Origin of the sequence: Rhodococcus sp. DMU2021 (assembly GCF_019641445.1) — a bacterium.
GTDB lineage: Bacteria > Actinomycetota > Actinomycetes > Mycobacteriales > Mycobacteriaceae > Rhodococcus > Rhodococcus pyridinivorans.
On record NZ_JAIFKB010000024.1, the window covers coordinates 1 to 42,097 of the forward strand.

Annotated in this window: 37 protein-coding genes and 1 pseudogene; 19 read left to right on the forward strand and 19 right to left on the reverse strand. The window is 66.4% G+C overall.

Annotated features, from left to right (window positions below):
- The 8 genes from K3M35_RS22890 to K3M35_RS22925 form a co-directional block, all read left to right on the forward strand.
- Window positions 1-7,549 (forward strand): helicase-related protein (locus K3M35_RS22890; RefSeq protein ID WP_220667004.1); only part of this gene is annotated, 7,549 nt, incomplete at its 5' end.
- 84 nt (window positions 7,550-7,633) lie between these two features.
- Window positions 7,634-7,822 (forward strand): hypothetical protein, encoded by a 189-nt coding sequence (locus K3M35_RS22895; protein WP_220667005.1) that lies wholly within the window; start codon window positions 7,634-7,636, stop codon window positions 7,820-7,822.
- Window position 7,823: 1 nt separating this feature from the next.
- Window positions 7,824-8,777: a Fic family protein gene (locus K3M35_RS22900; protein ID WP_220667006.1), complete on the forward strand. Its 954-nt coding sequence runs from the start codon at window positions 7,824-7,826 to the stop codon at window positions 8,775-8,777.
- A 12-nt stretch (window positions 8,778-8,789) separates the two neighbouring features.
- Window positions 8,790-9,395, forward strand: a complete 606-nt coding sequence (locus tag K3M35_RS26385; protein WP_259444382.1) for a hypothetical protein — start codon at window positions 8,790-8,792, stop codon at window positions 9,393-9,395.
- Window positions 9,392-10,180: a hypothetical protein gene (locus K3M35_RS22910; RefSeq protein ID WP_220667007.1), complete on the forward strand. Its 789-nt coding sequence runs from the start codon at window positions 9,392-9,394 to the stop codon at window positions 10,178-10,180. Before K3M35_RS26385 ends, K3M35_RS22910 begins: the two co-directional genes overlap by 4 nt.
- A 417-nt stretch (window positions 10,181-10,597) precedes the next feature.
- Window positions 10,598-11,119, forward strand: coding sequence for a hypothetical protein (locus K3M35_RS22915; protein WP_220667008.1), 522 nt, complete (start codon window positions 10,598-10,600; stop codon window positions 11,117-11,119).
- A gap of 141 nt (window positions 11,120-11,260) precedes the next feature.
- Window positions 11,261-11,596, forward strand: coding sequence for a hypothetical protein (locus tag K3M35_RS22920; protein ID WP_220667009.1), 336 nt, complete (start codon window positions 11,261-11,263; stop codon window positions 11,594-11,596).
- Window positions 11,597-12,366: 770 nt separating this feature from the next.
- Window positions 12,367-12,591: a hypothetical protein gene (locus tag K3M35_RS22925; protein WP_220667010.1), complete on the forward strand. Its 225-nt coding sequence runs from the start codon at window positions 12,367-12,369 to the stop codon at window positions 12,589-12,591.
- Window positions 12,592-12,602: 11 nt separating this feature from the next.
- Here K3M35_RS22925 and K3M35_RS22930 read toward each other — a convergent pair whose 3' ends face one another.
- Both K3M35_RS22930 and K3M35_RS22935 read right to left on the reverse strand, forming a co-directional pair.
- A complete protein-coding gene (locus tag K3M35_RS22930) occupies window positions 12,603-12,791 on the reverse strand; it encodes a hypothetical protein (RefSeq protein WP_220667039.1) in 189 nt (62 codons plus the stop codon).
- Window positions 12,792-13,012: 221 nt separating this feature from the next.
- A complete protein-coding gene (locus tag K3M35_RS22935; protein ID WP_220667040.1) occupies window positions 13,013-13,204 on the reverse strand; it encodes a hypothetical protein in 192 nt (63 codons plus the stop codon).
- A 629-nt stretch (window positions 13,205-13,833) separates the two neighbouring features.
- Here K3M35_RS22935 and K3M35_RS22940 point away from each other — a divergent pair.
- Both K3M35_RS22940 and K3M35_RS22945 read left to right on the forward strand, forming a co-directional pair.
- Entirely contained in the window at window positions 13,834-14,925 is a 1,092-nt protein-coding gene (locus K3M35_RS22940; RefSeq protein WP_220667011.1) for a hypothetical protein, read from the forward strand.
- Between the two features lie 81 nt (window positions 14,926-15,006).
- Window positions 15,007-18,021, forward strand: a complete 3,015-nt coding sequence (locus tag K3M35_RS22945; RefSeq protein ID WP_220667012.1) for a Tn3 family transposase — start codon at window positions 15,007-15,009, stop codon at window positions 18,019-18,021.
- 395 nt (window positions 18,022-18,416) lie between these two features.
- Here the strand turns inward: K3M35_RS22945 and K3M35_RS22950 are convergent, their stop codons facing one another.
- From K3M35_RS22950 to K3M35_RS23000, 11 genes are all read right to left on the reverse strand, one after another.
- Window positions 18,417-19,937: an acyl-CoA synthetase gene (locus K3M35_RS22950; protein ID WP_220667013.1), complete on the reverse strand. Its 1,521-nt coding sequence runs from the start codon at window positions 19,935-19,937 to the stop codon at window positions 18,417-18,419.
- 119 nt (window positions 19,938-20,056) lie between these two features.
- Entirely contained in the window at window positions 20,057-20,566 is a 510-nt protein-coding gene (locus K3M35_RS22955; protein WP_220667014.1) for a flavin reductase family protein, read from the reverse strand.
- Entirely contained in the window at window positions 20,563-21,876 is a 1,314-nt protein-coding gene (locus K3M35_RS22960) for a bifunctional 3,4-dihydroxy-2-butanone-4-phosphate synthase/GTP cyclohydrolase II (RefSeq protein ID WP_220667015.1), read from the reverse strand. The genes K3M35_RS22955 and K3M35_RS22960 overlap by 4 nt, the downstream gene beginning before the upstream one ends.
- A 539-nt stretch (window positions 21,877-22,415) precedes the next feature.
- Window positions 22,416-23,039, reverse strand: a complete 624-nt coding sequence (locus tag K3M35_RS22965) for a TetR/AcrR family transcriptional regulator (RefSeq protein ID WP_220667016.1) — start codon at window positions 23,037-23,039, stop codon at window positions 22,416-22,418.
- Window positions 23,040-23,146: 107 nt separating this feature from the next.
- Complete coding sequence (locus tag K3M35_RS22970) at window positions 23,147-23,524, reverse strand: nuclear transport factor 2 family protein (RefSeq protein ID WP_220667017.1); 378 nt, start codon at window positions 23,522-23,524, stop codon at window positions 23,147-23,149.
- Between the two features lie 253 nt (window positions 23,525-23,777).
- Window positions 23,778-24,206, reverse strand: coding sequence for an alpha/beta fold hydrolase (locus tag K3M35_RS26965; RefSeq protein WP_220667018.1), 429 nt, complete (start codon window positions 24,204-24,206; stop codon window positions 23,778-23,780).
- A 74-nt stretch (window positions 24,207-24,280) separates the two neighbouring features.
- Complete coding sequence (locus tag K3M35_RS22980; RefSeq protein WP_220667019.1) at window positions 24,281-25,432, reverse strand: acyl-CoA dehydrogenase family protein; 1,152 nt, start codon at window positions 25,430-25,432, stop codon at window positions 24,281-24,283.
- A gap of 554 nt (window positions 25,433-25,986) precedes the next feature.
- Window positions 25,987-27,189 (reverse strand): acyl-CoA dehydrogenase family protein, encoded by a 1,203-nt coding sequence (locus K3M35_RS22985; RefSeq protein ID WP_220667020.1) that lies wholly within the window; start codon window positions 27,187-27,189, stop codon window positions 25,987-25,989.
- A gap of 8 nt (window positions 27,190-27,197) precedes the next feature.
- Window positions 27,198-27,932, reverse strand: coding sequence for an SDR family NAD(P)-dependent oxidoreductase (locus K3M35_RS22990; protein WP_220667021.1), 735 nt, complete (start codon window positions 27,930-27,932; stop codon window positions 27,198-27,200).
- The gene (locus tag K3M35_RS22995) at window positions 27,920-28,951 is read right to left on the reverse strand and encodes a phosphotransferase family protein (protein ID WP_220667022.1); all 1,032 of its coding nucleotides are present in this window, start codon (window positions 28,949-28,951) and stop codon (window positions 27,920-27,922) included. Before K3M35_RS22995 ends, K3M35_RS22990 begins: the two co-directional genes overlap by 13 nt.
- Before the next feature lie 296 nt (window positions 28,952-29,247).
- On the reverse strand, window positions 29,248-30,003 hold the full coding sequence (locus tag K3M35_RS23000) for a FadR/GntR family transcriptional regulator (RefSeq protein WP_220667023.1): 756 nt from the start codon (window positions 30,001-30,003) through the stop codon (window positions 29,248-29,250).
- 292 nt (window positions 30,004-30,295) lie between these two features.
- On the opposite strand from K3M35_RS23000, the gene K3M35_RS23005 reads away from it, so the two are divergent.
- The 3 genes from K3M35_RS23005 to K3M35_RS23015 all read left to right on the forward strand — a co-directional run bounded on the left by K3M35_RS23005 (window position 30,296) and on the right by K3M35_RS23015 (window position 34,490).
- Entirely contained in the window at window positions 30,296-31,534 is a 1,239-nt protein-coding gene (locus K3M35_RS23005) for an iron-containing alcohol dehydrogenase (RefSeq protein ID WP_220667024.1), read from the forward strand.
- Window positions 31,534-33,138, forward strand: coding sequence for an acyl-CoA synthetase (locus tag K3M35_RS23010; RefSeq protein WP_220667025.1), 1,605 nt, complete (start codon window positions 31,534-31,536; stop codon window positions 33,136-33,138). Before K3M35_RS23005 ends, K3M35_RS23010 begins: the two co-directional genes overlap by 1 nt.
- A 374-nt stretch (window positions 33,139-33,512) precedes the next feature.
- A complete protein-coding gene (locus K3M35_RS23015; protein ID WP_220667026.1) occupies window positions 33,513-34,490 on the forward strand; it encodes an NADPH:quinone oxidoreductase family protein in 978 nt (325 codons plus the stop codon).
- A gap of 7 nt (window positions 34,491-34,497) precedes the next feature.
- Here the strand turns inward: K3M35_RS23015 and K3M35_RS23020 are convergent.
- Window positions 34,498-34,751 (reverse strand): annotated as a pseudogene (locus K3M35_RS23020) (IS5/IS1182 family transposase); the annotation flags it as partial.
- A gap of 122 nt (window positions 34,752-34,873) precedes the next feature.
- On the opposite strand from K3M35_RS23020, the gene K3M35_RS23025 reads away from it, so the two are divergent.
- The gene (locus K3M35_RS23025; protein ID WP_220667027.1) at window positions 34,874-35,839 is read left to right on the forward strand and encodes a recombinase family protein; all 966 of its coding nucleotides are present in this window, start codon (window positions 34,874-34,876) and stop codon (window positions 35,837-35,839) included.
- Between the two features lie 300 nt (window positions 35,840-36,139).
- Window positions 36,140-36,382: a hypothetical protein gene (locus K3M35_RS23030; protein WP_220667028.1), complete on the forward strand. Its 243-nt coding sequence runs from the start codon at window positions 36,140-36,142 to the stop codon at window positions 36,380-36,382.
- A 225-nt stretch (window positions 36,383-36,607) separates the two neighbouring features.
- Here the strand turns inward: K3M35_RS23030 and K3M35_RS23035 are convergent, their stop codons facing one another.
- Window positions 36,608-36,898, reverse strand: coding sequence for a hypothetical protein (locus tag K3M35_RS23035; RefSeq protein WP_220667029.1), 291 nt, complete (start codon window positions 36,896-36,898; stop codon window positions 36,608-36,610).
- A 456-nt stretch (window positions 36,899-37,354) separates the two neighbouring features.
- On the opposite strand from K3M35_RS23035, the gene K3M35_RS23040 reads away from it, so the two are divergent.
- The 4 genes from K3M35_RS23040 (at window position 37,355) to K3M35_RS23055 (ending at window position 39,911) form a co-directional block, all read left to right on the forward strand.
- Window positions 37,355-37,585: a hypothetical protein gene (locus tag K3M35_RS23040; protein ID WP_220667030.1), complete on the forward strand. Its 231-nt coding sequence runs from the start codon at window positions 37,355-37,357 to the stop codon at window positions 37,583-37,585.
- A gap of 63 nt (window positions 37,586-37,648) precedes the next feature.
- Window positions 37,649-38,044, forward strand: coding sequence for a hypothetical protein (locus K3M35_RS23045; RefSeq protein ID WP_220667031.1), 396 nt, complete (start codon window positions 37,649-37,651; stop codon window positions 38,042-38,044).
- A 32-nt stretch (window positions 38,045-38,076) separates the two neighbouring features.
- Window positions 38,077-38,478 carry a hypothetical protein gene (locus K3M35_RS23050; RefSeq protein ID WP_220667032.1) on the forward strand — a complete coding sequence of 134 codons (402 nt, stop codon included), beginning with the start codon at window positions 38,077-38,079 and terminating at the stop codon, window positions 38,476-38,478.
- Window positions 38,479-38,909: 431 nt separating this feature from the next.
- On the forward strand, window positions 38,910-39,911 hold the full coding sequence (locus tag K3M35_RS23055; protein WP_220667033.1) for a DUF4192 domain-containing protein: 1,002 nt from the start codon (window positions 38,910-38,912) through the stop codon (window positions 39,909-39,911).
- Window positions 39,912-40,049: 138 nt separating this feature from the next.
- Here the strand turns inward: K3M35_RS23055 and K3M35_RS23060 are convergent, their stop codons facing one another.
- The 4 genes from K3M35_RS23060 to K3M35_RS23075 form a co-directional block, all read right to left on the reverse strand.
- Window positions 40,050-40,208, reverse strand: coding sequence for a hypothetical protein (locus K3M35_RS23060; RefSeq protein WP_220667034.1), 159 nt, complete (start codon window positions 40,206-40,208; stop codon window positions 40,050-40,052).
- A gap of 31 nt (window positions 40,209-40,239) precedes the next feature.
- The gene (locus tag K3M35_RS23065; protein ID WP_220667035.1) at window positions 40,240-40,710 is read right to left on the reverse strand and encodes a hypothetical protein; all 471 of its coding nucleotides are present in this window, start codon (window positions 40,708-40,710) and stop codon (window positions 40,240-40,242) included.
- A gap of 97 nt (window positions 40,711-40,807) precedes the next feature.
- Window positions 40,808-41,377 (reverse strand): HNH endonuclease, encoded by a 570-nt coding sequence (locus tag K3M35_RS23070; protein ID WP_220667036.1) that lies wholly within the window; start codon window positions 41,375-41,377, stop codon window positions 40,808-40,810.
- A 10-nt stretch (window positions 41,378-41,387) separates the two neighbouring features.
- Window positions 41,388-41,951, reverse strand: a complete 564-nt coding sequence (locus tag K3M35_RS23075; protein WP_220667037.1) for a hypothetical protein — start codon at window positions 41,949-41,951, stop codon at window positions 41,388-41,390.
- Window positions 41,952-42,097: the final 146 nt, after the last annotated feature.

Here is a 42,097-nt window from a genome sequence, read left to right on the forward strand (position 1 = left end):
CCCCGATCTGATCGCCGCCACCGCGGACATTCCCACCGAGCGTCTCGCTGCGGAGATGCGCGGGAACATCATCCCGAACCTGCCCGCACCCGACCCGTCGGAGCTGTCCGCCCAGTTCCGGGACGGGGCGGCCTACTGCGCCCTGACGTTGAAGGACCGCCCGAACAGCAAGGTCGCCTACTTCCCGATCCGGGGCTGGGACTACACCCTCGGCGGCGATAGCAGCTCCGTAACCTGCGGCCGCAACGCACGGGCGGCAATCGGTGCGCTGCTCGAAGCCCGCAACATCGCGCTCCCGGAGTGGATCGAGCGGGCCTACCGGCCCTACGCCCAGGCCCGCGCCACCGTGCTGACCAGGGCGATCGCCTACGCCCGCAACAACGAGTTCTACCACGCTGCCGCCCATGCGGACCTGCTGTGGCGCTACAGCCAATCCGGTTCCGCGGTTGCCGACCACGCACTGATCAAGGATGTGCGGCGCGGCATCATCGACCAGCTGCGCAGCGACTTCCCCGCCGAAACCGTCCTGCTCGACCGCTACGGCATCGACCTGGACTGGACCCTCGATCACGATGTGGACCCGAAGGTTCTGCGCGAGCTTCGGGCAGCCGGGGACGACCTCTACAGCCTCACCCCGGCCGATCTGACCTTCGCCGGAGCAGGCGATGTGCTCATCGGCGACCCGGACGGCCGGCACATGACGATCCGCTTGGGGCGGACACCGGGCAGTGGAGAACGCATCACCACCGTCGATGGCCGGCCCCGACCCGAGCTGACCCTGCGGGACGCGATCGCCGAAGCCCGCACAGTGCTCGCTGCCGAACGCGGCGGTGAGCAGCTCGATCCGGAGCACACCGCCGAGGTCGGCCCAGAAGCCGAGGCCGAGGCCGACGCCGAGGCGGAACCACAGGTCGGTGAGGAGGTCGAACCGCCGTCCCCCCGAGTCGTAGCGCCTGCGATCGACGACGCAGGCGCGGTGATCTTCGAAGAGGTCGACCCGGCTCTCACCGAGCCGTCGGCCCCGACCGGCACCGTCCCTGCCACCAACACGCCCGCGACCTCATGGGTGCTCACCGACCGCCTGGTGGTCGGCCACATCGGGCCGACCACCACCGGTCCGACACCGGACGTGAAGACGACCACCAGCGCGACACCGGACGTGAAGACGACCACCAGCGCGACACCGGACGTGGAGACGACCACCAGCGCGACACCGGACGTGGAGACGACCACCGAGCCGGTCGCTGCCACCTCGACAGACGAAGCGGCGCAACCCGCCCCGGCGGTGGACGCCGACGAGTTGGTCGTTCCCGATACCGAGTACGGCGAGCCGCTGTCGAGTCCCCTCTGGCGCGACCGCAGTCGGTCTCTGGTCAAGGTCCGCAAGGAATCCGGTGCGTACGTATGGGTCTCCCACGACACCGCCGCCCACTACGCCGCCACGGTTGCCACGGCGGCCGCCGAGGGGGTGCCGACCGCCTCTGAGCAGGCTCAACGTGGGACCGGCTCCGCGGCCGCGGCCGCCGAGGGGGTGCCGACCGCCTCTGAGCAGGCTCAACGCGAGACCAGCTCCACAGCCGCGGCCGCCACGGTGGCCGGCCCCGACACCCCGGCCGTGGAGGCGCAGGACTTCGCCCTCGGCACCGAGGTGCTCGTCCCGTCCGGGGCGAAGGCACGGGCACGGGCGAACATCGCCGCTCTGCGTCTGGTGCAGCACCTCGACCAGCAGCAGCGACCGGCCACCGCCGACGAGCAGGCGGTGCTGGCGCAGTGGTCCGGCTGGGGAGCGATCCCGGAGGTCTTCGACAACCGGGCGAGGATCCTCGCGCAGTGGGGCGACGAGCACGCCGAACTGCTCGATCTGCTCGGGGACAAGGGCTTCGCCCAGGCACGTCAGACCACCCTGAACGCGCACTACACCGACCCCGCGGTCGTCGCAGAACTGTGGCGGGCGGTGGCGCGGGCAGGGTTGCCCGATGGTGCCGTGGTGCTCGAGCCGGGTTGCGGGGCCGGCCACTTCGTCGGCACCGCCCCGGAGTCGGTGCGCATGGTCGGGGTGGAGATCGAGCCGATCAGCGCGAAGATCGCGCACTACCTGTATCCCTCGCAGCAGATCCGCAACCACGGCTTCGAGCGCAACTTCGCCCCCGAGAACACCTTCACCGCCGCGATCGGCAACGTCCCGTTCGGCAAGTTCGCGCCCGTCGACCCGATCCACAACGCGGACGGTTTGTCCATCCACAACCACTTCATCGCCAAATCGCTGGCGTTGACCGTTCCCGGTGGCTACGTCGCGGTGGTCACCTCGATGTTCACCTCCGATGCCCGACGCGCCGACGAACGCGCCGCGATCGTCGCCAAGGGGGATCTGATCGGGGCGGTGCGCCTGCCCACCGGAGCGTTCGACCGGCAGGCCGGCACCGACGTGGTCACCGACGTGCTGGTATTCCGCCGCCGCGACGACGGTGCCACCCCCACCGAGGACACTCTCGAATGGGCACAGCCTGCGGTCCAGGTCGAGGCGGTCGACGCCAAGACCGGCGAAGCCGCCCATACGTGGATCAACCCGTACTTCAAGAAGTACCCGGAGCGGGTGCTGGGCACCCTGACGGTCGGGGGCGGCATGTACGCCGGGTCGTCGCTGCGCGTTGCCCCCACCACCACAAAGCCGCTGGCGACGCAGCTGCGCGAGCAGCTCGACCCGATCATCGACCAGGCCCTCGGTCGCGGACTCGGATTCACCGCCCCGGCCCCCGCTCCGGAGCAGGTCGAAGCGTTCACCACCCCGGGGCTGCGCACCGGAGCCGACCTCGATTCCCACGAGGTGCTGCCCGGCGCGATGCGCTTCAACGAAGCCGAGGATCGCTTCGAGCAGTTCACCCTCGGTCGCGGCTGGGCCGAGGTGACCTGCCGCGGCAAGGACCTGGCCGAGCAGTGGAAGGTCATCATCGCTCTGGGTGAGACGGTGATGGAGCTGGCCGAGGCCAGCCGCTCACGCACCGCCACCGTCGCCGACCGCGACGTCATCCGCGCCCGACTGGGCGGCCTCTACGACCGCTACGTGGCCACGTGGGGGCCGCTGAACCGCTTCAAGCTCACCGAACCGACCCCGCTGTCGGAAGACAAGATCGCCGCCCGGTTGGACAAGGCGATCGCCGAGTGGCGGATCAAGACCGGCCGCGAGGAGGCCCTCGCCGACGGGCTGGATCCGAAGGAGGCCGGCCCCTACACCGGGTCGATCCCCGACGAGGTGTACGAGGTGCTGTACGACAAGGCGTCCGAGCAGCCGCAACCGCGCCGCTATTCCGCGCATCTGCACGGCGCGATCGCCCGGGATCCACGCCTGGGCATGGTGCTGGCCATCGAGAACTTCCAGTCGACGTTCGACGGTAGCGATGCGGTGGCGACCAAGACGGCGATCTTCACCGAGGACACCACCCCGTTCAAGGACAAGGCCGCCAGCGCCGCCGACGTCGACGAAGCGCTGGCGATCAGCTTCGACGAGCTCGGACACATCTCGCCGCGGCGAGTCGCCGAGCTGCTGAATGTGTCCGTCGAGGACGCGCTCGAGCAGGCTCAGGGGAAGATCTATCCGTCCCTGCACGACGCCGACCGGTGGGAATTGGCCACTGTTGCCCTGTCCGGGCAGGTGCGCGACAAGCTGGCGCGGGCGACGATCACAGCCGGCGACGATCCTCGCTACGCGCCGCTGGTGGAGGCGCTGACGGAGGTGGTGCCGCCGGATGTGGATCCCGCCGAGATCGGGGTGCGCATCGGCGCGACCTGGGTGCCGATCGAGGACTATCGCGCGTTCTTGGTCGAGGAGTTCGGGTTGCGCCCGGACCGGCTGACCGTCGAACACGATCAGGTCAGCGGAAACTGGCAGATCACCACCGATCAGCGCAGCCGCCACGAATTCTCCGGGGGCTACCCGGACAAGTACGGCAGTGCCCGGCTGCCGGGCGTGAAGATGGTCGAGCTGCTCGCCAACAACAAGCCGGTCCAGGTCAACAAGACCGGCGACGAGCTCGAACGCTCCCCGAAGCCGCGGTTCAACGTCAAGCTCACCGAGCAGGCACAAGCCTCGGCCGCAGCCTTGCAGGAGCGGTTCGAAAAATGGCTGTGGGAGGACGGCGACCGCTATGTGCGCCTGGCCCGCATCTTCAACGAGCGCTACAACTCCTACGTCAAGCCGGTCCACGACGCGACCGGCAAGGCGTTTCCCGGCATGAACCCGAAGTACACGCCGTACGACTACCAGGCCGCTGCGGTGACACGGTTCCTGCACGACGAGACGATCCTGCTCGACCACGTGGTCGGGGCCGGCAAGACCTTGACGATCACCGCCTCGTGCATGGAAGCCAAACGGCTCGGGCAGATCCGCCAGCCGTGGATCGTGGTGCCCAATCACCTGCTCGGGCAGTGGTCGGTCGAGGCCCGCGACGCCTATCCGAACGCGAACATCCTCGTCGCCGCCGACCTGGACGGGCGCGATGACCGGCAACGCTTCGTCGGGCAGAGCGCCGTCGGGGACTGGGACTTGGTGATCGTGCCGCAGTCGGTGTTCAGTCGCATCGCCATGCGCCGCGAAGCGCAGATCGAGTACCTCGAAGGCGAACTCGGTGAGCTGCGCGAGGCCCTCGACGCTGCCAACAGCCAGGGCGCGGAGTTCACGGTCAAGCAGATCGAGCAGGCGATCAAATCCACCGAGGCCAGGGTCGAGAAGATCATCGCGGCCAAGGCCACCGACGAAGGACTGACCTTCGAACAGTCCGGGGCCGATTTCCTGTTCATCGACGAGGCGCACGACTACAAGAACCTCACCCGCCCGTCCAACAGCGCCGATCTGGCGGTCACCAATGGCTCCCAGCGGGCCACCGACCTGGAGATGAAGGCCAAGCATCTGCGGGAGAAGGCCCGCGCCCGCAACGTCGAGCAGGGGATGGCGCACGCTCCGGCCAAGGCGATCGCCTTCGCCACCGGCACCCCGATCAGCAATTCGCTGTCGGAAATCTGGGTGATGACCAAGTACCTGCGCCCGGACCTGCTGCACGAGGCCGGCCTGGGACGCATCGACAACTGGGCGGGCACCTTCGCCAAGCCGGTGTCGGTGCCGGAGATGAACACCACCGCCACCCGCATCCAGATGAAAACCCGCATGGCCGAATACGCCAACGTCCCGCAATTGGTGGCGATGCTCGACCAGTTCCGGGACGTGGTGACCTCCGATCGGATCCCGGTGCGCCTGCCCGTCCTCGACGGCGGAGCCCCGAAGATCGTGGAGTTCGACATGGGACAGGACGCGATCGACGCGATGGCCGACCTCGATGTGCGCATGTCCCAGATCCGGGGCGATCGGATGGACCTGGACAACAGTCTCAAGATCGCCACCGACGGGCGGAACCTGACGATGTATCCGGCGCTGGCGAACCTGGGCGCACCGGACCCGCAGCACAGCCGGGTCGAGCATGCCGCCGATCTGATCTGGCAGGTCCACCGCGACCACGCCGACCTGCACATCCCGGCGGATAAGTACGGTCCCGAGATGACCGGGGTGTTCCAGTTGGTGTTCTGCGATCGGGGCACTCCCAAGGCTGGTGCCGGCCCCAGGACCCGCAATCTCTACACCGAGCTGCGCGATGCGTTGGTGGCCCGAGGCATGAAACGCGAGGAGATCGCGTTCATGCACGACTACGACGGCCCCAAGGCCAAAGCGAGGCTGGTCGAAGCGTGCAACGACGGACGGATCAGGGTGCTGATCACCTCCACCAAGAAGGGCGGCACCGGCCTGAACGTCCAACGGGCACTCAAGCAGATGATCAACATGGACCCGGCGTGGACGGCTGCGGACATGGAACAACGCCTTGGCCGCATCATCCGCCAGGGCAACGTCCACGAGAGGGTCAGCGTGGTCAACATGGTCGCCCGCCGCTCCTACGACGCGATGATGTACCAGTACGTCGCCCGCAAATCGAACTTCGTGGCGATGATCCGCAAGGCCGACGTGCCGCCCACCATGGAGGATCTCGGCGGGGATCTGACGGTCTCCTGGGCGCAGAGCAAGGCCGCCGCCACCGGTGATCCGGTCTTCGTCGAGCAGGTCGAAGCCGACCAGAAGGTCGCCGAACTTCAAGCCCGCCGCGATGCGGTGCGGGGTGCCAACGCGGCCCGCAACGCTGCGATCCGGGCACTGAGCCGGTCCATCACCGCCGACGAGAAGCGGCTGCCCGAGGTCCGGGAGGTCGCCGGCAAGCTCGCCGCCTGGAGCGCCGTCGAGGACCGTGCCCGGAAGATGTGGGCCTTCCCCGACGGGACGATCCCCGACTCACAGACCGCGGAGCTGGCCGATGCCCTGCGAGGGTCGTTGATCCGGCTCAAAGACGAGGTGACCCGCAGCAGCGACGAGCAGGTCTTCGGTGTCATCGGCGGGGTGCCACTGACTCTGGGTTACAGCCAGACCCTCGGCCAGTTCTATGTCACCGTCGGTGAGGAAACCGCCTGGTACGAGCGGGATCGGTTCTTCAACGTCCTCGAACGTGCCAGCGGAGCGCAGGGGATGCTTTCGACGATCCGCAAGATCGCCGATCGCGCCGACCGGCACATCACCACCATCGAAGCGCGGATCGAACACAACCGCGGCCGGCTCGCGCAGGCCGAGGCCGAACCGGAACTCGACTTCACCGGCACGGCCGAACTCGAGGCCGCGAAGCTGCGAGCCGAGGAACTGCGGCTCGAAGTCAACGCCCGCGAGAACTCTCCCGAGGCGTTGCGCCGAGTCCGCGAAGACCAGCAGCGACGGGCTGCGGACGGGCAGTACCCGCAGTGGACGCTGGATCTGAACCCGACCGATGCCTGGGCCGAACACCGGAACATGAACAAAGCCGATCTCATCGCCTCGGTGCCCGAGCGCATGGCCGCAGCCCGGCAAGCATGGCTCGACGGCGCCGAACAACGCGAAGAAAGCCGCAGGTCCGATCCGTGGGTGGCCCTCGACGACACCGAAGCGATCTGGCAGTACGGCTTCGACGCCGACACCGGTAAACCCGGTGCACGAGTGTCCTGGGACGAGCGGCAATGGCACCTGCACGCCTGGGACGGTAACGGCAGTGTCGACCGGGAGGCCGTGAACACCCGCGGTGAAGCCTTCAGCATCGCCACCCGAGCGGTCGAGAAGTTCGCCGCAGATCAGAACATCGGCCGTGACGCGATCCACCAGGCCAGCATCGAACGCCGCGAAAGTCTCACCACCACGACGGAAACCACAATGCTTGCCGAAACGGCAACCGGAGTTGACGGCGAGATGGCCGTGGGTGTCGAAGCGGACACCGATGCTGTCGTCGAGCCGACCGAGGCGGTGACGCTTGCCGAGGACACCTTCGTGCTCGACGAGATGCTCGAGAAGGGACTGCGGGCAGCCGCCGGCGACCGGCGCCCGCTCCGTCCGATCGATCCGCGCCGCACCGGGCCGGACCAGCCGCAGTACACCGACCCGTTGCCGCAGTACGAAGCCGGATACGACGGCGGATACGACGACGGCCGCGCCGTCTGACCACCACCATCACACTCGACACCACCGGTGGGGCAGGACCGATCGACAGTTCTGCCCCACCACCACCCGACCAGAGGGGAACTCGTGACACCACGCAAGACCGAAGCAGAAGCCCGCGCCGCCCTCGCCGCGATGGAACCGATCATGGCGATCGAAGGCCGACAGATGAGCGAGGACGACAAGGAAATACTGGTCGAGCTGATCCGGGGCACCAAGACGCTCAAGGAGGTGGAGACCATGCTGCTCCGCGAAGCGGGATACGAGACCGACTGATATGGCCCCGCGCTACTCCCGCGAATGGTTGGACTACTTCATCCCCGAGACGATCGACTGGAGTCCCGATGAGGTGCCCGACACCAGCCGGGCGGTGATGAAAAACCTGCTCGGGCCACGGTCGAGCTACCCCCACGGAGTCCCCGACTCCGAGACTCTCCGCCGCTACGAAGGCTTCGCGTCCTACACACGGATGCAACAGCTGGCCGAGACTCCGATCTCCGGCCGCTACGACCTGGACCACTTCCAGCGCATCCACCACTACCTGTTCCAGGACGTCTACCCCTGGGCCGGGCAACTGCGCACCGCCCCGCAGGACTGGCCGATGGTCAAGTGGGGGCCGGACGTCGCCGCCGTCCGCAACGGGCAAAATCACGTCACCGAAATACCGCACAAGTATTTCAAGGCCCGCGAAGTCCCCCAGGCCGCTACAGTCGTTCTCGACCGTATTGCCGCCAAGGACAATCTGCGCGGACTTGCCCGCAACGACTTCATCGGCGAACTGGCCACAGTGTGGCTGCGGATAAATTTCGTCCACCCCTTTCGTGAGGGCAACACCCGAACCCAATTCGCCTTTTTCCGGCAACTGTCCGCCGAGGCCGGCTACCGGCTCGACACCGACCGCTTCCACGTCGTCAGCAAGACCGAACTGAAACAGAACCCCCTGGTTGGGGACCTGCGTGAGCAGTTCGTCTGGGGACGCTTCGAGTACATGCAGACCGGCGACACTCGCCTGATGCGCGGTGTGCTGGACATGGCGATCACCGACGCGGCCGATCCTGATCCCGTCGGCCCGATCATCGACCACGGCGTCGATCTGCGCGCCATCACCGCCGCCATGTCCGCGCACCCACGTTCTGTCCACGACTTCACCGCCAATACCTCCACTCCGGACCCTGTGACTCCACCCGTGGACCCGCCCCGCAGCCGACCCACCCTCGACCTCGACTGCTAGACGGATACGCAGTTGGCGGTCGGCGGTGCCGCAGCATCGCCACCGACACTCGCACCCGCGCCGTGGCGCATCTACCACCCCACCGCGCCCGCCGGCCAGAGCCTGCAGAGGAAAACAGGCCGTCATTCCCGGCCGCCGGGCACCACCGAGCGCCACCCGAAAGTGTTGCAGCGAGCAACAGCGGGGGTGAAACTGCTGCATACACGCACTATCATGAGAGCGATCCGTACAGAGGACACAGATGGTTCGAGCCGAGGAGGTGGACAGATGAGCGTGGTCACACCGAAGACCGTGCGTCAGCAGCTCGTGCAGTCCGCCGTGCTCGACAAGATCATCACCACCGGTCTGTCGGTCGACACCGAACCGGTGCGCCGCAGCCTGCAAACGATCCGCCGTCAGGTGAACCGGAGCCCACTGATGGAGCGCTACCTGGACCGATGGGACACGATCGTCCGCACCAACGACATCGACGACATCCGCCGGATCGTCGAGACGGACGACGACACCAGCCGGGAAATGCGCAACCTGTCCCCCCTGTCGGTTCTGCTCAGCGATGACGAACGTCGCCGCGTCCTCACCGAATTCAGAACCAGACTCAAAGCCACTGCGCAGCGGTGAACCGGGACGAACTCGGACAGGCGATCAAGGCCGCGTGCGCCAACCTCGACGAACCCCGCGTGATCGTGCTCGGTTCCCAATCGATCCTCGGCAGCTTCGACACTACCGTCCTGCCCCCGGCCGCCTTCCTCTCGCGAGAAGTCGACATCCTGCCCCTGAGCGGGATCACCGATCCACCTGCCGTCGAAGACAAGCTGCTGCTCCTCGATGCCCGACTCGGCGAGGACTCGCCTTTCCACATGTCCTTCGGCTTCTACGTCGAAGGCATCCACAAAGACGTCGTAGTCCTCCCCCGACACTGGGAACACCGCCTCGTCCACTTCATCGTCGACGACGACACCTCCACCCTCTACGGCCGAACCGGATTGTGCCTGGACCCAGTGGATCTGTGCGTGTCGAAAACAATCGCCGGCCGCGAGAAAGACTACGAATTCGTCGCCGCCCTGGTCGCAGAACAACTCGTGCGAGCCGCCGACATCCGCGCCCGCATCGACAGCGGAATCGAGTGGCCACCGACCTACACCGAGAACAAGGACCTCTCCCTCGACCGAGCGCGGAACTGGCTGAGCAGTCTGGCCGACCCCACCGCGACCCAGGGCGAGGAAAATCCTGCCTCCGATCTCCCGGCGTCGGTGGCCGCCGACATCGCCGCCGCTCTCCTCGGCCATCCCCGCTCAGTCGGGCAGATGCTCAACAGCAAGAACCGAGGCGAGAACCCCTCAACGTCCGCTGCTCCCCCTGACACCGGACCGACCCGAGAAACCGGACCCGACCTCTCACAATGAGTGCTGCGCGCACTCGACGACAAGCCTCAAAACGGCTTTCCTCTCGTCGAGCACGCCGAGCACCAAAGAGAGCTCCGTACCGGCAACGACAGGCGAGGTCGACCTCTACTCCCCCGCGTCAGGGCCACCTTCGGTGTCCACCGAATCGAGCTCCGCTGCGCTGCGCCCGGGACAAGAACTCATGGTATGCCCTTCTGGCCATCCGATTGTGACCGGCGGTCCGCTCCGCGCAACCCCTGGGCGCTCCGCGGCCTGACGGCCCGAAAACTTCCTCCCCCGCTGCGCTCCCCCGGAACTTTTCGTCCCAGGGATTGCACTCCCGCGGCCCTGATGCCGGTCGTCATCTCCTTGCCAGAAGGGCACAAGAACAGCCGGCCCCGGCCGGTGGTTCTTACTTCGAGCGCAGGGAGCGCACCCATGACGTCGCAGAAACCGAGCATCTTTCCGAGCCTGACCACCCGCAGCGCCATCATGATCGCCGGAGAACACCAGCAGGTCCGCGTGGACGTGACCAGCGCGCTGACCACCAGCGCCGCAGTGTTCGTCACCTTCGGAGCCGTGCGCATGGTCTTCACCGACCCGGCCGTGGCCCGCGCGCTGATCACTGCGCTGCGCCGTCCGCAGAGCGGGGGCTACTTGATGGCACTGCCCGAGCACTTCATGCTCAGCCCCGACCGGTTCGCCTCCGACGAGCACCTGGTCACGGTGAACTGGTCGCAGGTTCCCCAGACCAGCGTCGTGCCCGGCGGTGCGTTCTCCCCCGAGCGTCGACGCCACGTGCACTGGGTCGATGTGGAAGCCGGGCCCCTGACCTTCCGCTTCTTCGACAAGGCTGGACACAAGGCTTTCGTGGCGGAACTGGCCCGCACCGTCCAAGTCGCCCGATCCGTGCTGCTCCCCGCCGACGAGAAAGCCCTCGCGCTGCACGGACACAACTGAGTAGTTATCCACAGGTGGCCCGGTTCTCCACAGAACCGGGCCACCTGCCCGTCTGCGCTCCGGTCCGCTCGCCGGAACCGGACACACTGACCTCCAGCACAGCACTGACCCTTCCACCTTCCAGCCAGGAGAGACCACGACATGCACACCTGGACCGTCACCTGCGATCCGCACCTCGACCACACCGTCGCCTCCACCGGCACTGCTGCCACCGAGGTCGACGCCGTTATCGCCGGTGCCGCAGCACTGCGCCGACTCATCCGCGCCACCGACAACTACGACCCCGCTCCCTTCCTGAACCTGCTGATCGACGCCCGCCCCTGCATCGGCATCACCGTCCCCGCTGAGCACATCGCCGGCGCCCTCGACCGCATCGACGAGTACGAATACACCGCCACCCTCGCCGCCGCAGTCGACGACAGCATCCTCAGCCGCCTCGACACCGAGACCAGAGAAGACACCCATCTCGGCGAGTGACGACACGTGCCCCGGCTACGACACCGGTCCAGAGCTCGACCGACAGACGAAATACCGCATAGAACGGAATGCAAGATTATCCAGAATCACTAGGTCGAATGGCGGCCCACCTGTGTTGCCATCACCGCAGCCGCACTCGTGCTGGTCGCGGTGGCTGCTGCGGCGCGCCAGTCAGCCCGCACAGCACCGCCGCACGGACGCAAAACACTCGTGAGCAGCAAGTCCCGACGGCGACCGTGCCCTGTCGCGTTCGTCGCCCCTTCGGCGACGACGCTGTGAGACCAGTCGTACCGAACTGTCATGATCGGCGGCGCTCACCACCACACCATCTACGACGAAGGAGACGAGAGTCTGTGACGAAGATCGACGGCATGTACAGCGGGGCGGATGTGGACGACGAAAACCCTCCCCGGCCTGCGCACTGACGCGGATGCCACGCCGACGTCGGCCGCACCCGCCCACGCCCTGCCGCCCACCGTGACTCGTCGCACTTTCACCCGTGCCGAAAGGTCATCGACGCCGCCACCACCGCGCACAAGCGCCTGCGCGGTGTCTATCCCGGCGCTCACGGCTCGCTCAACTCCTTCATCGAGGCAGCCATCGCCGACCACACCCACCGACTCGAGCACACCTACAACGACGGTCAGCCCTTCCCCGACGTCGAGAAGGTCCGGCGCCGCAAGAAGCGCACCGTCGGGCAGTGACGGCACCGACCGCCACGAACCAGCACGAACCGAGCACGACCGGATGATGTCCGCGAAGGGAACGCCATGCCCGACAAGCAAAGCCGCACTCAGGCTCTCTGCGAAATCTTCGCCTCACATGGCGAAGAAGCTATCAAGAACTACATCGCCCAGAACATCCGCGCTGCCAATGCAATGGCAGGAAAGTTCGACATCGAAGATCCCCGCACGATCATCGACAGGCTCGAGGCCGGCGAAACGCCCGACGATCTGATCAATGAGCTGCTCCCGCCCAGCGGGGACGCGGAGTAACCCCGCAGGGATCAGCGTCGTCGACCTTCTAGGGTGGACAGCAGAACGAACTTCGTGCCCATCAGATCGAACGCCGCCTCGCTGTCCCCGGCGACGAGAAGTTCCCGCTCACGGGAGTGCAGTGCCGCAATCGCGGTCTCGAGCTCATCGTCGGTCATCGCATCGGCGGCATCGCCGATAGCTCGCGTCCTGTCCTCCACGCGCCGAGGGTAGCGGCCGTGTCGTCCGCTGCACGCACACCCCAGCAGCAGAAAAGGCGATGGTCCCCGGCGGGGGGCGCCGGGGACCATCCTTCGACCCGTCAGGGAATCACTCACCTGTCGGGGAACTCGGGTGATTGCAGCGGTCACCGTAGCGGAAGCGCGTACCGGCACCAAACAGGTGAAGCGGAAGCGACCGGCAGGAGGAAGAGCTCTCGGAGTCAGTCCTCGACAGGCACGAGATCGGTGATGCGCGCCGGCCACGGATACGTGAGCGGGCTGTCGGCGTTGACCTCGATCATCGCCATGCCGGTGTCCTCATCGACGTCCTTGACGGTGAACACGAACTTGCCGCGTGCGCTGACCTTCACTTGGTCGCCGGGCTTCATGGTGGTGCTTTCTCCGATCGACACGACAGAACGGGACGTGTCGTTTTCCCAGTTCAAACCACAATTTTAGCGAAACTAATTTTCTGGCTCCCGGCGGGTCGCTCCGTCTGCGATCCGGCCGGCTCGCTCACCTTCCGGGTCGGGCTGCGGTTGCTCCTGCGTCGGTCTCGGCGGCCACTGCACCCCGGAGAACCGTGGTCCCGTATGGGGCGGAATGGCGATCTCCGCCTCGCAGACGATGCACAGGTAGGTGCGGTGTCCGCTGGCTCCCGAGGGGCGCAGAGCCGTCGCGCACGTGCACGGTGTCCATCCCACCACCACCCGGTGCGGTCCGAGTCGGTGCCCGTTCGGGCACCGTTTCGGTGCGCGTTCGTAGGACACCACCAACCAATTTTCGCACATGCGTTCGACTCGGGGCGCTATAGTCAATGGGCGGCAGGTCGATGGAGGGACGCGACAGCGGACTTCGGGAAGCATCGGCCTGCCGCATCATTTCCGCAGGACGCTCGGCATCGAGAGCGGAAGAACCTCCGATACCGGGCACCCACGCACCGGCCTGAGCACTCGCCTCGGTACGGTCACTGCCGTCCACGAACCGGGGGGAAGTGGTCCGTCCGGCACCGTCATGCCCCTCGACCGACCCGGGGGGAAGATTGACCAGCCGCCACCGCCACCGCGCCCGCACCAGCGCCGCACTGCTCGCTACGGCCATCACGCTGACCGGCTGCACCTCGACCGCGAGTGAAGGCACCGCCGAGGCCGCAGCCGAGACCAGCACCACCACGGCGCGCACCGCCGCGCTCATTCCCGCCGCCCCGGGCGAACCCGACCCCGGCGAGGAGTTTTCCACCCGCCCCAGCGACTACCCGGCCACCGCTGGCGACAACGGCATCGGCAGCATCATCGAAAGCCAGCGCATGGCCGAATTCCTCGTCCTGCCCGCCGAGGTCGACCCGGCACTGACCGAGGAATACCTCGACCTGACCCGCCCGATCTTCGGACCGATCCCGCTGGCCTACCTGCTCGCCGACACCGACTCGACCATCGAGCAGATCGGCGCCGAGATCGGCATCATCGCCGGATTCTCCACCGCCCGCTTCACCAAGGACAGCCGGGCCCGGATGGTCCACGCCGTGCTGCGATTCCGCGACGCCACCGGAGCCGGCGAAGCCGCGGCCCAGCTGCACGAGCACCTGCTCGACCCGGCCACCTCCGGGCCGACGGCCGCGCCGCATCCGCTGGCGACGATGCCCGAGAGCCTGGTCCACACCGTCGAAACCGACTACTCCCGATCGGTGGCCGCGCTGACCCAGCACGGGCACTACCTGATCTACACCTTCGTCGACAGCCCCACCGACCGGGCGAGCTGGGCCGATCAGGCGCTCGAGCACGCGCTGGAGTTGCAGCGGCCGATGATCGACCGCTTCCCCGCCACCGCACCGAGTGAGCTGCGGAATCTTCCGGTGGACATCGACGACATGCTGCGCCGCACCCTGCGCTATCCCGACGGCGCCGACGGCGCGCAGGTCCCCGCCGTCTATGGCCCCCGCGGTGCCGCACACCTGCTCGCCCAGCTGAACACCCTCGACATGTTCGCCGACACCGCCGCCACCCACATGGCCCGCGACGCGACGTTCGTCTACCGCACCGACGCCACCGACCGCGCCGAAACCCTCTTCGACCGGGTCGTCGCGCAGATCCGCGACAAGAACGACGACTTCTCCGTCGTCAGGGGGTCCCGGTAGTAATCGCCGAATTTCGGGCGGATTCGGCTGGGTAGGCTTCTGAGCTGCGGGGTTTCAGGTCCGGGCTGGGAGGTTGGTGGGTTGGCGACTCGGGTGTTCGCGGAGGAGGAACTCAAGGCGCTGCGACGGTTCCCGGAGATCTCCAGGGAGGAGTTGTTCCGGTTCTTCACGCTGACTCCGGCGGATGTGGCGTTCGTCGACCCGGGGCGTGGCCGCGGCCGGGCCGACCGGCTGGGGCTGGCGGTGGCGATGTGTTCACTGCCGTGGCTGGGGTTCGTGCCCGACGACGTCGCGTCCGCGCCGCGGGCGGCGGTGGCGCGTCTGGCCGAGCAGCTTCGGGTGAACCCGGACGTGATCGGCGCGTACGGCCGTAGGGCGAAAACCCGGACGGAGCATCTGCGGTTGGCGGCTCGCTATCTGGGATGGCGGGCCCCGACGTCGTTGGAACTCAAGGAACTCGACGAGTTTCTGTTGGCGCGGGCGCTCGAACACGACTCGCCGACGCTGCTGTTCCGGCTCGCCTGCGAATACCTGATCTCGGCGCGGGTGATCCGCCCCGGACCGGTGACGGTCGTCGAACGCGTCGCCCACGCCCGCGAAGAAGCCCGCAGGGAAACGTACGACCGGCTCGCCCACCTGCTCACCGAGCAGCGGCGGGCCGGGCTGGACGCGCTGCTCGAGGTCGACCCCGAGATCGGGATGACCCGGTTGCGGTGGCTGGGCACCGGACCGGTGGAGGCCTCCCCGGCGGCGGTCAAGGCCGAGGTCGCGAAGCTGGAGTTCCTCCGCACACTCGGCGCGGACAGCCTGGATTTGTCGATGCTGCCGGCCGAGCGGCGCCGGTTTCTGGCCACGCTGGGCCGACGCCTGACAGGACAGGCACTGTCGCGGCGTGGGCCGCAGCGCCGCTATCCGATCCTGTTGACCCTGCTGACGCAGTCGGTGACCGAGGTCCTCGACGAGGTCGTGCAACTGTTCGACCAGGCGATCTCGGCGCGCGAGTCGAAGTCGGCGTTCAAGATGCGCGACGCGCTGGCGGAGCGTGCGCGAGCCGGGGAGGACCGGCAAGCCCTGCTCGATGCGATCTTGGCGATCGCCGCCGACCCCGACGTCGCCGACGAGAACGTGGGTGCGTTGATCCGCGGCGAGACGATCGGCTGGGAACGGCTGCGCGCCGCCCAATCGACCGCGCCGCCGCGGCTGCCGCGCGATCACGGCCACCTCGCGGCTCTCGACGGCTCCTACGGGTATCTGCGCCAGTTCACCCCGCACGTGATCGCGGCGGTGCCGTTCGCCGGCGGCACCGCCGCGGCCGAACTGGTTGAGGCGGTGGGGATCCTGCGGGAACTCAACGCGACCGGTGCCCGCAAGGTCCCCGCCGGCGCCCCGACCGGCTTCGTCCCCGCCCGCTGGCGCGGCTATCTCGATGCCGCTACGAAGGCGGGTGATCACACCGGGTATCGGCACTATTGGGAGCTGTGCACGCTGCTCGCGTTGCGCGACGGGCTGCGCAGCGGGGACGTGTTCGTGCCGGGCTCGCGCCGCTACGCCGACCCTGCCGCCTACCTGCTCACCCCGGACTCGTGGCGCGATCAGCGGGCCGAGTACTGCCGTCTGGTCGGCAAACCCGCCGATCCTGCTGCCGCGTTGGGCCAGCTCGAGGCCGAGTTGACCGAGGCGCTCGGCGAGCTCGAGCGGGTGCTCGCCGAGGCCGGCGGGCCGGTGCGGCTCGACGCGGCCGGCGAGTTGGTGATCTCCCCGCTCACCGCGGAGGACCTGCCGGTGGAGGTGGCCGACCTCAAGGCCGAGCTGACCGAGATGCTGCCGTTCGCGCCGATCGTGTCACTGCTGATCGAGCTGGACACACGCACCGGATTCCTGGACTGCTTCACCCACGCCGGCGGCAAACAGGCCCGCCCCGGGGAGGTGAAACGCAACCTCATCGCGGTGCTGCTGGCGTATGCGACGAACCTCGGCCTGACCCGGATGGCTGGCGCCTGCGGCATCTCCTATGACGTGCTGTCCTGGACCAGCGAATGGTATGTACGGGAGGAGACGCTGCGGGCGGCGAACCTGACCCTGATCGACCACCACCACACGCTGCCGCTGGCCGCGGTGTTCGGCACCGGCACCCTGTCCTCGAGCGATGGGCAACGGTTCCCGACCCGCGGCAAATCGGTCACCGCCCGGGCACTCAGCCGCTACTTCGCCAGCGAGGGCCTGTCGACATACACGCACGTGACCGATCAGCACGCCACCTACGGCACGAAGATCATCGTCGCCACCCGGCGCGAGGCCCACTATGTGCTCGACGAGATCCTCGGCAACGCCGCCGACATCCCGATCACCGAACACGCCACCGACACCCACGGGGTCACCCTCGTCAATTTTGCGCTGTTCGACCTGCTCGGCCTGCAGCTCTCCCCGCGGATCCGGGATCTGGGCAAGATCACCCTGTACCGGACGGGGTCGAAAACCGCGGTGCAGGCGGAATTTCCGCTCGCCGGCCCGCTGCTGACGCGGCGGGCGAACCTCGAGTTGATCGCCGCACACTGGGATGACCTGCTGCGTTTGGCAGGGTCGCTGAAGTTCGGGCACGCCACCGCCTCCCTGCTGGTCGGCAAACTCTCCGCCTCCAGCCGGCAGAACACCCTCGCCGCGGCGCTGAAAGAGTACGGGGCGCTACGGCGCACGGTCTACGCCGCCCGCTACCTGACCGATGCGGCGTATCGCCGCCGGATCGCCCGGCAACTGAACAAGGGCGAATCGTTGCACGCGCTCAAACGCGACCTGCTCTACGCCCACGAGGGCACCATCGGCGCCCGGCACCTGCAGCAACAAACCGAACAGGCCTGGTGTCTGACGCTGGTCACCAACGCCGTCGTCGCGTGGACCACCGAGTACTACGGGCTCGCCGTCGACTCGATGCGCGCCGTCGGCCGGCGGATCGATGACGAAGTCCTCGCCCACATCTCCCCGGCGCACAGCGAGAACATCAACTTCTTCGGCTCCATCGACCTCGACATCGACGCCGAACTCGCCGCGCTCGGTCCCACCGGCTACCGACCGCTACGAGTGAGCGACACCCTCTTCTGAGTGGTCCCCAGGCGGAGCGGACGGGTCGGATGATCGCCGTGTCGGTTGCGAGCGGCGCGATGTCGCTGCGTGAACGAGCCACGCTCGTAGCCGTGACTTCTGGGGGCGTATCACCTCGGCGCTGCCCGATTGCCGATTTTGCCGCGACCACGAACCTCACCCGGACTGTGACTTTCAGTCTCGTTGGCAGGATCCTCGGGGAGGCAGGGTGCGGAGCGTTGCCGGAACCGGGAATGGTGTAGCGGTTGTTGTGGCCCGGACTTGATCGTCCTCGTCGCAGACGCGCCCCAGCCTGCTGGGTCGTCCGGGCTGGGGCGTTGGGAGTCTTCGGCATCGCGATGTGCTCCCGGGGGTCTTCCGCAGTGGTGCCGTGCCAGTGTCCCTTCTTGGTTCGGTCATGCCGTGCGCAGTTCGCGCTTGAGTAGCTTGCCGCTCTGGTTCCGTGGCAGCGTCTCGACGAACCGGATGGCTTTGGGCACCTTGAATGGCGCGAGCCGTTGTTTGACGTGGTCGATCAGCTCACCCTCGGTGACGGCCTGCCCGTCCTTGAGCACCACGACGGCGGTGACGGCTTCGATCCACTTCTCGTCCGGGGTTCCGATCACCGCGACCTCGGCCACCGCGGCGTGCGTGTAGAGGGCGTCTTCGACCTCCCGCGAGGCGACGAGAATGCCACCGGTGTTGATGACGTCCTTGATACGGTCGACGACGGTGATGTACCCCTCGGCGTCCCGTGTGACAAGGTCGCCGGAATGGAACCACCCGTCGCGAAACGCCTCCTCGGTGGCTTCCGGGTTGTCCCAGTAGCCCAGGCACAGTTGCGGCGACCGGTACAGCACCTCACCGGGTTCACCCTCGGGCACGTCGTTGCCCTCGTCGTCGACCACGCGGGTTTCGACGAACAGGATCGCCTTGCCGCACGACGACGGCCGCTCCTGATGTTCCTCGGGGCGCAGAACGCATGCGAGCGGCCCGATCTCGGATTGCCCGAAGCAGTTGTAGAACTGCAGATCCGGGTAGCGCTCGCGCAACCGGTTCAGCACCGTCACCGGCATGATCGATGCCCCGTACTGGGCCTTTCGCAGCGACGACAGGTCACGGGTGTCCAGGTCCGGGTGGTTCGCGAGCGGCACCCATACCGTCGGTGCAAGGAACAACGATCCGATGTGCTCGGCCTCGACGAGCCGCAGAATCTCCGGGATATCAGGAGCGGGCAGCAGCGTGATCGTCGCACCCACCGCGAGGTACGGAAGCATAAACACGTGCATGCCGGCCGAGTGATACAGCGGCATGCAGATCAACGGGTTGTCGTCCGCCGCGAGATCGAGAGCCACGATCGACGAGGTGTACTCGAACACCAGGGCACGATGGGTCATCATGGCGCCCTTGGGCTTCGATGTCGTCCCCGAGGTGTAGAGGAGCTGGACGAGTTCGGTGTCGGTCACGTCGAGTTCGAGCGTGGGCACCTCGCCGGTTGTGGCGATCGCCTGTAACGAGTCGTCGGTGTCGCGGAGCGGGAGCACGACCTCGGCGGGCACATCGGCGCGTACCTGATCGACGTTGCCTTGCAGGGCGGGGTCGACGAGCACCGCACGGGCGCCGGACTGCGCGAGCAGATAGCTCAGTTCCTCGCCGCGCAGCGCGTAGTTGATCGGCACGTGCACCAGGCCGGCGCGGGCCGCGGCGAGGTAGCCGATGACGTAGGCGTCGGAGTTGGTGCCGTATGCCGCGACGCGATCGCCCTGGTGCAGGCCGAATGAGCGCAGCCGCGCGGCCGCGCGGGTGACCGCGTCGTCGAGTTCGCGGTAGGTGAGGGTGCGGTCGCCGAACCGCAGGGCGGTGCGGTGGGGGAAGCGGGCGGCGCTGCGGTGCAGCACGCCGTCGACGGTGTTCACCCGCGGGTTCGAGGTAGTCATGGCGCTCTCACTTTTCGGTCATTCGGATTGGTCACGATGCTGTGGGATCGGTTGCTGCGGACCCGAGTCGAAGCAGGTATTGCGCCGATCCCTTCCGATATACGCGGTGGGTGTGGTCACTAGGCGAGCATCCGGAAGGCGCGCTGGAAGTAGATCGCCGGTTCGGCCTCGCGCACACTGGTGTGCTCGACCCGGCCGACCAGGATGGTGTGGTCTCCGCCGGCGTGTCGAGCGGAGGCGGTGCAGTCCAAGGTGACACAGGCGTCGGTGAGGACGGGCAGACCGCGTTCGTCGGGGACGAACCCGGCATGGGTGAACTTGTCGGCACCGCGGGTGGCGAATCGTGTGGCGAGTTCGGCGTGGTCGGGGTGGATGACGTGGATCATCCATCGTTGCGCTGCGGTGAAGACAGGGTGGCACTCGGCGGTGTCGGCCAGGCACACCAGAACCAGAGGCGGGTCCATCGATACGGAGCAGAACGAGCTCGCCGTGAAGCCCCACCAGCGGCCGTCGGCATCGGTGGTCGTGACGATCGTGACGCCGCTGGGGAAGGACGCCATCGCGCTGCGGAACAGTTGTGTTTCGGTGGGCTGCGTCGGCGCGGAGGCAGTCGAGGTGTTCACGGTCATGACGCCTCAATCTCGGCTACCATGCGGCGCTCGCGCCCCTCGTGCGCGCCGTCGAGGGCGTGCCCCATGCGTGCGCGTTTGGTCTTCAGATACTCGAAGTTGTCGGCGTTGCCTTCCACGATAATCGGCTCCCTGTCGGTGATTTCGATTCCGTACCCGGCCAGGCCTCGATACTTGGCCGGGTTGTTGGTCATCAGCGTGATGGTCTGCACTCCGAGATCGCGCAAGATCTGGGCGCCGATCCCGTACTCGCGGCTGTCCACAGGCAGTCCCTGGGCCAGGTTGGCATCGACGGTGTCGAGTCCGGTGTCCTGCAGCGCGTAGGCCCGAAGTTTGTGGCTCAATCCGATCCCGCGCCCCTCGTGGCCGCGTAGATAGACGACGACTCCGCGGCCGGCCGCACCGATCCGCCGCATCGCCGCGTCGAGCTGTTCACCGCAGTCGCAGCGGCGTGAACCGAACACGTCACCGGTCAGGCACTCCGAATGCACGCGCACGAGAACGGGCTCCTCGTTCGGGTCCGCTCCGCTCTGGTCAACGTTGCCCGCAACCAGAGCTACATGCTCGGTGCCGTCGAGCGTCGATCGGTACGCGATAGCGGTGAAGTCGCCTGCGCACGCGGGAAGCCGGCCTTCCCCGTCCCGTGCCACCAGTGTTTCGGTGCGCTGGCGGTACCGCACGATGTCCGCCACCGTGACGACGGCGAGGCCGTGCTGGTGGGCGAAGCGGTGCAGCTGGGGTGCCCGCGCCATCGTGCCGTCGTCGTTGGTGACCTCGACCAGGACACCCGCCGGGGTCAGACCGGCCAGCCGGCACAGATCGACGGTGCTTTCGGTGTGGCCGGCACGCTGTAGGACTCCGCCGGGGCGCGCACGGAGGGGGAACACGTGCCCCGGTCGGCTCAGATCTTCCGGTTTTGTTGTGTTGTCGGCGAGCGCCCGGATCGTCAGCGTACGGTCCGCTGCGGATACTCCGGTGGTGGTCCCGGCCTTGAGGTCCACCGAGACGGTGAATGCGGTGCCGCGGGGGTCGTCGCTTGCGGCGACCATCAGCGGTAACCGCAGCGCGTCGGCCCGCTCGTCGGTCACGGCTACGCACAGCAGGCCGGTGCTGTGCCGGATCATGAACGCGATCGTTTCCGCAGTGGCGAATTGCGCGGCCATGACCAGGTCGCCTTCGTTTTCCCGATCCTCGTCATCGATGACCAGGACGGGGCGACCCCGTCGTAGTTCCTCGAACGCTGCTTCCACAGTCGAACCCGCGGAGGCATCGACTGGGTCTGGTGTCCACGGGTCTCGTTGCTGGACCATGACATCTCCTGTTTGTGTAGCGCGCCCACGAGGGACGTAATCACCATGGATCGGTAGGCGGGAGTACGGGCGACCTGCCGAATCGTTCGCGGTCGTGAGCGTCGATTTCCAAAGGACTGGTCGAAATCGTCTTTCTCGGCCCGGTCTAGTTGCTGTGGTGCGCGACACATACAGTCTGACACGTGTCAGATGATTCTGACAACTGTCAGTTCGAGTTTTTGATGCCTGTCCTCCCGCAACAGTGCGGATCGAATCGAGTGTGTACGCGTGAATATCGCGCTGTGAGGTCCGCAGAGCCTGATGGCCGGCGCGATGGTTGTGCGTGTGAATGGGGGACTATCGCTGTCCGCTCCCGTCGGTGCCCTCGTCGCGATCGGATGGTTCAGCACCTTGATCGTCGCTCCGCCCGGCATGGCTTCAGCGACGATGGATGGCGCCCACTTCGGGGAACTGATGACGCTTGCGGCCGTTCGGTTACCCGCAGGCTCGCTGCACTCGGCGGGGTTCTCTCCGGTGGCGCAATGTTGACCGCCGCCGCCCTACGGTCGGCGCTCTCCGAACAGGCCGGCGATCACCGTGTCCGCGAGTTGGTCGGCATATCGTTCGAGTTCGGCGATGTTCGGGGTGTCCGGACGGCCGAGCCGACGTGCCAGTGGGGTATGGGTCATCGCCATGGTGGGTCCGATGAAAGTGAAGAACAGCAGATTGCGTGGCATATCAGGGATGGCTCTCGCGGCGATCAGACGGTCTATCGGTCCCTGAATCTGCTCCAGGGTCGGCTCGATGTATCTGTCGAACAGGTAGTCCAGTCGCTCGGACTCGTGTGCAGCCTCGTCGGCAAGCAGTCGGTGCAAGTGCGGGCTGTGCACTGTCGTCCTGTAGAACGCCCGCAGCCACGCCATCAGCAATTCGTCGTCGGTGAGTTGTCCGTCCGGGATGGACGTCAACCCCGACTCCGCCCAGGCGAAGTCGACCACCGCGAACCAGAACGACAGCTTCGAACCGAACCGATCACCGATGAAGTTGTGGTTGACACCGACCCTGCGTGCGAGTTCTCGAACTGTCGTGTTGTCGTAGCCCAGCTCCGCGAACGCGGCCAGACCGCGGCGCAACACCTCCAGGTTCGACAGATCGATTCTGGTTGCCGACGCTGGTGTACTCACGGCCTTTACCGTAGGGGCCGTTCGAGGCGGCCGCCAATTGCCCCATCGATTGCTGGTGTACCGCATCACGGCCGCCTCCGGGGCCATCAGGCCGGCGGTGCCCGCGATCAGGACGCCGTCACGACGGGCGTCGGATCCATGTAGATCTGGTATTCGACGACCTTGCCGTGCTCGACTCGGGACCGACCGACTGCCGGTATCGTGAACGACGTTCCGCTGGCCATGGTGTAGGTCACATTCAGGCAGAGCACCGCGGTGTCTGCACCGGAGAACTCGTCGAGCACCTCGTGTCGCAAGCCGACCACCGAGCGCAGGTACCGGCTCGCCCACTCGATGATGTTGTCGCGGCCAATGACCGTCTCGTTGTTCCCCAGACGGAACACCGTCTCGTCGGTGAAGAAATCGAAGAACGCCGCGAGATCGGTGTCCGAGGCCTCGATCAATCGGCGAGCCACGGTCTGCGCTGGCGGGGTCGCGGTAGACACTCTTGTGCACCTTTCAAGTTGGGTCGAGCGCACGATCTGCCGATCGACGGGAGAGCTGGAACCGAGCCCCGGGACGGAACTCCGCGGCAGGTAGGCGGCTGTGTTGCCGCCTGCCTACCGGGCGGGAGTTCCGTCCCCGGGCATCGGAAGGATCGGGCCGGGGGTGCCGACTTGTCTGGCGAGGCCAGGGCCGAGCAGTCAGTCTTCGACCTTGACGGGCGGTTCGGGCCAGCTCACCTTCTCCCAGACCTCCTCATCGGTCATGGCCACCATGGCGTGCAGCAGCATCGAATCCTGGGCCAGGTGCATGTGCGGCTTCTCGAGATCCAACGGGGGCTGCGGTATGGCCCCGTTCCGGGACACGAACGCCGCGGGGCGAGGAACCTTTGACGAACACCGGTAATCCGGTGGTCGTGGCGATGTGTTCACCGTAGGCGACGGCCGCCTCCACCCATTCCTCGATGGTGAACCGACCCTGCGGGCCGGTGATGGTCGACCGACCGTGCCCGGGCGCGTCCATGCACCACACGTCCACGCCCTGGGCGGCATGGTGCCCGGCGAAATTGTCGTAGATCCCGCCGTGTCCCCCGAGCCCGTGCAGGACCAGCAGTGCGTGGTCGGCATTCTCGCCGGGGAATCGGTAGGACGCTGTATTGCCGAGAATGTGCTCTTCGCGTATCACTGAACCGCTCCTTCGCTGTGAGGTTTCCGGGACCTCACTGGTGTGTTCATCTTTGGGTGCCCTGCACAGAAGCCTCAGAGCATCGGGGTGTTCGGCTCGAGACCGAGAGCATGCCGTCCGCCAAGTTCGCGGACGCCTTCCCAGCTCCAGAACGCGTGGGTGGACAGCACGTTGATATCCCGGAAGAACCGCTGCAACGGCACATCGAGCGCGAAGCTCGAGGCCCCACCGTTGTGGGCCATGTCGTTGATCGCGTTGCGACAGTGCTCGACGATGCCGGCCGCCTGGGTCTTGAGCCGGATGCGGTCGTCGATACCGAAGGTGGTGCCGATCAGCGCCTGGGTCTGGCGGATCTGATCGGCGACCAGTCGCTCCGCGATGAGGGCATCGATGCCGGCCTCGCCGAGCTTGATGTGTGCATACCGGTTGTCTTTCATCGCCGCGCCGGAATGGGTGCTGACCCGGCGGCGGGTGATCGCCTCGAAGGCATCGGTCGCGCCCCGCAGTGCACCGGAGAACACCGGCATCGTCTCGCAGAGTATGAACGGCGCCAACGGAACATGGTAGAGCGGGTTGTCGTGCAGCAACGCACCCTCGGTCTCGCCGGCGAACACCTGTGCGCCCGCGACCGCCCGGTAGTCCGGCACGAACACGTCCTCGAACACGATGTCGTTGCTTCCGGTGCCGGCCATGCCGGCCATGTGCCAGACGTCGTTGACGACGGCATCCTCGATGGGGATCGCGAAGAACTGCATCTGGACGTCGGTGTCGATCCCGGTGCACATGATCCAGTCCGCGTGCATGATGCCCGTACCCCACGGCACCCTGCCGGAGACGGTCCATCCGCCGTCAACCTGGGTGACGCGCATGGTGGGGGCGGTCGTCGCCGGCGCGAGGATGTACGGCCGTTCGGCGAAGAATTCGGCTTGCGCCTTCTCGGAGTATTTCGTCGCGAACAGGCAATGCCCCATGTAGAAAGCGACCGTCCAGCCGGTGGACATGCATGCGCCGCTGATGATTTCGACCACGGCGCGGTGGGTGTCCAGGCCCAGTTCGTGTCCGCCCCAGCGTTTCGGGGTGAGAATCGACAGCAGTTCGGCGTCGATGATTTCCTTGATCGTCTCGTCGTGCGGGCGGCGTAGCTGTTCGGTTTCCTGTGCGCGGGCGGCGATCTTCGGGGCCAGGCTGTGTGCCCGTGCGACGGCTTCCTCGTGGGTCAGCGACATCTCGATTTCCTTTCGTTGGGGTCGGGGTCGTTTGTGCCCGGATCTGCACTTCCGGTGCGCAGGTGCCCGACCGACATGGGCGACTGCAGAACGGCGAAGGCGGCAGTGACCTCTCACGACCGACGCAGGTAGCGGGGTGTCCTCGCGTCGTCCAACATCCGATGTGGGGCAATTCCCGTCGTGGACTCTTACCCGCGGTGAGCTGTAAAAATCCCTGGTACCACTTCGCATTTGTGGTGTGCGACGCACTCAGTCTGACAGACGTCAGAACGTCTGACAAGTGTCAGTTTCAAGATTTTCGGTACAGCCGGGATGTCGGCGCCCACCCCGTTCCGGGTGCCGACCGCGCAGGCGAGGAAGAGTCATCAGCTGGTGCTCGGCGTCCAGGTGAGAGGCGTAGCAATGGAACGGGCCGAGGCCGGCTGCAGTGAAACGGCCGGCCTCGGCCGAGCACGAAAAGAGGCCCTCATGGGGTCCGTAAGTGGGGCAGTGCGTACCGCGCGGCCTCAAGTCTCACTGTCGAGTGCGACGTAGGCGCGGTGGGTGTTGCCCGGTCAGTTGCGGTGCGCCGCGAATTCCATGCGTGCGACGGTGCGAGCGTGAACTTCGTCGGGACCGTCGGCGATGCTGACCCATCGGGCCGTCCGGTACATCTCCGGTAGGCGGAAGTCGTCGGTGAGCCCGGCGGCACCGAACGCTTGAATGGCCTGGTCGATCACGCGGCGCGCCATCCGGGGGACGGCGACCTTGATCATCGCCACCTTCGCCATGGCGGCCTTGATGCCGGCGTTGTCGATGGTGTCCGCGGCATCGAGAGTGAGCAGGCGCGCCATGTCGATGTCGATTCGCGCCTCGGCAACCTTCTGTTGCCAGTGCTCGTTGTCGGCGAGCGTCCTGCCGAAGGCCGACCGTGAGAGCAACCGGTCGCACATCGCGTCGAGGGCGCGTTCGGCGAGCCCGATCGTACGCATGCAGTGGTGGATACGCCCCGGTCCCAGTCGGCCTTGGGCAATCTCGAAGCCGCGGCCTTCGCCGAGGATCACGTTCTCCGCGGGCACCCGCACGTGGTCGAATTCGACTTCGGCGTGTCCGGCATAGCCCTCGATCACACCCAGGACCGGCAGGGGCCGCACGATCGTGACTCCGGGTGTGCCGGGCTCGACGAGGATCTGGGTGTGTTGAGTGTGCCGGGGACCGTCACTGCTCGAGCGCCCCATCACGATCCAGATGGTGCACGCGGGGTTGAGCACCCCGGTGGCGAACCACTTGCGGCCGTTGACCACGTAGTGGTCGCCGTCCCGTTCGATCGTGGTCTCGATATTGGTGGCATCCGACGATGCCACGCCCGGCTCGGTCATCAGGTATGCCGACCGGATCTCTCCGGCGAGCAGCGGAGTCAGCCACTGCTGCTTCTGTTCGGGTGTGCCGTATTTCCACAGCAGTTCCATATTGCCGGTGTCGGGGGCGCTGCAGTTGAAGATTTCCGAGGCCCACGGGATGCGTCCCATTTCCTCGGCGAGCGGCGCGTACTGCCGGTTCGTCAGTCCGGCACCGGCAATGGGGTCGGGAAGGAAAAGGTTCCAGAGTCCGGCCTCGCGGGCCTGTGCTTTGAGCTCGGTGATGATCGGCGGGGTGGTGTTGCCGAATTCTCGGATCTGCTGGTCCCACTGCGATTCACGATCACGAACATGTTCGTCGATGAACGTGCGCAGGCGGGGCAGGAGAACCTCGGTGGAGGGAAGGTACTGTGTGGTCATGTCTGTCCTCAGCGAAGGGTTGTGCCACCGTCGACAAGGAGCATCTGGCCGGTGACGTAGGAGGATTGGGAGGAGGCGAGGAACAGGGCTGTAGCTCCCATATCCTCGGGGGTCCCCCACCGGCGGAGGGGGATCGCGGCGAGTGAGGCGGCGTAGACGTCGTCGCGTTCGCGGCTGGGCCGCGTCAGCCGGGTCTCCACAAGTCCGGGAGCGATGCCGTTCACGCGGATTCCGTCGCGGGCCCAGGCATCGGCGAGGGACTTGGTCAGGGTAACCAATGCGCCCTTGCTGGCACTGTAGGCGGGTTGTCCCGGGGTGGCGATGAACGAGGAGGTCGAGCCGACGTTGACGATGGTGCCGCCGGCCTCGGCGAGGTCGCCGTGGAATCGTACGCAGCACCGCATGACGCCGTTGAGGTTCACATCGACCACGCGCGCGAACGTGGCCGGTTCGTACTCGGCCCGGTTGTAGGCAACCGTGCCGACGCTGTTGACCAGGATCTCGACCGGTACACCCGGCGAAAAGCCTGCCACCGCTTCGGGATCGCCGACGTCGAGGCGATGGTAGGTCATGCCGTCGAGGTCGGCCCCGTCGACGTCGGTGTACTCCCCGGCATCGGACCGGGTGCCGGTCACGTGCACGGATGCACCCTGAGCGAGGAACGCGCGGGCAATGCCGTTGCCGATGCCGCTCGAACCGCCGGTTACCAGCACAGTCCGCCCGTCGAGGCCTAGATCGAGCATGCCGCCGCCTCGCGGTGTGCCTGTTCGATCAGTCCCACGGACGCCCGGTGGAACTGCCGACCGGCATCGGCGGGGGCCTCACCGCGGCTCGCCCGCACCGAGGTTCCCTCGAGCAGTACCCCCAGCCGGAACGCCGCCAACACCTTGTACCAGGGCAGCGCCTCGAGGTCCCGGCCGGTTCTTTCTGCGTAGTGCATGATGATCTCCTTCTCGGTGGCCAGTCCGGCAGTCGGTGCGACCGGCATGATTTCGGCGAAGGCGCTGTTGTCTTCGGCGCCGGGCCAACACACCAGAAACTGCGCGAGGTCGAGCAGGGGATCACCGATGGTGACTAGTTCCCAGTCGACAATCGCGGCAACCTCACCGGTGCCGTCCGCCAGCATGATGTTGCCCAGGTGGTAGTCGCCGTGCACGATGCCCGTCGACTCGGATGTCGGTCGATTGGCCTCGAGCCACTGCGCCACCGCCGCGACCCGGTGTTCCGGCAAGCCCGCGTAGTTCGGACCGGGCCGGTAGGAGTCGAGCTGCCACCGCCACCGGGAGACTTGGCGCTCGAGAAAGCTGCCGGGTCGCGCCAGGTCCGCGAGACCGAGTTTCTCGTGGTCCACCGCGGCGAGCACGGCCAGTGCCTCCGCCGCAGCCAGCCCGACACGCCGCATGCCGGAGGGTTCGGCCGCGAATCCGCGCGGCCACCCGGAGGGGGCGACGAAACCATCGACGGCCTCCATCAGGTAGAACGCACTGCCCATCACGGCGGTGTCGGTTTCGGCGGCGATGACGTGCGGGTGCGGCACCGGGGTCGTGCCCAGCGCCGTGAGCACCCGAGCTTCTCGCCGCATCGTGTCGTCACTGTTGGGTCGCTTGACCGGCGGAGGCATCCGCAAGACGTAACGGCGCCCCGCCCGCGAGAAGCTCATCAACACGTTCTGTGTCCCGCCGGTGAGCGACCTCATTTCGGTGACCGGGCCGGCGCCCACGCCGCGCTCGTCCATCCAGCGAGGTAACCAGTCGAAGTGCATTGTTATACAATAGTACATTACTGGAAGTGAGGAAACTCCGAGCCGAAGGAAGTCGTGCGCGGTGAGCATGAGAACGCCAGAACGCACAGGTCGCGGGGGCGGCAATCTCCGTCTGATCGGGGCGAATGGTCCGCAGCGCGATCCGTGGTACGAATCCGGGGGCATGCGAGCGGCCCGGATCGATCGGGCCAGCGGAGGTCCGGACGAGGCGTACGGGCTGCGGGCGCGCCGAAGGTGGGGCCGGTCGGGCCTGGGTGCCGCTGCCGTAGAGATAATCGCCGGCAGAACGGCCGTTCTCAGTCGGAGTGGGGCTTCTGTGGCGACGATGCCTTCACCGGAGTGGCCAGATCGAGCCCGGCCAACTCGAGGCCACGACGGAAGTCGACCAAGTGCTTGCTCATCCACTCCTCGGCGGTGGCCGCGTCACCGTCGCGCACGGCACTGAAGATTCGGCTGTGCGCCTCGAACAATCGACGACCTGGTCCGATTCTGCGAATTACCATCTCATATGCGGGAATCAATAAGTCCGCCAAGGGCTCTCGTGCAAGAAGCAGAGCATGATTACCGGCCGCTTGTGCCACCAGGTCGTGGAATTCGATGTCGGCCGAGACGAGGGCGCTCGGATCGTCGAGACAATCGGCGGTGCGCTGCAGATTCTCTCCGATCCGCGCGATCAGTGCAGCCCCGGCGTGCTCAGCGGCCAGTTTGGCGGCGAGCGGTTCCAAGGTGGAGTTGACCTCCCATAGCTCCCGATACGAGATGCCGTGCAGCACGATTGCCTCGTGCATCGCATTGGTGGTGACTTTCGCGTCGGGTGCAGTGATTGCCATCCGCCGACGGGGGCCCCGGGCGAGCAACCCGGAACTTTCGAGTGCGCGCAAGGCTTCGCGAACCGTCGGTCGCGTGACGCCGAGCTGCTCGGCCAGGTCGTGCTCCGGAGGAAGCAGTGATCCCGGGGCGAGGGTGCCGTCGAGGATCTTGGCCCGAATCGCCAGCTCGGCCGTCCGGTAGGCAGGTGGCCTCTTGAGTTCTTCGAACACGGCGCGTGGCATGTCGTCCCCTCCTCTTTGTCACACAAGATTACCTTTTCGGCGTATGGCATACGAGGGGCGCAGCGCCACCCGGCACGCCATCGCATTCATTCCACAGCCAATGTCTACCGGTGTGCAAATCCACACTTTAGTAGTATTGTATGACAATGCTTGACTGCTGCGCGAGGACAACTCCGCGTGCTAGAACCCCGGTCGGCGCAAGACGCGATTCGCTGGAAGCAGTCACCCGCAGGTGTCGGAAGGAGAAGCTGATGATTACGCGACGAGGGGCATTCCGCGTCGAGGGGATCGCATGACGGCCGAGGCTCAGACGTCGTCGAGGCAGCGAACCGGGTCGAGCGCGTATGAGTTCCTGCAGATCGACCGGGTGCGCTGGGCGAACCCGACTCATGGCGAGCCCCTCGCCGAGATGGTCGGCACCGAACTCGGCCGGCGATCGGCGCAGCGACCGCTCATCGTGACCTCCCGCAGTCTCAGGCGGGTCAGCCCCGTCATCGACGAATTGGTCGAGGCGCTGGGCGGGCGTTCGGCGGTCCGAGTGTTCGACGGTACCGAGCCGCACGTACCCCGACCTACGGTCCTCGCTTGCGTCGACGCGATTCGCGAGGCCGACGCCGACGTGGTGGTCACCGTCGGCGGTGGGACTCCCATCGACACGGTGAAAACAGCGCTGCTCGCACTCAGTGCCGGGATCGTCGATGACGCGGGCTTCGATCGTTACGCGGTGCGTACCGAGGCCGACGGCACACGCATCGTGCCGAGCTCGCCACCGCCGGCGCTACGGCAGATCGTGGTACCGACGACGTTGTCCGGGGCCGAGTTCAGCGATCTGGCCGGCTGCGTCGACCCGGCCACGCGGGTCAAGCAGCTGTTCACAGCCCCCTACATCGGAAGCGCCGCCGTGGTGCTCGATCCGGCTCTCACCGTGGCAACACCGGACGAGCTGTGGTTCTCCACCGGTATCCGCGCACTCGACCACGCGGTCGAATCGCTGTGCTCGACGGCGCCGAATCCGTTCACCGATGCCACAGCCGTGCACGCGGTGCAGATGCTCGCCCGCTCGCTGCGGCGCACCACACAGGTGCGCGACGATCTCGCCGCCCGACTCGAAAGCCAGCAGGCGGTGTGGTTGGCCTGCACGGGCCTCAACCGGGTCCCCTGGGGTGGCAGTCACGGCATCGCCCATCAGATCGGTGCGGTGGCGGCAGTTCCCCATGGATTCTGCTCCTGCATCATGCTTCCGCATGTAATGGCCTACAACGAGATAGCGACCACACAGCAGCAACACCAGCTTCGTGCCGTGCTCGGCGCCGAACTCGGCGACGCAACAGGTGCAGAGCTTTCCGCCGCTGAACTCGTTGCGCGGTTGGTAGCGGACCTCGGACTTCCCTCCCGCCTGCGCGACGTGGGTGTCAGCCGTGCTCAACTGCCACAGATCGCCGAATTGAGTGTGTCGAACATGTTCGTACGCCAAAACCCTCGGCCCCTGGACAGCGCAACTATTCTCGGCCTTCTCGAGGGGGCATTCTGATGAGCAAACTGCAGCAGCGTAGCTACCCGTCGATCTACCAATCCTTCTCGCTCAAGGTGCCGCCCCAGTTCAACTTCGGTACCGACGTCGTCGACCGCTGGGCCGAGGATCCCGACCGGCAAGCGCTGATCACCGTCGACGCGCACGGACACGAGCGCCGATACAGCTACCGCGATATTTCCCGGGCCTCGAACCGAGTCGCCGGCCTGCTGCGTGATCTCGGGGTCACCCAAGGCGACCGGGTGCTCGTCATGCTGCCCCGCATCGCCGAGTGGCAGATCGCGATCGTGGCGTGTCTCAAGCTGGGTGCAGTGGCGATCCCGTGCGTGACCATGCTCACCGCACACGACCTCGAATACCGCATCACCCATGCCGGCGTCCGCGCGGTCATCACCACGACCGAGCAGACCGGCAAGTTCGACGGCCTCGACATCGACGTACCGATCGCCGTGGGCGACGCACCACCGGGATGGACCCCCCTGGCTGCGGCGGACCGTGGAGACGAGCGCTTCGCCGCGGCGATCGTCGCAGCGGAGGACCCGGCCATCCTCTACTACACCTCCGGCTCGACCGGCATGCCCAAGGGCGTAACCCATGCCTCCCGCGCGTTGTACGCCTGGCGCACCTCGGCCGAGTATTGGCTCTCGCTCGATGAGGGCGACATCATGTGGTGCACCGCAGATACCGGGTGGTCGAAAGCCGGAACCAGCATCCTCTTCGGCCCGTGGAGCCGTGGCGCGACGGTGGTGTTCTACGACGGTCCTTTCGATCCCGAGGGTCGGCTCGATCTGCTCGAGCGGTACCGCGTCAACGTCTTCTGCGCGGCCGCCACCGAATTCCGCCAGCTCGTGCACCTGGACACCGGATCGCGAGACTTCAGTGCCTTGCGCCTGTCCGTCTCGGCGGGCGAATCCGTGAACCCGGACATCGTGGTGCGCTGGCAGGAACTCACCGGGTCGTTGCTACTGGACGGCTACGGCCAAACCGAGACCCTCATGACCGTGGTCAACTATCCGTTCCTACAGGTCAAGCCGGGATCGATGGGAAAACCGCTACCCGGAGTGGTGATGGGGGTCCGTACCGACACGGGCATCGGTATAGCCGGGCCGCTGAGCGGGGAACTGGTATTGCAGGCACCGAACCCACAATTGATGCTCGGCTATTGGAACGATCCGGACCGCACGGCAGCGAGTTTCGAACGCCACGACGGCGCGTTGTGGTTTCGTACCGGGGACCTGGTGACCATCGACGAAGAGGGGTACTTCACCTTCCAAGGGCGAGATGACGATGTGATCAACTCTTCCGGCTACCGGATCGGTCCGCAGGAAGTCGAGAACGCCTTGATCGAGCATCCCGCCGTCGCGGAGGCCGCGGTCGTCGGCGTCCCTGATACGTTGCGCGGTGAAGTCGTGAAAGCATTCGTAGTACTGCGTGCCGGACACGAGCCATCCGACGCTCTCGCCGCAATGTTGCAGCAGCACACCAAAGAACACACCGCGCCATACAAGTATCCGCGAGTCATCGAGTTCCTCGACGAACTACCGAAGACGGCCACCGGCAAGATCAGACGTAACTCGCTGCGCGACCGATCCTCCGGCAACTGAAGGGCAAACCCCACCCGCGAGGTCGCGGACCCACCAAGCTATCTCCGGCACGGTTCGGAAATGAGATCTGCTGGTACGAAGAACCCAGCGCAGAGTTTTTCTCCGGTGACGAACTCGCCGAGTGACTCGGAGCGATTCGACACCCCACGGGACACCCCCGGTACTCGACCGAATCCACGCCGCCCGCGATTCCGGTCCATGCTCCACGTTCGCGACTATCGCGGAGGAATCGGCCAGGTCAGCCGGACGGACGGAGAGTGCCATATCCATGCTCGTTGCCGACAGCCAGGATCGGCATCGATCTACCTCGCGGATGCCACACAGGACCACTGACAGGCCTCGGACATCATTCGAGACGGCACCAGGAGAGAAGAATGCAGGCATTTCAACTGAATGACTACACCGGCCCGAACGGACTCGTTCTCGCCGACATCGACACACCGCGCCCGAGCGAAGACGAAATCCTACTCCGTGTGAGCGCCGTGGGAATCAACTTTCCCGACCTGTTGATGACGAAGGGCCAATACCAGAACAAGCCCACACTCCCGGTGGTTCCCGGCTGCGAAGTGGCAGGCACGATCATCAGCGCACCGGCCAATTCGGATTGGCAGCCCGGCGACCGGGCCGCAGCCTTCGTCTGGCAAGGCGGATTCGCCGAGCAGGTCGCAGTACCGCTCAACTCCATTGTTCCGATCCCCGACTCGATCGACTTCGAATCCGCCGCCGCGATGGTCGTCAACTATCACACGGTGCATTTCGCCCTGGCCCGGCGCGGCGGTGTGCGCCCGGGGGAAACGGTGCTGGTCTTGGGCGCCGCAGGCGGAATCGGCACCGCAGCAGTCCAAGTCGCGAAGGGGCTCGGTGCACAAGTCATCGCCGGCGTCCGAACATTCGGTCAGGCAGATATCGCAACCGCGGCCGGGGCCCCCGAAACCATTATTTTGCAAGAGGGATTCGCCGAAACCGTCCGGGAGATGACAGGCGGGCGTGGTGTCGATGTCGTCCTCGACCCGCTCGGTGATTGGCTCTTCGACGAGGCGGTCCGCACGCTCGCTCCCGAAGGTCGACTTCTTGTCGTGGGCTTCGCCGCGGGCACGATCCCCCAGCTGAAGGTCAACCGCCTGCTACTCCGCAATATCAGCGTCGTCGGGGTCGCGTTCGGGGCATTTCTGGCACTCGACCACAAGCTCATGACACAGCAAGCAGCCTCGCTCGAGCAGATGGTTGCCGAGGGCGACATCAACCCTCAGATTGGTGCGCGATTCGGATTCGAAGAGTTGCCTCGAGCCCTCCACCGCCTCGACAAGGGTGAAATCAAGGGCAAGGCAGTCGTCGTCCCCCGCTGGACTTGAGTGCACCGACCACCCAGCGTCTTCCGGCCTGGATCGGCGCCGGTACCCCCTTGCGGGCAATCTCGTAGTCATAGCCCAACTCCTCGAGCAACGCCCTCGTCTTTGCCGAGTCGTAGCCACGATCGAGAGGCACACACGGCTGCTGCGGCAACGGCCCGACCATGTCCGGGACTGCCCGCAAAGTCGGTTCAAGCGACGGCGAATCGTGCCGGTCGACACCAATACCAACGGAATGCCGCCGCCGTCGCACACCGGCCGTCTGTCGAAAATCGACCGATTCTCGACACGCCGGTCGAAACAGCAAAACCGCAGTTGCAACCCTGTCGATAACCCGTGTCGTGAATCAATGTCGGATAACTTTCCTGGTTGGGTATTGTCGACACATGTTGATCGGGTATGCGCGGGTGTCCACGGCGGAACAGAACCCGGACCACCAAGTTGATGCACTGCGCCACGCTGGGGTTGCATCGGAGAACATTCACGTCGACCGTGCGTCCGGCGCGAAAGCCTCACGCCCGCAGTTGGACCTGGTGCTGGCGTTGCTGCGCGAGGGCGATCAGCTGGTCATCACACGGCTCGACCGCTTGGGTCGGTCAGTGCTGCACCTGATCACCCTCGGCGCCCAACTGCGCGAACGCGGGGTGGGGCTCAAGGTGCTCGAGCAGGGCATCGACACCGCCACCGCCGAGGGCCGGGCGATGTTCGGGATGCTCTCGGTGCTCGCCGAGCTGCAGCGGGAGATCACCGTCGCGAACACCCGCGACGGGCTCGCCGCCGCCCGGGCCCGCGGCCGCAAGGGCGGGCGCCCGCCGAAGCTCACCGGCGAGCAGATCGCGCTGGCCCAACGCCTCTACGATGCCGGCGAGCACACCGTCGCCCAGATCGCCGGCCTGCTCGGCGTCCGGCGCACCACGCTCTACGGGCACCTCAACAAACCCGCCAAACCGGCTGCAACGAGACATGATTCGACACCGAATCCCGCAGAATCCGCCCCTGACCGTGAGCCCGTTCCGGCGCCGCCGCGATCGTCGCGCGCCTGCCCGGTCTGTGGGCACGAGCCCACGACTCGGGTCGAGGCGGCCCACCAGCGTGCCGACCTCGCCGCCGTCTGGCTGGTCTCGGATCCGGCACACCGCGGCCGGCTGGTCGCCGAACACCACTGCCGCCAATGCGAACCCGACGGCCCCACCGCCGACATCGCATGCGAGGTGTGCGGTGACGGACCACTGCTCACCGGGAAACTGGCCCAGCAGGTCGGCACGGGAAACCTGCCGCAGCCAGTCAAACAGTGGCTCACCGACAACGGATGGACAACCGAGCCCAAACTCAGCTGCCCCGACCACCCCTGAGATCGGCTCCACACCTCACGACTTGACCAGGGCATTCAGGCCAAATCCGCCCGAAAGTCGGCGAAAACTACCGGGACCCCGTCAGCGCCGCCGGCCCGCCCGGCGTCCCCGACGCCCGCTGCTTCGAGGTCATTACCCCGTACTCCGAAGGGGCGAGCTGTGCACTGCTCTACGACACCTACGTCACCGAGATCCGCACCAAGACCCTGCAAGGCGCCCACCAGGCGACCTCGGCGCAGTACCTGATCTTCCAGGCCACCGACACCGACTGACCTGCGACAGAACAGGACTCAACCAGCCATGACACGCACCGGCCCCGACCTGACCGCCCCGCACGAGGTGGACTTCCAGCACATCCCCACCGGGGGATTCTTCGCCGAATGCACCCAGCCGAACCGGACCGTTGCCGAAGCCTTCGCCCTCGACAAACTCATCGGCCTCGGTGAAGACCCCGCCGAGGCCGGCGAGGCGGTCAAGCTGGCCGGCTACACCGCCGCCGACGCCCGCACCTACGCCGTCCGCATCTACCCCACCCGCACGTAGATGCCGGGGCGAGGAGAGGAGGCCGCTACTCCCTCGAACCCGGTGACCCACCAGGTCACCGGGTCCGGGCCGAGAACCCTCATCGAGCTCCCGAGCCGAGGCTTGAGAAGTAGCGGCCCCCCCGATCCGCTGAACCGGACTGTAGCGCACACGTTCCCTGCTCAGAACCATCCCGGCACCGCGAAGCAACCTGCCGCGCCGTCGGCTGAACACGGAATCTGTCTGTTAGAGAGCGTTTCTCGACCGCAACTCTTCGATTCGTTCCATACCGAACAACCCGCGAACCAGCGCTCCGGTCCACTCCCGTCCGCCCCAGGCCCGCGCAGTGTCCAACTCGCCGTCGGTGATCCCCGCATCGGCCTTGATTGCCGAGATGATGTCATCGATGTATTCGCAGGTGTCAGCGTTCTCGCCGTCCAAACTATCACCAGAAACATCGGACGCCAAGAACTTTCGGACAGACTCCAGAATCAGAATGCCATCAACGGCCGAATGAGAACCCACGGTAGTTGCCATAAGACGACCGTACCGACTGTCTTTATTGACTCGAGGTAACCGACCAACCAGCCAGCCCTCGACAGTAGTTCCTTTCGGTTCCGACGCGCCTCATCGTGAAAGATGGCGGGCACCACCGACCACGATCACGAAGGGTGGACTTCGGTGTTGCCGGGCCACCTCCGCTGCGCTGCGGTGTCCACCGAGTCGAGCTCCGCTGCGCTCCGCCCTGCAAAGAGCTTTTTCTTGCCCTTTCTGGCCTTCCGATTGTGACCGGCCGGCCGCTGCGCGCAACCTGTTCGCGCTGTCGCGGCCTCCGGCTCGGAAACTTCCTCCCCCGCTGCGCTCCTCCGGAACTTTCCGCCGCCCAGGTTGCACTCCACGGCCTTATCGCCGGTCGAAATCTCCATGCCAGAAAGGGCAAAGAAACGGTGGCCCCGAGGCCGCCGGTTCTCACTTCGAGCATGGGGAGTTGCGATGAGCACGCAGCACACGCTTCACGGAATCGACCACCACACCGACACCATCATGCGCCGCGCCGAATCCCTCGGCGACGACTTCGCGGCCGTGATCGGCAACGTCTCCACCGGTCCGAACATCTCGGATCTGCTGCGCCGCTACTCGCAGCTGCTGCGTGACGCCGAAGCGGCGGGTGTGCCGACCTCGCGTATCGAAGCGGTCATCGACGCCGCCACCGACCACGCCTGACCCCATCGTCGGCCGGGGCCGCGAGATGGACCCGGCCGACCACCTATCGCCAGGAGGAACAACATGGACGCACCGAGCTTGTGGGCGACGTGCATCCTTCCCGGATGCCGACAGCCCATCGCCGACGAGCTGGACGTGTGCACGACCTGCCGCACCGCTTTCGGCGACTATCTACACGAGACCGACCGGCCCCCGAGCTATACCGTCGCCGACCTCGAAGAGCGCGACGCCGGAATCCGGAACGCCTACCGCTCGCTCTACGGCCAACGTATCGAACCCGAACAGATCGACACCGACTCGGACAAGTACCGCCGGGCAGTCACGCTCGCCACCACCGTCGCGCAACAGATGGGCCAGGAGGAAAAGGCGAACCAAACCTGCTGGCTGTGCGAGGAACGCCGGATGTGCATCCGTAGGCCCGGCGGCTGGGAATGCCGCGACTGCCGCCAGATCCAGTGACCCGCCACTACACCACCTGAAAGGGCACCACCATGACCTGCACCATCGTCTACAGCGACACCCCAAGAATCGACCTGTTCGCCTGCGACCTACGCAGCGAACGCATCCAGGTGCCGTTCACCGAGGGGCACCGCACCGCCCTGAAAGAGGTGGCGTCGAGTCTGGCCGGAGTCGAGCACATCGACTCCACCGAACTCGACGCCTGCCTCGAGATGTGGACCGACCTCAAGGACGGGCTGCTGATCTGGGATGCCGGAGTCGGCACACTGCGCTTCGCCGCCGTGCACGGCATCGACGGCCTGTACGTCGAAGTGCTCACCGGCACCCGGGACGCGACCACGCTGACCGTGCAGGCGCACTGGCCCATCGACTTCGACGTCCTCCACTGCACCGCCCGGACCATCTGGCACCTGATCGGCCTGTTCTCGACCTGATACGAGAAGGCTCGAACCGGGGCGAAGTTAGCGCCCCGGTTCGAGCCGACGCCAGACTACCGACTCGCCTACTTCCCCGGATCGGCCGGCCGCGAAGCCCTCTCCGAACGGAGCCGCTGCGCCGCTGTCACCGCGGGCCACCTTCGGTGTCCACCGAATCGAACGGCGCTGACGCGCCGCACTGCGCACAAACCCTAGAAGGTGCCCTTCTGGCCATCCGATTTTGACCTGCGGTCCGCTTCGCGCAACCCCCGGCGCTGCGCGGCCTAACGGCCCGGAAAATTCTTTCCCCCGCTTCGCTCCTCGAAAGATTTTTCCGTCCGGGGGTTGCACTCCCGCGGCCCTGTGCAGGTCGTCATCTCCTTGCCAGAAGGGCACCAAGAACAGGCGGGCCGAGCAGGTCCGCCCCTGACATTCAAGGAGGAGTGGTCATGTCCGACCGCATCCAGATCACGGGCATCGGCAATCTGATCGCTGCCGTGCCGAACATCCTCGGATTCACCCCCGAGCTGTCCACCCTGCTGCTGTTCTTCAGCGGTGATCGTCTCGTGTGGGCCGCCCGCCATGACTTCGGCACCGGCCCGCTGGCCGCGGCGGCCGATGCGCTCACCAAGACCGGCGAGGCCGATTCCGTCATCGTCGTCATCGTGGCCGACGAGACGCCGTTCGCCGACGTGATCGTCGAAGGCGAACAGACGAAGGCCGCGCTGCTCGAACTGGGCATCGGCGTCAGCGGGATCTACTACACCGCGCGCATCGACGGCGGCGAGGAGTGGACCGAGGTGGATTCCTTCCAGTGCGGCACCATTCCCGCCCCGAACGCCACCGAGGTGGCCGCCGCCTACGCCGTCCTCGGCAAGAGCGTGGCAGGCAGCCGCGCCGAAATCGAAGCACGGTTCCGCCGCGAGGGAACGGTCACCCCCCGCGACCGCACCGCCGCCCGCGCAGCCAAGGACGAGCTCGGCGAGAACTTCGCCCGCACGGTTCTCGCCGAGCTGGCCGAGGTGGTGCGCACCCGCACCGCACCGCAGCCTGCACTCGCAGCGCGAACCGGACTCGTTCTCGTCACCGACATCACCGCCCGCGATGCGATGCTCGGACTCGCGGTGATCGACCACGGTGTCGCGGCCGAGACGATGGCAGCGATCGCCTGCCAGCTGCACACCGCCGAGCGAGTGTCCGCGTTGACCGTGGCCGGATACTTCGCCTACGCCAACTGCCAGGGCGTCGAAGCCGGGTGCGCCTTCCACGCCGCCCGCGAGGAAGCCACCCGATTCCCGCTGTGCGACACGAAGTTCCTCGGACTGCTCGAGGACGCACTCGCCCAGGCGCTGCACCCGTCGAAGATTCGCAAGCTCGCAGGCACCGGCGCCCGCCTCGCCCGCGAGAACTTCGGGATCGAGCTTCCTGTACCCAGCGACGAGTGGATCTGACACCGCCCGAAACGACGAGGCCCCCGGAATCCGTAGTTCCGGGGGCCTTGCCCGTTGCGCAGGAGTGTCGGTCAGGCATCGAGCCTGACCGACACTTGCGCACGTCTTACACCGAACAGCATAGTGCCGCCCGCACCGCTACAGCGCATCGCCGAGCGACTCGTCCGGGAAGGTGATATCGACCGGCCGGGGCTGCCGCCGAGACAGCGGCACCTGCTCACCGGTGACGATTGCTTCGAGATCATCCTCGCTCGGACGGATCGTGTGCTTGATCGCGTCGTACAACTGCTTTTCCACGTGTGACCGTTCCACCATGGTTATCTCTCGCCTACCCCGCAGCCGACCCAGGAATCCGAGCCTCGGTGCGTGGTGGGGGTAGCACCGGGACGCCGGTGGTACCCGGCCACACGGCGACCATGCGAGTGCTGGCTTCATGCAGAGCGTTGAGTTCGTCGACGACCAAGCGCAGGAACTCGGCCGGCTGCTGCACCGGATCGGGCAACGGCGGGTAGCGGTCGTCGTCCTCGAGGGGATCCAGTGACGGATTCCCCGGATGGGGGATGTCCACTTTCGCGGCCCGTGAGAGATACACCTCGCCGGTGACGTTGTACCCGACCACGAACTCGTAGTCCTCGATCCCCACGGTGAAGATCAGCTCGCCCCACACGGCGCGGTCCCACGTGATGGCCTCAGCTTCAATGGCGTCCTGCACCAGCCAGTGTCCGGTCGAAATGCCGGGATGCGGGGTCAGGCGATCGAGGTGCTCGGTGTGCAAGGTCAGCAGTGGCGGTGTGGTCATCTATCGATCCTCTCGCGGGTCGGGCGAACCGTAACCGCCTGCACTGACACGACAAGCGGAGATGTCAACGGCGGCGTACCGCTCATGTCGGTCATGGTCAGAACAACGTGCCTTGCCAGTCACCGGGGTTGGTCTTGGCCTGAAAAAGTGCGTCCTCGTCATAGCCGTTACACAACGCTTCACGGATCGCGAGGGACCGCTCATAGCGTGAGCGGCCCTGCCCATCGAGCAACGCGTGACCGGACAGGCGGCCGAGAGCGATCGCGTAGCGCACGTTCTCGCTGTGCGTGGACTCCACCAGATGCCCCGGCCCGACACGCACGCACAGCGGCTCGTTGCACTTGTGCTCGCACACCACATCCGGTGTCAGCGGACCGTGCACCAGCTCCACCGAGAAGCGATGCGCGAGCATCGTGCGTTGCCGGTTCTTGCGTTGGAAGTTGAACCGTCCGTATCCATCGGGCGCGCTGATCGCGCCGATCCAGTACCAACACGTCGGGGACTTGACGACTTTCGACCAGAACGCCGCGATGTTCGTCTTCGACGGCCGCAGCGAGTTGTCCACCACCCGAACCCGCCGCGGCCGATCCTCCAACTCCCCGGCGGCGAACTCGACGTCGAGATCCGGAAACCCGATGTCGAGCGCGGGCTCCACATCGTCACTCACGGCTGACGCATCACGACGCCGCAGACACCGTCTGCGTCTCGTCCGGCTTGTCCTCGGACACCGGTGCAGCCGACTCGGTGATATCGGCGACACCGAGATCCGCCTTGGCTTGCATGATGAGCGTCTTCGCCTCGCGGGCGCTCACGCCGAGCAGTGGTGCCAGCTCCGACGCCGACGCGCTGCGACTGAACGTCACGAGCGCTTCGGCGTACTCGCGCAGCAGTGCGGATTCCTGCTCGCGTTCCTGCGGAGTCAACGTCTCCGTGCCGGCTTCCATCTCCCGCTCGATCTCGGCGATCTTCGCCGCGTACTGCTCTTGGATCTTCTTGATGCGACGATCCCGGGTCTGCTCGAGCCGTTCGATCTTCTTCAGCGGAGCCTGTGCCCGCGAAGCGACCGTTGCTTCGAGCTTGGACAGCTTGTCCGTCGCGTCGTGGATGGGGCCGGCCAACGCTTCGAGTTCCGCCTGACGGGCGAGCAGTCGCTCCCGTTGGCGGCGGGCGTTTTCCCGAACGTTCGGCGTCGTGTGCGGACGAAGTGAGCGGCGAGATGCCGATTGCGAAGTCGAGGCCATAGGCCGAAAGTGTAGCGGCTCGCGCCCGTCGCGGGGAGACCGACGACCGGAACCGAAGACACTCGACTGGCGTCCAGACCCGATCACTCACCGACAAACCATGACGCTCACGTGCCTAACACACGCAGCTCCGCTGCTCTGACAGG

Excerpts from the sequence above, each read along its gene's own strand:
- K3M35_RS22900 (WP_220667006.1), top strand. The coding sequence starts at position 7,824 with ATGGCCCCGCGCTACTCCCGCGAATGGTTGGACTACTTCATCCCCGAG.
- K3M35_RS22915 (WP_220667008.1), top strand. The coding sequence starts at position 10,598 with ATGACGTCGCAGAAACCGAGCATCTTTCCGAGCCTGACCACCCGCAGC.
- K3M35_RS22920 (WP_220667009.1), top strand. The coding sequence starts at position 11,261 with ATGCACACCTGGACCGTCACCTGCGATCCGCACCTCGACCACACCGTC.
- K3M35_RS22925 (WP_220667010.1), top strand. The coding sequence starts at position 12,367 with ATGCCCGACAAGCAAAGCCGCACTCAGGCTCTCTGCGAAATCTTCGCC.
- K3M35_RS22950 (WP_220667013.1), bottom strand. The coding sequence starts at position 19,937 with ATGACTACCTCGAACCCGCGGGTGAACACCGTCGACGGCGTGCTGCAC.
- K3M35_RS22955 (WP_220667014.1), bottom strand. The coding sequence starts at position 20,566 with ATGACCGTGAACACCTCGACTGCCTCCGCGCCGACGCAGCCCACCGAA.
- K3M35_RS22960 (WP_220667015.1), bottom strand. The coding sequence starts at position 21,876 with ATGGTCCAGCAACGAGACCCGTGGACACCAGACCCAGTCGATGCCTCC.
- K3M35_RS22980 (WP_220667019.1), bottom strand. The coding sequence starts at position 25,432 with ATGTCGCTGACCCACGAGGAAGCCGTCGCACGGGCACACAGCCTGGCC.
- K3M35_RS22985 (WP_220667020.1), bottom strand. The coding sequence starts at position 27,189 with ATGACCACACAGTACCTTCCCTCCACCGAGGTTCTCCTGCCCCGCCTG.
- K3M35_RS22990 (WP_220667021.1), bottom strand. The coding sequence starts at position 27,932 with ATGCTCGATCTAGGCCTCGACGGGCGGACTGTGCTGGTAACCGGCGGT.
- K3M35_RS22995 (WP_220667022.1), bottom strand. The coding sequence starts at position 28,951 with ATGCACTTCGACTGGTTACCTCGCTGGATGGACGAGCGCGGCGTGGGC.
- K3M35_RS23000 (WP_220667023.1), bottom strand. The coding sequence starts at position 30,003 with ATGCCACGCGCCGTGTTCGAAGAACTCAAGAGGCCACCTGCCTACCGG.
- K3M35_RS23005 (WP_220667024.1), top strand. The coding sequence starts at position 30,296 with ATGACGGCCGAGGCTCAGACGTCGTCGAGGCAGCGAACCGGGTCGAGC.
- K3M35_RS23010 (WP_220667025.1), top strand. The coding sequence starts at position 31,534 with ATGAGCAAACTGCAGCAGCGTAGCTACCCGTCGATCTACCAATCCTTC.
- K3M35_RS23015 (WP_220667026.1), top strand. The coding sequence starts at position 33,513 with ATGCAGGCATTTCAACTGAATGACTACACCGGCCCGAACGGACTCGTT.
- K3M35_RS23025 (WP_220667027.1), top strand. The coding sequence starts at position 34,874 with ATGTTGATCGGGTATGCGCGGGTGTCCACGGCGGAACAGAACCCGGAC.
- K3M35_RS23030 (WP_220667028.1), top strand. The coding sequence starts at position 36,140 with ATGACACGCACCGGCCCCGACCTGACCGCCCCGCACGAGGTGGACTTC.
- K3M35_RS23035 (WP_220667029.1), bottom strand. The coding sequence starts at position 36,898 with ATGGCAACTACCGTGGGTTCTCATTCGGCCGTTGATGGCATTCTGATT.
- K3M35_RS23040 (WP_220667030.1), top strand. The coding sequence starts at position 37,355 with ATGAGCACGCAGCACACGCTTCACGGAATCGACCACCACACCGACACC.
- K3M35_RS23045 (WP_220667031.1), top strand. The coding sequence starts at position 37,649 with ATGGACGCACCGAGCTTGTGGGCGACGTGCATCCTTCCCGGATGCCGA.
- K3M35_RS23050 (WP_220667032.1), top strand. The coding sequence starts at position 38,077 with ATGACCTGCACCATCGTCTACAGCGACACCCCAAGAATCGACCTGTTC.
- K3M35_RS23055 (WP_220667033.1), top strand. The coding sequence starts at position 38,910 with ATGTCCGACCGCATCCAGATCACGGGCATCGGCAATCTGATCGCTGCC.
- K3M35_RS23065 (WP_220667035.1), bottom strand. The coding sequence starts at position 40,710 with ATGACCACACCGCCACTGCTGACCTTGCACACCGAGCACCTCGATCGC.
- K3M35_RS23075 (WP_220667037.1), bottom strand. The coding sequence starts at position 41,951 with ATGGCCTCGACTTCGCAATCGGCATCTCGCCGCTCACTTCGTCCGCAC.